We start from the raw sequence: 57,671 nt of genomic DNA on the forward strand, positions 1-57,671 counted from the left end.
TAGATACCGAAGCCTTGATGCGCTGCGCTACAACAAAGTGCGCAAGGAGCAATCACTAGGCGACGACGATATAAACGAGCACGATATTGAGGTAAGTTATGCCGAAAACACCAAACTCGTAAGCTGTATAGAGCAATTAGAGCCACAGCAAAAACAAGCGATTCACTTGGCCTATTACAAAGGCTTAAGCCACAGTGAATTAGTTGAACATATCGACACGCCTTTAGGTACGGTAAAAAGTTGGATCCGCCGTGGACTAGTTCAGCTACAAAGGTGTTTAACCCTATGAATTATAATAAACCCGAGGTATTAAATGCACTTGCAGGGCAATATGTACTTGGTACGCTATCAAGCTCAACCCGTAAGCGTTTTCAGCGATTACTCCTCAACTCCAGCAAAGCACGTGAGGCCACAACAATGTGGGAGCAAAATTTAAATAATTTAGCCAGCGCTATTACGCCACTAGCACCAAGTGACGACTTATGGCCAAAAATATTACAACAAATTGAAAACCAGCCCCAACCAACGAAAACAATAATTCGTACACAACCTTCAATTTGGCGCACTTGGTCGCTTGTTGCTACAGCAGCTTCAATTGTATTAGCCTTTTTAGTAATGCAACCGGCCACTAATGTTAGCAATATTCAGCAAATTGCATTAGTGCAAAATAAAGCGCAGCAACCGTTATGGTTTATTGATGTTAATGAGCAGGCTTTATCAATTAAGGCAAGTAGTCAGCTTGTGGCTAAAACAGATAAAGACTATGAGCTGTGGATGATACTAAAAGACCAAGACGCACCAATATCGCTGGGCTTACTCCCTAAAACAGGTAGCAAAACGCTAGCTAAAAACAGCCTTTTTAAAGCCAGTAATGTTGCTCTATTGGCTGTAAGTTTAGAACCTATTGGCGGCTCGCCAAACGGCGAGCCAAGCGAAGTACTCTATACTACTGAATTAGTACTTTTATAAATTACTAAAAACAGCTCTTTTATCTTTTCTCAGTAATAAGGTATTAGAGCTAAAAATAGCAATGATTAACAAATAAAGCACATTAATTAAAAATAAATTAACTTCCCTGCGTCCAATTTAAACCCTGCCTCGTATTACTAATGACTTCAATCAAAAACTAAAGGACAAAGTCATGAAAGCTTTTACTCCATCAATACTCGCAGTTGTTATATGTGCTACTTTTGTAAGTGCACCAAGTGAAGCATCAAGCCACAGAGAAGCGCCTAATATTAGTCGCTTTCCAACATTAGACTCTACCGACTTTTATGTTTTTAATAGTTATGAGCAAGGTCGTGGTGACTTTGTTACCTTGATTGCTAATTACATTCCATTGCAAGATGCCTACGGTGGTCCTAATTACTTTGCCATGGATCCTGATGCTACTTACAGCATTCACATTGATAACGATGGTGACGCTGTTGAAGATATTACTTTTGCGTTTAACTTTAAAAGTATGTTGCCTAATAATAATCAAGGTGTGCAATTAACCGTAGGCCCTGAGGGCAATCAGCGTACTGTATCTGTACCACTAAAAAATGTCGGCGGTATTACGGCAGGTAATGATAGTGCTGCTAACTTTAGTGAATCTTACACCGTAAGAATGATCAGCGGCCCGCAAAAAACAGGCACTAGCGTACAGCTTAGTAACACTACTACTAGCTCAACTACTTTTAATAAACCGCTTGATTATGTAGGTAATAAAACCTTTACCTCAAAGCAAGATTACCAAATGTATGCCGACCAATTTATGTATCAAGTCGCTATTGCGAACTGTGATGGCATGGCTAAAGTGTTCGTTGGTCAACGTAAAGACCCTTTTGTAGTTAACCTAGGCAAAACCTTTGATTTAGTAAACTACGTACCCGTTGAAGGCGACAGTGCTGCGGGTGCTGGTGATGGCTCGGGCTTTCCTGGTGGCATAATACAATCGGCAGATAACGATGATTTAGCTGATAAAAACATTACCTCTATAGCAATTGAAGTACCTAAAAGCTGTGTGGTTGGCTCAGGTAATGGCGTAATTGGTTCGTGGACAACAGCAAGCTTACCGCAAGCGCGTATTTTAAATCCTAATGCTAAGTTTGCAAATAACGCAGTTAACGGCGGCGCATTAACGCAAGTTTCGCGTTTAGGTAACCCACTGGTTAATGAACTAGTAATTGGTATTAAAGATAAAGACACCTTCTCTACTGCGCATCCTAAAGATGATGGCCAATTTTTAGATTATGTGTCGCATCCTTCACTGCCTGAACTATTAAATATTTTATTTAAAGATGCGGTTAATACCACCCTAGGGACAAATTTTGCAACGCTTGCACCTACAAACTTTCCACGTAATGACCTTATAACCGCATTTTTAACTGGTTTTGCCGGTGTTAACCAGCAAACAACAGTAACGCCATCAGAAATGCTGCGTTTAAACACTAAAATTGCAGCAACAGCACAAGCTGAACAATCAACATTTGGGGTAGCAGGTAATGATTTAGCCGGATTTCCAAATGGCCGTCGCCCAGGTGATGACGTTGTTGATATAGCACTAAGAGTTGTTATGGGTCGTTTATGTCATCCTATCCCGGTAGCAGGCGTAGACACTGATTTAGGGCTTTGTAAACCAGAGGATGCTGAAGTAGGTACTGTGCAATTTACCGATGGTGCACCTGTAAATGCCACTATGATGGATGCAAGCTTTCCCTACCTTACTACCCCACTTGCGGGTTCTAAATAAGGAGTAAAACAATGCGTAATTTAAAATATACACAGGCATATTTGCTTATAAGTGTTTTAGCAATGAGCGGCTGTGGTAGCGATAATGACAACGAGCCAACAGTGGCTGTTAATGTTGCTCCCACAGCAAGCGATGCCATGGTTACCACGCAAACTGAGGTGGCTATTAACGACATGCTTGACGCAGCAGATGCCGATGGCGACACACTTGCCTATAGCATAACAACACAGCCCACACTCGGCAGCGTAGTTGTAAATACCGATGGCACATACACCTACACGCCCAATAAAGAACAAACAGGGTCAGATAGCTTTATGTTTGGTGTGTCTGATGGGGTTAACAACCAAGTAACAGCAACGATAAGTATTACTATTGAAGCGTTGCAAGTCGACTTTGCTCAGTTTGCAACCGATGCATTTAATCAACCTGCTAACGCTGAGCCACTGTCTATTAACGGCCGGGTATTTACCAACACCGAAACAGATGTCGGTGGCCTCCACCCTGCAACAGGTAATTAATCAGTAAGTCATAATCAAAGCTGACAGGCCACGGATGGCTTTTTCAAAAGGACTATAAAATGCAATTACCTTACACTAAATTAATTTTGCTACTTATGGGTATGTTATTTTCAAGCAATGTATTTGCCAGCGCTTTTACCCCCGCCGATAATGCAATTATTGCCCCTAGCAACTCAAATATAGTAGCTCAACTGTCTGTTGCTGAAATAAACGAACTAGTTATAAATAGCCAATATGCTGGGCAAACTGAACGTTTGCAAGGTGTGTTAAAAACACATTTAGCAACTTTGTATAACCAAAACCCCACTCCACTAATTGGTTATTTATATGCACGAGTACTACAAAAAGAGCACCGATTTGATGCTGCAATTAAAATTGCCACTGAAGTATTAGTTGCTGAGCCAAATCACAGTAATAGTCATTTATTACTGGCTAATATTTACATGACCAAAGGTGAATTTACTGCTGCCAAAGGGCATTGTACGGCATTAATTGGGCAAGTAAGCCTTATTACCGTAAGTACTTGCGTGTTAGATGTACAAAGCCAGCAAGAGCAACTAATACAAAGTTATAATGCATTAAAAAAGATTACCCATAATAAAAATATTAGCTTAGCCACTGCCCATGTACTAAGTGAAATGAGCTATCGATTAAATAATTACCAAACTGCGCTGAGCTACATTAGCCATGTCGATTTACAGTCTGCGCCGGTGAGCCTTATTGTACTGTGGGCCGATACTCAATTAGCACTTAATAACACGCAGCAAGTGCTCAATACTTTAGCTGGTTTGCTAACAGATAACAGTAATTTAGAAGATGCTATTCTACTCAGGTTGGCTATTGCTGAAAAAAATACTAATGCGGTTAGTACAAAGTGGCAAACAATGATGAAAAGCCGTGTGGCGCTGCGCGAACTGCGTCAAGATACCTTTCATGCCAGTGATCTAGCCCACTATTATATTGCAGTAGCGCCAAATAGTGATAAAGCTCTGTACTGGGCCAATATAAATTGGCAACAAGCTAAAATGAGCACCGATAAGCAATTATTAATACAAGCCAAAGCCATGCAGCGAGCAACACTATGAAAACATTTTGTGTATTTATTCTCCCTTTAGCAACGAGTTTAGTGGCCACTAATAGCTTTGCTCATCAGTTAAGTACCGGCTATATAACTTTAAATAATACCGCTGCTAGCCAAAATCAATATAGTGGTCAGTGGCAAGTAAATATAACCGATTTAGAGCAAGTCGTGGCGCTCGATATTAATAACGATAAACAAATAACCTGGGCTGAAATAAAAGCCAAACGCAGCTCTATTAATAGTTTTGTGTATGCTAATTTACAGCTAATTCAGCAACAACAGGCATGCACGCTCTCTACCCAAGGGGCGTATCAATTAGATAGTCACTTTAATCAACCCTATTTAGTAATACCGCTGCTGTTTAGCTGCGCTGATCAAACTGAAACTAGCTTACATTACAGCGCCTTTTTTAATACCGATGGTAACCACAAAGCCATTGTAAATATTAATAATTTATCGCGAGTGTTTAGCGCAGCTAACGCAAAACAAACATTTAATTTTAGCCAATCAAGCTACTTAAGCACCTTTAATCAATATGTATATCAAGGAATATTGCATATTTGGATTGGTATTGATCATATTTTATTTTTAATCGCCTTATTACTTACCTGCGTACTTACCCGCACCGAAAAACAATGGCAAGGTATTAGCTCAAAAAAACAAATTATTAAACACACCGCGTGGATAGTTACCGCCTTTACCCTAGCCCATTCAATTACGCTTACTGCAACCGCTATGAATTTAGTATCGCCAAATAGCCGCTGGGTAGAGCTAGGTATTGCCCTATCAGTACTTTTTGCTGCACTTAATAATGTATGGCCACTGGTATTACGTTTAGGTTGGGTAACATTTGCCTTTGGTTTATTGCACGGCATGGGGTTTGCCAGTGTATTGGGTGAGTTGGGGTTGTCGAGCGATTATCAGCTATTGAGTATTGTAGCATTTAACTTAGGGGTAGAAATTGGTCAGCTCAGTATTTTACTCATAGCATTGCCGGTGTTAATCAGCATAAGAGGCTATCAGTGGTATAAAAAATGGTTAATGCCGGTGGGTTCATTTGCTATAGCACTGATTGCATTACAATGGTCAGTCGAGCGGTTTTAACCTGTAACCGCCCTAATACCAATTTTGAGTACTTTTTATAGTACTTTTTACAGTACTTTTTACAGTACTTCGTCATGCACTTCAAAAGGCATGAGTAGCGTTTTCATCGCTGGGCGAAGTGCTATTAATACTGTTTCTTCGGTGAGTTCTGGGTAGAGCATTTTTCGAAGAAATAAGCCCGCCATCATCGAAAAAATAACATTAATACGGCTATCGAGTTCTTGCTCTGAGTGTGATTTTAACAAGCTTCTATCGCTAATTAATAACTGTCTCATTCTATCGCGCGCTTGGGTATCAGCCTCGTGTAGTAACGTAGCCACTTTATTGTTTCTGGCCGCTTCTGCCATCATGTCTAAATCGATTACACACGCCCCGGTATCCATATGCCTTTGCACTCCTTTGTGCAAACTGCCTAAAAGTATTGTGAGGATATCGCCAGGCTGCTCTTCAAATTCTTGAAATATAGAAAACATTTCTTGCATATCTTGCTCAATAATACTCTCTATTATTGCTTCTTTACTTTCAAAGTAGTTATAGATATGGCCGGCACTCATACCCGCAGTTCTTGCAATTTCAGCCATGCCTGCCCCATGATAGCCTTTGCGACGAAAGCAGTCTGCTGCAGCATCTAGTACTTGTGTGCGCCGTGCTTCGACTAATGCAGGATCTGCATGTCTTTTACTTTTATGGGTCACTTACAACTCCACTATTTAACCTGTCTATTATAAAAACCAATTGCATCTAAATATTTAGTTACAGCAAATAAAGCGCTGTTAAATTAGAAGTATTATAAATTTAACATTCTAGTGATGGCCTATAGCAAAAGCTATAGACCATATAGACTACTTAATCTTGCACCGCTGGTGAGGTAACTTGCCAACCGCCGCCAACTGCTTTGTATAAGTTAATTTTACTGGCAAGTAATGCTTGCTTACCCGTAATTAACTGCTGTTGGGCACTGTACCAAGTTCTTTGCGAATCAAGAACTTGCAAGTAACTGTCGGCACCTTTGTCGTAACGCGCTTGCGAAATATCAAAGGTTGCTTGACGGCTTTGCACTAACTGCTCAAGTGCGCTTAGCTGGGCGTTATAACCTTCTCTATCTGCAAGTACGTCAGCAACTTCACGAAACGCTTGCTGAATTTTTTGCTGATAGGTGGTAAGCGCTATTTGTTGCGCCGCTTTAGCAACATCTAAATTAGCTTGGTTACGGCCCATATTAAAAATAGGCAAATTAATAGTAGGTACAAAACTCCACGTACCCGAGCCACCATCAAATAAACCACTTAAGTCGCTTGATGCAGTACCCGCATTAGCGGTTAAACTAATACTTGGGTAAAACGCAGCACGCGCAATACCAATATTTGCATTAGCCGCTAACAACTGATGCTCAGCCGCTTTAATATCAGGGCGTTGCGTGAGTAAATCAGACGGTAAACCAACTGGTACTTCTGGTAAGTCGAGTAAATGATTAAGTGACGCATTTGGCAGAAAATCACTGGCAACGCTATTACCTACTAGTAAATCAAGCGCATTTTTATCGCGTTTTAATAAACGCTTATACTTTGCTATATCAACTTTAGCTGTAGCAACCGTACTTTTAAGTTGCTCTAGGGTAATTGCTGATGCAGCACCTAAATCAAAACTTTGTTGAGTAAGTGATAACGACGACTGTTGCGACGTTAGGGTTTCCTCGGCCAGTGCTAATAACTGCTGGTCGGTTGCATAGTTAAGCCAGGCATTAGCAAGCTCAGCAATAAGCGACACTTGCATACTGTATTGGCTCAGCTGCGTAGAGTATAAGGTTTGCAGTGCTTGCGCTGACTGATTGCGCACCTTGCCCCATATATCAAGCTCATACGAGGTAATACCTACGGTAGCACTGTACTGCGAATTAATACGCGGCTCACCAGTACTCGATAAATCACCCGGCAAGCGCTGACGCGATCCAGAGCCATTTATATCAAGCGATGGAAATAATGCCGAGTCTTCTATTTGATATAAGCCACGCACGCGCTGCACATTTAATGCAGCAATTTGTAAGTCTTTATTATGCTCAAGGCTCTGTGCAATTAACGCTTGCAGTTTTTCATCATTAAAAAACTGCTGCCAATTTAGCTGCGTAGCTTGCGCTTGCTCTGCACCCGATGCATACGCATCAGGCACAGGTAAAGCTATTTCTTGTTGCTCTGGGGCAAGTTGGCACCCCGTTAATACAGCTAAAGTAAGTGCGTTTAAACCTAATGTTTTTAAGTTCATTATTCGCTCTCCTTCGTTGCTACTGCCGATTTACTTGAGAATGTTTTACGTACTAAAACAAAAAACAAAGGCACAAATAACACCACTAAGGTAGAGGCAGCTAATGTACCACCAATAATAGAGATACCCAGCGCATTTTGTGCACCCGACCCTGCGCTCGACGCAATAGCCAAAGGTACAACACCACAAATAAAGGCCAGCGAGGTCATTAATACTGGGCGTAAACGCAGTTTAACAGCAGCTATTGCAGCATCCACTAAGCTCAGGCCTTCTTCCATTTTATGAATAGCAAATTCAACTATTAATATCGCGTTTTTAGAAGCCAAACCTATGGTGGTTAACAAGCCTACTTGTAAGTAAATATCGTTTGATAAGTTACCAATTAATGCCGCCATAATCGCACCAAATATACCCAGTGGCACAATAATCATTACAGCAAATGGTACTGACCAACTTTCGTATAACGCAGCTAAACATAAAAATACAAACAACAGCGACAAGCCATACAGTAAAGGCGCTTGCCCACCACTTGAGCGTTCTTGATAAGATATACCCGACCACTCAGAGGCAATACCGTTTGGCAATTGCTTAACTAAACGCTCCATTTCATCCATAGCCTGCCCTGTACTATAGCCAGGTGCTGCACTACCTTGAATTTCCATCGCAGAAAAACCATTGTAGCGCTCTAAGCGTGGTGAGCCGTAAGACCAGTGCGAACTAGCAAATGCTGCAAACGGCACCATATCGCCATTATTATTACGCACGTACCACTTATTTAAGTCCTCTGGCACCATGCGCGAATCAGCTTCGCCTTGCATGTATACTTTTTTCACGCGGCCGCGGTCAATAAAGTCATTAACATAGCGGCTACCCCATGCGGTAGACAAAGTACTATTTATATCGGTTTGAGTAACGCCCAATGCTTCCGCTTTTGCAAGGTCAATATCAAGTTGCAGCTCTGGCATGTCTTCTTGGCCATTTGGACGCACACCCGCTAAAACAGGGCTTTTACTTGCCATACCCAATAGCATATTACGTGCATTTAATAGCTCGTCATGGCCTAAGCCTACGCGGTCTTGTAAAAACATATTAAAGCCATTAGCTGTACCAAGCTCTACAATTGCCGGTGGTGGGAAAGCAAATACAAACGCTTCTTTTATGGTTGAAAAATACCCCATCCCTTTACCTGCTACTGCATTTACCGATAAGTCGTCACGCTGGCGCTCATCCCAATGCTTTAAGCTCACAAAACCAATTGCTGAGTTTTGCCCAGAACCGGCAAAACTAAAGCCTGTTACCGTAAAGATAGAACTTACCGCTTCGGCTTGATCATTCAAATAATGGTTTTCTACTTTTTCCACTACACCTAACGTTTGCTCAATGGTAGAGCCTGCAGGCAACATTACTTGGTTAAATAATATACCTTGGTCTTCGTCTGGTAAAAAAGCAGTTGGTAAGCTTGAAAACACGTATACCATACCACCCACAAGCACACCATAAATAAGTAAGTAGCGCTTTGATTGGCTGATCATACGCCCAACAATACCTTGTGCACCGCGGTTTGTTTTATCAAAGCCACGGTTAAAGCCAGAGAAAAAACGTCCAATAAATGATGTTTTATCGTGTACATGGCTTGGCTTAAGTAAGGTTGCACATAATGCAGGCGTTAAAATAAGCGCCACTAATACCGACAAGCCCATTGCCGACACAATAGTAATAGAGAACTGACGGTAAATAACACCGGTAGAGCCACTAAAAAACGCCATCGGAATAAATACTGCCGACAGCACCATAGCAATACCTACCAATGCGCCTTTAATTTCGTCCATTGATTTACGTGTTGCATCTAATGCCGAGAGTTTTTCTTCAGTCATTAAACGCTCTACGTTTTCTACTACAACAATCGCATCATCAACCAACAGGCCAATGGCAAGTACCATAGCAAACATAGTTAACGTATTGATTGAATAACCAAAGGTATACAAAATTGCAAACGTACCCAGTAGTACAACAGGTACTGCAATAGTAGGAATTAACGTTGCACGAAAGTTTTGTAAAAACAAATACATTACAACAAACACAAGTATCACAGCTTCAATTAACGTGTGTACTACTTTTTCTATCGACAAAGATACAAATGGTGTGGTGTCGTAAGGAATAACAACATCTAAACCTTCAGGAAAAAACGGTTTTAAGTCCTCTAATGCTTTTTTAACGCCCTCTGCGGTATCTAGTGCGTTAGCACCACTGGCAAGCTTTATACCAATACCCGCAGCCGGATCACCATTAAAACGTGCAACTACACCATAATTTTCACCGCCCAGTTCTACTCTAGCTACATCTTTTAGACGCACTACTGAGCCATCACTATTGGTTTTAACTAAAATGTTTTCAAACTGATCAGGTGTTTGCAAACGGCTTTGTGCCGTTATTGTCGCATTTAACTGCTGCCCTGCAATCGCAGGCATACCACCGAGTTGGCCGGCAGAAACCTGCGCATTTTGTGCAGTAATTGCCGCGCCAATATCGTTTGGCGTTAACTTAAAGTTTTGTAATTTTGCTGGATCTAACCAAATACGCATAGCGTACTGCGAGCCAAATAACTGCGCTTCACCTACACCATCAACACGAGAAACAATATCTTGCACGTTTGAGGCTACATAATCACCAATATCAATATTAGTCATGCTGCCATCTTTAGACACAAAACCTAATACTAATAAAAAGTTACGCGCCGCTTTGGCTACTACAACACCTTGGCGTTGTACTTCCTCTGGTAACAACGGCGTTGCGGTTGCTAATTTGTTTTGTACTTGAACCTGAGCAATATCAGGGTCTGTATCAGCATTAAACGTTAATGTAAGCGTTGCTGAGCCACTCGACTCTGACGTTGACGACATATATAACAAGCCGTCTAGCCCTTTCATTTTTTGCTCAATAACTTGCGTTACAGAGTCTTCTAAGGTTTGCGCTGATGCACCTGGGTAATTTGCAGTAATACTAATCGCAGGCGGTGCAATAGAAGGATACTGTGCAATAGGTAAACTTTTAACTGCTAAAATACCCGCTAACATAACAATAATAGCGAGTACCCAAGCAAATATCGGTTTATCGATAAAATATCGTGACATTTAAACTCTCCGTTATTGCGCTTGAGTGGCTAAAGGTGTTGCTTCAGTGACAATCACTGGCGCGCCAGGACGAATTTTTTGTAAGCCTTCAACAATTAACTTATCACCAGCAGATAAACCTTTAGTCACTAACCAGTTCGAACCTATTGTTCTATCAACCTCTAGTACTCGGCTCTCTACTGTATTATTTTCACTTACCACCATAGCCGTTGGCTGGCCTTTGGTATTACGCGTTACACCACGCTGCGGAACCAAAACAGCATTTTCTTGAACCCCTTCAACAATAGATGCACGGGCATACATACCCGGTAAAAGTAGTTTCTCAGGGTTAGAAAATTTAGCTCGCAATGTTACCGAACCCGTACTTGGATTAACCGTTACTTCTGAAAACTGTAAGGTGCCCTTATGCGGATAAACCGAACCGTCTTCCATATAAAGCTCAACCTCGGTTTGAATATCTGCATCAACACTTAACGAGCCCGACGACAACGCTTTTTTAAGCTTGGTTAACTCATTACTCGATTGTGTTAAATCAACATAAATTGGATCAAGCTGCGTTACTGTTGCCAATGCCATTGCTTGATTAGCACTTACCAAAGCACCAACAGTCACACTCGATTTACTAATTTGACCACCAATAGGCGATGCTACATGGCTGTAATCTAAATTAATTTGTGCAGCCTGTAATTGCGCTTTCGCAGTAAGTAACTCAGCCTTTGCCTGTTTAGCAGTTGCATCTGCTTCGTCAAAGTCTTGCTGACTTACAGCTTTAATTGCCAACAACTCTTTATAACGCGCAGCTTTTGATTTACTGCTGGCAATACTCGCCTCAGCGCGGGCTACAGCTGCTTCACTTGCTGCAAGCTCAGCTTCAAAAATGGCTGGATTTATTTGATATAGCGCTTGGCCTTTTTCTACTTGCGTACCTTCTGTAAACAAACGAGATTGCACAATACCGCTAACTTGAGGACGAATTTCTGCTATTTGATATGCACTTACACGCCCTGGTAATTCTTGTTTAAGTGTAAGTGTTTGGCTTTTTATCGTAACTACACCTACTGGAGTGCCTTGAGAAGCAGTAGCTTTAGGTTGCTCAGCAGCCTGATCACAACCAGTTAAAACGACAGAACCAACGAGGGCCGAAAATACCAATAGCGCGATGCGGGAACGCTGCATATTAAATTACCTTTTAACTTGAATTTAAACTTTAGAATGAACGTTCATTCTAAATTATTTGCATGCACTTTCCAATGCTAATTAAGAATTATTTTTAACTAGATTTAATGCTGTAAACATATGTAAATTTGGTTGACTAAAGCGACTATTTGCTAACAGTCAAAACTCCCCTAGGGCATTGGGTAAAGCCCAAATAGGGCTGAATTCAGCGTGGTTGTGCTTTGAATGGTGATTGGTATAGACATTTAGTTGAGCTGCATAGAACGATAAACGGTCAGTCAAGAATTGTGATGTATGAAGTCAAGATTTGACCCCTTCGATTCTCTTTCAAGCCATTCGATAACATAAAATGCTGATAATAATAATTGGTAAGATATTTTACTGTGTCGGATGGCGCTTCGCTTATCCGACCTACATTCGGTGCTTTTTAGGTAATCGATAATACATAACGCTAATGTTAATTGAGGCTGCCTTTTTTCGTTGGGCTTCGCTGCGCTCAAACCAACCTAAGTAAAAACACCTTAAAATAATAAAATAAGGTGTTTTTACTTTGTGATTTTGACTGTTTACTTGCTACTTTTTACTTGCTAATAGCGAGCTAACTTAGTTTGTACTTAGCTTTGCGGTGGCTCTGGCGTGGGTACTATTTTTGATACCAGTAACTGCTCAACCCGAATGCCTTCAACATCGACCACTTCAAATTTAAAGCCGGCGTATTGAATATATTCTGCACGTTTTGGAATGCGTTTCATGGTATAAATTAAATATCCGGCCACGGTTTCGTAATGACTTTGATGAGGAAACTCATCAATATCAAGTACTTTAGCCAGCTCAACTATGGGGGTTAAACCATCAACTAACCAGGAGTTTTGGTCGCGCTCAACTATTAACTCATCATCGCTGTGAGTAATTAAGTCGCCCATAAAGCCTTTCATTAAATCTTTTACTGTTACTATGCCTACTACTAATGCGTATTCGTTAACTACCACAGCAAAAGGCTGTACGGCTGTTTTAAACGCATTTAATGCCTCTGATAAACTGAGGGTTTCGGGCAGATAAAAAATATCTTTTTCGAGCATTTCGCTATTAATATTCGCTGCATCGCCTTTAAGTACTTGGCGTAAAATATCTTTTGATTCTACAGAGCCGATTAATTTATCTAAATTATCGTTACACACTAAAAAGTGATTATGTGGATGCTCTATTATTTTGTTAGCAATATCATGGCTCGACTCATTAATATCAAAATAAACTATTTGGTCGCGCGGCGACATCACACTCGATATAAAGCGCGCTTCTAGGTCAAATACGTTACCGATTAAATCGTATTCTTGTTGCTGTAGGCTACCGTATTCTGCACCTGCATCCATCATGGCAACAATGTCTTCTGTGGTTACAATATCTTCGCGCTCGCTTGGTACTTTAAAAATACGCAAAATAATATTTGTTAAACCATTAAAAAATAATACCAAGGGCGTTAAGGCATAGGTAACCCAGCGCATTATTGTTACCACGCGCACAGCAACGGCCTCTGGCAAAATCATTGCCAAACGTTTAGGTAGTAAATCTGCAAATAAAATAAACAGTGAAGTAATGGTTAAAAACGACAGTAAAAAACTAATTTGTGCCAGTAATGGGCCTTGATAAAAAAACTGCAAAACATTTTGCACATAAGGCGAAAGTGCTTGCTCACCCACAATGCCGCCTAATATAGCAATAGCATTAAGGGTTATTTGGATCATGGCAAAAAATGCCCCAGGTTGTTCTTGTAGCTTTAATACTGCAGCTGCTTGAACATTGCCCTCATCAGCCATTACTCTTAATTTTATTTTACGCGATGCTGCAATCGCAATTTCCGACATTGCAAACAACGCACTGATCAAGATTAATAAGCCAATCCCGACTAAATCACCCATTTATAGCTCCAATAAAATACGCTTTTATAGCAAAAGCAGCTGGATTATAGTCGCTTTTTTAAACGGGGCAATTTAAATTTAATATTTATTAAAAGGCTTTTATTATCAATACAATAAGCAGGCCTTTCGACCTGCTTTAAGATTACTTGTTCATCGCACTAATCAAAAACGCCGAAATTTTAGCGCCTTCTCGTAAGGTGGTTTCTGAACTTGACTGCCCTACTAGCGAGCTGTCGGTAAAAGGCGCAATTTCCATCATATCGGCACCGGTGATCGGAAATTCATCGGCTATGGCTGATAAAATATCCAGTGCGTGCTGTGGCGTTAAGCCGTTTGCTTCAGGTGTGCCTGTTGCAGAGGCATATTTTTCATCAAGGGCGTCAATATCAAAGCTAACATACACTTCGTCAACGTTGTCGGCTTTAAGCTGGGCAATGGCATCTGCGGCAACGGCTGCTGCACCGCGCTCTATAATTTCATGCGCCCAATGTTGTTTAACACCAAAGGTGCTTTCCCAATGCTCTTTCGGTTTACCACTTGAACGAATACCAAATTGAATTAAATGATGTGGCGCAGGTAAAAACTCTAAAATATGCGTACACCAAGAGCCAAAACATAAATCAATGCCTAAGCGCTCAACCAATAAGTCGGTATGGGCATCAAAATGAATAATTGCGGTACGCTTGCCTTGTGCGCGCTTAGCTTTTAAATACGCTTTTGTTAATGGGTAACTAATTGAATGATCGCCGCCAATACCAAAAATGCCTTTATTTTCAAATGTTGCATAAAAGCTGTCGCATACATCTTCAGTGATCGACAGTGGGCTAACGTAATAGTCGTTATTTTCGTTGCCGTATAATGCTTTTTGGCAATTGGTTATAGTGGCTTTGTTTAAGTATTTATCATGTAATAAATGAGGAATAACGCGTACGTCGCCTAAATCGAATGAGCGGCACTGAGGTTGCTGATCAAGTAATGCTGAGCGTAAAAATAACGGTCCCCAGTTTGCGCCACGTAAAATACCGCCGCCACAATCTGAGCTAATACCTAGCATAACCGCTTTATGCGGCGAATTGGGTAACTCGTTAAGCGACTCACGCCATAATGGGCCAATGTTTTCGGTTTGCCCATAAAGCTTATTTCTTAATGCAGCTTTGCGCTCTTTTGCAGTGTTAACTGTATATACACCATCACCTGGTGCGCACAAACAATGCTCAATTTTGCTTTTAAATTCCTGAAATTCGGTGCTCATGGTAAACCCTTATAAATCTATATGTTTTGCGTGGTACTGATTAGTTATGCAAAATTGCTAATATTTAAATACTAACAATAACATTAGTACTGCTTGCTAAAAGCAAACTAACGTTAAATTAGCCTTGCTTCACTAATGTATATACCATCCAAAAAATAACAACTAACCATATGAATAAAAACAACTTAGTGTAAATGTGCCTGTTGTTTATGATAATTTACTCATTACTTTAGACGATCAATATAATGTCTGCCTATACAAGTCAACCGCCTCATTTTACGGGTAATTTTAATATATGCTTGAATATTCAATGTGGGTGAATAAATCAAAACAAATCAACACGGACATACGTCCTGTACTAAACAAACAATTATAGTAATGATGCTAAATTGATAGTAATTTTATAAAGGCTTAGTTATGGAAAAGGTATTTCACTTAGGGTTATGTATTGACGATCTTAAAGGTGCAAAACTGGCTATTGTTCCGGGCGATCCGGATCGTGCTGCACGTATTTCGCAATTTTTAGATAACCCAACTTGCCTGGCTAAAACGCGTGAATTTCATGTTTATTTAGGTGAGCTTAATGGCCATTCTGTGGTTATATGCTCTACCGGTATTGGCGGTCCATCGACGTCGATTGCCGTTGAAGAATTAGCCCAACTTGGCGTGCACAGCTTTTTGCGTATTGGTACTACTGGTGCAATTCAACCACACATTAACGAAGGCGATATTTTAATTAGCCAAGCCTCTGTGCGTTTAGATGGTGCAAGCCAGCATTTTGCGCCGCTTAGCTACCCTGCGGTATCTGACTTTTTTGCTACCCAAGCTATGGTTAAAGCCTGTGAAAACCTTAATATCGATTTTCATATTGGTATTACTGCATCAAGCGACACATTTTACCCAGGGCAAGAGCGTTACGATACACACTCTGGTTATGTGCCAAAGTCGTTACAAGGCAGCTGCGAAGAGTGGCAAAAATTGGGTGTGATGAACTACGAAATGGAATCGGCAACCTTATTTACTATGTGTGCGGCACTTGGTTTACAAGCAGCGTGCGTAGCCGGTGTATTAGTTAATCGTACTCGCCAAGAAATTCCTAATGTTGACCACGGCGAAATTGAAAGAAAATCAGTTGCGGTAGTATTAGAAGCAGCTAAAGTACTGCTCGCTAAGTAACAGTACTTTTTAGTGTGTCAGTTTGCCAAGTTACTCACTTAATGGCGCACTAATTAGCTCAAGTGGTGGCAAGTTTACAAAGCTTGCTAACACTGCTTGAGCCACTCCTGCTTGGTTTTCATGACCAGCGGTTTCTAACAGTGTTATTCCCTTTACGGTATGCTGATTAAAACTCAAACCGGCTAAAAACAACTGACTTAATGCACTTTGCAATGGCGATAAGCTAGGGCTGTACGCAGCGTTTTCTGCGTAACTGCCATAAAAATCACCGTTGTTAAACGTAGTAATTTTTACTGCACTGTAGTTTTGGCTATACGGTACATAAGCTGCTAACGCATAGGCTGCCAGCTGTTGCTCTACTTCTGTATTGTTAAATGAGCGAGCCTGCGGGGCTGGATTAAATAAGCTGTACTGATTGCCTAAATCGGTGGGGCCAAACGAATGCGGTAACAAGTCTGCAAGTTTAAATTGCTGCTCGGGCAGTAAAATATCAAATTCACGCGCATCAGCTAATTCGTTCATAAATTGGCGGCAATAACCACAAGGTGCGTCACTAATCGCTATTTTTAGTATTTTTTTCGCGCCATTTAACCAAGCATTATTAATTGCAGACTGCTCTGCGTGCACCACTAAACTAAGTGCTTGGCGGTTAAACTCGGCATTAGCACCAAAGTAAAAATTAACCTCGCCGCTTTCATCAAGTGCTTTAACGATTGCACCCACATGAAAGTTCGATACGGGTGCTACCGCAAACTCAGACGCTAAAGGCACTAAACCTTGTAATAAGGCGTCGTTTGTTACATTAAGTTGCGTGCATAGTTGGTTAATATTATTTGCGTTTAAAATACCGCGCTGGGTTTTTAATTGGCTACGTAAAGCCTGTGTTTGCGCTATGCTTAAAGAGATGTGGGTATTACTAAGTGCGGTGTTTGCTTGTACTAAAAAGGTTGCAGAAGCCATAATATATTTTTTGTTATTCAATGGCTAAGTAGTTTAAAAGGTTAGCGCATAAAATGCCAGCGCATATGCATAAAATAAGGGGTTACGGCGCTGCGCAACCCCCTTATTTTTATTTAGCTATTAACCAGTATTGCGCATACCTGCAGCTATGCCGGTCATGGTGATCATTAACGCGTTATCTATATCGCCTTCACTGCCATTGTCGCTTGAGCGCGCACGGCGAAGTAACTCTACCTGCAACACATTAAGCGGATCGGTATAAGGGTTACGCAGCGCAATTGACTCTTTGATCCATGGCTGATCGGCCAATAAGCTTTTTTGCGGGCTAAGCGACTGTACTAAACTAATCGCTTCTGCGAGCTCTTTGCGCAAAGTAACACCAAGTGGTTTGTACATATCTTCCACCAGCGCGTTATCGTAATGCTCACTTAACCAGCTGTCGGCCTTACTAAATACCATTTCGAGCATTTCTAGGCGCGATCTAAAAAATGGCCATTGTAAGCTCATTTCTTGCAAGGTTTCAACGCCGTATTTTTCCAAGGCCGCTTGTAATCCTGTTAATGCGCCTAACCACGCAGGTAACATTAAACGATTTTGGCTCCATGCAAAAATCCATGGTATTGCCCGCAAACTTTCGACCCCACCTGCAGGGTTGCGTTTTGCAGGGCGCGAGCCAAGCGGCAGTTTAGAAAGCTCAAGCTCTGGGGTTGCCATTCTAAAATAAGGTACAAAGTTTTCATCGTGGCGTACCACGTTACGATAATGCTCGCACGACTCTTCGCTGATCAAAGCCATTACTTCGCGCCATTGTGGTTTAGGCTCTGGCGGTGGTAATAAATTACTTTGCAGTACAGCGCCGGCGTAAATATTTAAGCTTTGTAGCGCAACATCGGGTAAACCAAATTTAAAGCGGATCATCTCGCCTTGCTCGGTTACTCGCAAACCACCTTTTAATGACCCCGGTGGTTGTGAATGTAGGGCTTGTGCAGCGGGTGCGCCGCCTCGCCCTACCGTACCGCCACGGCCATGAAATAACACCAGCTCTATGCCGCGTTTGTCGGCCAATTGCACTAGCTTATCCATTGCTTCGTACTGCGCCCAACCAGCTGCCATCATACCAGCGTCTTTTGCTGAGTCTGAGTAACCTATCATGACGTTTTGGGTATTGTTAATTTGGCCTCTGTACCAGTCATTATCCAACAAAGTAGTAATAACATTGTGGCCATCATTTAAATCATCTAAGGTTTCAAATAACGGCGCAACCGGTAATTTAAAGCTACAACCACTTTCTTTTAACAGCAATTGTACCGCTAAAATATCGGAGGCTGTGCGCGCCATCGAAATAATATATAAGCCAAATGTTTGCTCGTCTTGCTGTGCAATCACGTCAAAGGTGTCGAGTACTTCTTGTACCTCTGGGCTTGGCTGCCAACGCTTAGGTATTAGCGGCCTGCGCGAGTTAAGCTCAGTGAGTAAAAAGGCTTGTTTGTCTTGCTCTTGCCATTGGTTGTAATCGCCTAAACCTAAGTAACGCGTAAGCTCTGAAAACACATCACCATGGCGCGATGAATCTTGGCGTACATCTAATTTAGCTAACCGCAAACCAAAACTATTAATACGATGTAATACATCCAGTAATAGGCCATCAGCAACTACTTTCATATTGCATTTTAATAGCGAGCGATAGCACACCTCAATTGGATGTTTTATTTGGTTTATATCGGTAATTAAGTCTTGGGCTTCGCTGCGCTGATTTTTTATTTTTGCCCCTAAATGCATTACGGTTTCTAACACTTGGTTTTTAAGTGTTTTAATCACGCAGCGATAAGGTTCAAATTCTTGCCCCGCAAGGGCTATTAGCTCATCACTGGCATCAGACATCGACAGCTCTGTACTTAGCGTTTCTAGATCGCGGCCATATAAGTCCAGTGCCATCCAACGACCATGATCAAGCACTTCTTTGGTTACTTGTGCGGTTACATAAGGGTTGCCGTCACGATCTCCGCCCATCCACGAGGTAAACTCTATTGGGCTGTAGTTTATTGGTAACTCTAAGCTTAAATGCTCTTTTACATGCTGGCTAAACTCACGTAAAAAACGCGGCACTGCATGCCACAAGCTATTTTCAATCACCGCGTAGCCCCACTTTGCTTCATCAACAGGGGTGGGTCGCGAGCGACGAATATCGTCGGTGTGCCATGCTTGGCTAATTAACTGCGCAATACGGTTTAAAATAGCCTCGCGCTCTTGTGCTAAGTTATCAGTTCGCTCCAATGAAGCTAAGCAATCACTTAACTCAACGTGCTTATTAATAATTGTGCGGCGTGTTACTTCTGTAGGGTGCGCGGTTAGCACCAAGTTTATGTGGAGTTTTGAGAGTGTGTCGGCCAAATGATTGTGATTAAGTTGGCCATTATTTGCTTTTGTTGCTAACGTTTTTAATGTTTGAGTGAGAGGATTTAGCTGGCAAAAACCAACATCATTAAAACGCGAAACGGTATGAAACTGCTCGGCAACATTGGCAAGGTTTAAAAAATGATTAAATGAACGGGCAACCGGTAACAGCTCTTCATCGCTGAGCGCATGTAATACTTTTATTAGTGTTTTACGGTCGTTTTCGTTGCCACTGCGAGATGACTTTGATAAAGCTCTTATTTCTTCTACTTTATCTAAAATTGCTTGGCCTTGGGCATCTTTAATTGTTTGCCCTAATAATTGGCCTAGTAAATTTACATTGCCTCGCAAGGCGGCATATTGTTCACTCATTTCTCATTCTCCTTTGTTTCATGGAGCACTATTAATATCACTATGCGCGGTTATTTAATAGATCCATTTGCAATGCTGTGTCGTAAAAAAGCATATGTAAAATAATTACAAAGCAATAACATGATCATTTTTTACGATGCTAACTGCCCATTGTGTAACGCCGAAATGCAACATTTAAAGCGTGCTGACATTAATAATAAAATAATATTAGAGGACCTTAATGCCACTGACTTTAATACGCGTTTTCCTAATGTAGATAAAAGTATAGCTATGGCGTTATTACACGCAAGAATGCCATCTGGAATAATGATCTATGGCCTTGATGTAACCTACCAAGCATGGAAAACAGTAGGTAAATATCCTTGGTTGAAGATTATTCGCTTGCCCATAATTCGATTTTTTGCTGATTGCACATACACTTTTTTTGCTAAGTATCGCCAGCCTATAAGTCGTTTTTTAATGCCAAACTCACAGTGTAAAAATAATCAATGTAAAACCAAAAGTGCAGGTGATAAATGAAAACTATTGTTTTATTTGGCGCAAGTAGCGCAATTGCACAAGCTTATATTGCGCATTTAAATAACCAAGTAACCCAGTACCATATTGTTTGCGTAAGCGCAGCCGCGCACAAGGCGCAGTACAATAACCTAAATAATATAACGCAACTGCAAAGCGATTATTCAAAGCAAAGCTTAAACAATGTTACCGCTACACTACAAAACCAGCAGGCTGATTTACATCAGGTAATTATTTTTAATGGCCTTTTACATAATCAGCAACACATGCCAGAAAAAAAACTAGAGGACATTAACAGCGATTATTTTAATCAACTATTGCAAGTTAATGCGCTTACACCCCTGCTCTGCCTGCAAAGTGTATTACCATTATTAACACCTAAAACTCACTGCACTATTACCGCATTAAGCGCCCGGGTTGGCAGCATAAACGACAATAAACTTGGCGGCTGGTATACCTATCGTGCATCAAAAGCGGCGCTTAATATGTTATTTAAAACTGCCGCCGTGGAGCTGGCAAGGCGCGCTAAAAACACTAAGCTCATTTTATTTCATCCCGGTACTACCGACACTGAGCTGTCTAAGCCTTTTCAAAAAAATGTACCGCCAAACAAGCTTTTTACTCCTGCGTTTGTAGCGCAGCAATTATTTGAACTGACTAACAACAACCCTAATTTAGAACTTAACGGTGAACCCGCCTACCTAGATTGGCAAGGCACTGCTATTTCATGGTAAGTATTTCATGGTAAGTATTTCATGGGAGGTATTCCATGGTAAGTATTTCATGGGAGGTATTCCATGGTAAGTATTTCATAGTAAGGATTTTTTAATGCATTTTACTAAAGCGCGCATTGCAGCACTTGAAAAACACACGCGTACCCACTTAATAAACTCGTTGTCGGGCTTTAAAAGCGCTAACTTAATTGGCACTCAAGACAGCCAAGGCAATACTAACTTATCGATTGTTAGCTCTGTTATTCATTTAGGTGCGCACCCGCCATTAATTGGTATGATAATGCGCCCCCATAGCGTTCCCCGTCACACTTTCGAAAATATTTTAGCAACCGGTGTTTATACTATTAACCATGTTAATAGTGCTATTTATCAGCAAGCACATCAAACCTCGGCGCGTTATGATAAAAACGAATCAGAGTTTGCTGCCACCGGTTTAACCCCTGAGTATTTAAATGAATTTAGTGCCCCATTTGTACAACAAAGCCGCTTAAAATATGCGGTAAAATACATTGAACATCAGCATTTAGCAGTCAATGGTACTGAGCTTGTGATTGGCGAAATAATGGACGTATATTTAGACGAAACAGCACTGCAAAGCGATGGCTTTTTAGACTTACAGGCCATAGATACGGTAGCTATAAGCGGGCTCGACAGCTACCACAGCACTAACACACTAATGCGCCTGCCTTATGCTAAAAAGTAACCAGGCTGCGCATACATTATTTGCAGCTTTTAATACACTGTAGAGTAATCATGATTGATAAACCGCAATTAATCCCAATATACTCACTATATTCGCTTTACCGCTTTGCCCTAAGGGAAAATAATGAAAACGCTTAAAATTGATATTGTGTCGGATGTAATGTGCCCATGGTGCATTATTGGTTATAAAAATCTTGAAAAAGCACTCAGTGAATTGCACGGTGAAATAAACGCAGAAATTAGCTGGAAACCGTTTGAGCTTAACCCAAATATGCCGCCTGAAGGCCAAGACTTAAATGAACATTTAACGCAAAAATACGGCTTAACACCAGAGCAAAGTAAAGATAACCGCCAACGTTTAATAGACGCCGGAAAAGATGCCGACTTCACGTTTAACTTTGACGATAAGCGAATGATAATAAACAGCTTTGATTGTCATCGTTTATTAGCATGGGCTGCCACTTTAAATAAGCAAACCGAGCTAAAACTGGCTTTATTTAAAGCGCACTTTTCTGACTTAGTGAATTTAAACGAGCAATCCGCTTTGCTTGATATTGTTGCAAGTGTTGACCTTGATAAAAACCGTGCTCAAGAAATTTTAGCCGGTGGTGAGTTTTTTCAAGAAGTGCGCAGCCAGCAAAGTGACATACAGCAAATGGGTATTACCACAGTGCCTACTTTTATCATAAATGAGCAATACGCCCTTACCGGCGGACAGCCTAGCGCTGCATTTGTGCAAGCTTTTAAGCAAATAACTAAAGAAGAAGCACAGCAAAACGCTGAGTAATTAAACTCTGAATTAAAGAATTTAAAAAGGCTGCAATGTGCAGCCTTTTCTTTTAATTTAATTTAATTTAAAGTATTAAGCCTGTTAAACTACACTTAATACATGCACTTAATACATGCACTTAAAGAATATTAAGTACGGTAAAGCACTTTGATCACATGCCAGCCAAATTTAGTTTTAACTAAATGCGGCTCTAAAATAGCGCCATTAAACGCAATTTTGTCGAACTGTGGCACCATTTGCCCACGTCTAAACTCACCTAAATCGCCACCTTTTTTACCCGACGGACACGACGAATACTTTTTAGCTAAGGTTTGAAATTTTGCACCTTTACCTAATTGCGTAATAATATCTTCTGCAATTTCTTTATGTTTTACCAGTATATGCAGTGCGTGCGCTGTATTTGCCATGTGAAAGCCTTGTAATATCGGTTAAATTTAAACGCCGCGATTTTAGCACAGCTAGTTAAATCAGGCAGCTACTATAGTGCTCCATTAATGTGTTGAGTGCGCTGAAAAAAAACCAGCATCGCTTTAGCCTAAAATTATATTTAATCACTAGCGTTATTAGTGCTGCACTGGCTTTTTTTGTAATTTGCGCTGTAATGTTCGTCTATGCATATTGAGCTGCCTTGCGGTGCTCGACACATTACCATTATTACTGTGTAGCACTTGCTGAATATGCTCCCACTCTAAACGCTCTGGCGACATCACTGTGGTTGCAACATCTAAGGTTATTGCTGTATCGCGCTCTTGGTTAAGTGCTTTTAGTAAGGTTGCCATATCAACAGGTTTGGTAAGGTAATCGTTGGCTCCTAAGCGCATTGCTTCAACTGCGGTTGCAATACTGGCAAAGCCCGTGAGTAATACAATATGCGCGTGTGTGAGCAAGCTGCGCAGTGGTTTTATTAACGCTAAACCATTGTCGTTACCTAACTTCATATCTAACAAAATAGTAGCGGGCAAAAACCGCCTTGCACTAAGGAGTGCCTCACTTTGGTTATGCGCTATTTCGCAGTTAAAACCGTATTTAGTTAGCCGCCTTGCCAAGGTACTAGCAAAGTTTATATCGTCTTCAATAATTAATAATTTCATTCATTTTGCTCGCTAAAAACAGTTGCTAATTTAACTTTGGCAATTGCACCACACTGGGGGTGGTTATACAAAGTTAGCGAGCCATTTAAACGCTCAAAGGTTACATTAGAAAGCAGCACAGCCAGCCCCATACCATGGTCGCTAGGCATTAATTGCCCACCTAAATTGCTGAGCTGGGTTGCTGAAAAGCCATTCCCAAAATCGCGAATAAGCAAGTAAACATATTCGCCGCAATGCTCCTCTTGCAGCCAAGTAAGCTCAAGCACATTTTGGCTTTGCTGCTGGTTAGCGGTGGCTGCATTTTGGAGTAAATTTAAAATAGCAGGTAGCAACATAGCATCACTGTTTAATATGGCGGTATTAATGCCACCTGTTTGGTTTTTTATAATCCACTTTATTTGTTGATCGGAATATTGCAGCAATAGCGTATCGGTAATTTGCTGTTGTAATTGCGCCGTTGTAATGTGTTGTTGGGTGTTATTAAGGCGCAGCGCAGCAGAGAGCTTTCTAAAACTATCTAATTGTGTAGCGCATTGTTGTAGTGGAGTTTGCATTTGTTGCACTACAAGGTTATTTGGATGATCCTCTAATAGCTCTTCAAAGAGTAACTGTAAGTTAGCAATTGGTGTAGCAAGCTGATGCGTTATTTGCGCTGCTGCGCCATCCAGCGTTACTAACTGTTCACTGCGTAATTGTTGTTCGCGCACTTGAGCAATAGTGCGTTCGCGCTCTTTTAAGGCGCGGTTCATTGCACCAATCACTAACGCTATTACACTGGCACTCAAAACAAAGTTAATCCACATGCTAATAAAATGGCCGCTCATGTTCATTTGGTGCATATTATGTTCGGGCATTTTTATCAGTAATACACTATACGCCGCAATGGCTAATACCGCGATATAAGCAAGCCCTTTGCCACTTAGCGTTACCGCTGCAATCATTATTGGCAGCAATAATAACGACACAAATGCATTGGTTGCGCCACCACTGAGTGATAACAAAATAGTTAAAAACAACACGTCGGCGGTTAATTGCATCAGCATGCCCAGCGGTTTTGCTTGGCTTACATTACGATAAGCCAGCACACTCATTAACTGAAACCCCGCTTCTAGGGCAATCACTAACAGTAAGGGCATTAATGCTATTTGATGATCTAATAAAAAGTACACTATAAGCACAGCAATAAGCTGCACAGCTATGGCACCACTGCGTAACATTAAAAGTCGGCTAATAGCCGGATCGGTGCGAATTAACAAAACACATGTTACCTAATTGAATTTTAAGAAAAGCTATTTTAATGCTTATGCAATACTTAGTCATCATTCATCGACATTGTAATTAGGTACAAAGTGAAGTATTAAAAGGCCACGGCACTGGGGTTAATAATTATTAAGCTCAATATTTATTGACCCCATATTAACCCCAGTGCCTTAACAGCAAGTGTGGCTATTGCTTATAAATTAGCCCTGCTTTCATTACAAACTGCACATTTTTAAGCTCTGCAATATTTTTTAGCGGCGAGGCATTAACACTAATAATGTCGGCTTGTTTACCCACACTCAAATCGCCTAATTGAGTATCTTGACCAAGCAGTTTAGCTGCACTCACGGTTGCCGATTTAATTGCCTGTGCTTCACTCATACCATTACTTACCAGTAAGCTAAACTCGTTAGCATTAAGGCCATGGCGCGATACGCCTGAGTCAGTGCCAAAGGCAATATTTACCTCATTTTTTAGCGCTAATTTAAACGATGCCTGCATTTTAGGTGTTACTTCGCGCACTTTATCTGCAATAGCTATTGGCATGTTTGGATTACTGATAGCTTCTTCGCTCACGGTTGCACCGGCCAGCAAAGTAGGTACTAAGTAAGCTCCGGTTTTTTTAAACAATGCTATAGCCTCTTTATCTAAATACGAGCCATGCTCTATTGAGTTTACACCCGCTTTAAGCGCGGCTTTTATGCCTTGCGTGCCATGTGCATGAGCGGCTACTTTACGTCCTAAATGATGCGCGGTATCTACAATTGCACTAAGCTCTGCGTCGCTTAATTGTTGATTAACGCCTGCGGCGGTATTACTTAATACGCCACCGGTGGCGGTAATTTTTATAACATCGGCACCACTTTTAATCACTTCGCGCGTGGCTCTGCGGCAATCGTCTGCGCCGTTACAAATACCTAATGATGCACCAACACCGTCACTTATATCTTTACGATAGCCATGTAAATCGGCGTGCCCACCAGTGGGCGATACTGTATTGCCTGCGGCAAAAATGCGCGGACCATTAATATCATTACGCTCAATGGCGCGCTTTAGCGGAAAAATAACCTGATAGTTACTGCCTAAGTCTCGCACTGAGGTAAAGCCTGCATTTAAAGTACGCTGTAAATATTTAATTGAACGCAGCGCGTTATCTGCTTCGTATTCGGTAGTCCAGCGATGCCTGCTAACATTGGCATCGCGCTCAAAAGTAACATGCACGTGCATGTCTATTAGCCCAGGCATTACAAAGTGATTTTTAAGGTCAATTACTTGCGCGCCGGGTAAACCCAGTGCATCTTTACTTACATAGCCGCTTTTAATTGCTGAAATTTTATCATCGGCTATTACCAGTGTTTGCTCAGTTTTAACCGTTTGCTCTGTACCTAGCATTACACTGCCCGCATAAATAATTTTATGTTGTTGTGCTAATGCCATATTTGTTGTTAACGCTAAAGTGATTGCAGTAAATGTAGTTATTAGTGTAGTTTTCATACTTGCTCCTTTTAAGCTCTACCTTTAACCCAATTAACTATAAATTGCTACATTTACGCTACAAAAACCCTTTTAATAAGCTATCATTTTTTATCTCCTTGGGTATTTACTAGTGTTAAAAGCCATTTTTTGGTATAACTTATTCATTAGTAATACATGTCAGACCACTTTTTAAGAGAACACACTATGCCTTACGCACACATCACTGGTTGGGGTAAATGCATTCCACCAGCAAGCATTAGTAACGACGAAATTAGCAAAATAGTGGATACCACAGACGAGTGGATAACATCACGAACAGGTATTAAATCTCGCAGAGTTAGCCATGTAAGTACTGCAGAGCTTGCTACTGTTGCGGCTAAGCATGCGATTGCTTGTGCCGGTATTGACGCTAAAGATATTGATTTAGTTATTTTAGCCACCTGTACGCCATCAACTATGGTGGCAAATACTGCGTCGTTAGTGCAAAAAAACATTGGCGCTGTAGACGCTGCCGCTATGGACACTAACGCAGCTTGTTCAGGGTTTTTATATGCTCTACAAGCAGCAACAGCGCAAATACAAGCCGGTATGATTAAAAAGGCTGTGGTTATTGCTGCAGAGCGCATGACTTGGTATGTAAATTGGTCGCGCCGTGACAGTGCGGTATTATTTGGCGATGGCGCGGGTGCCGTAGTACTCGAAGCTGCCGATACACCTGCAGGTTTACTTGCGACTAAAACCGGTTGTGACAGTACAGATCGTGATATTTTACATATCGAAAACTTTGGTAGTGACTTAAATAAATATGAGCCGATTGGCCCATCTAATTTACTATTCGAAGGCCGTGAAATATTTAAGCGCGCTGTAAAAGGCATGAGTGAAGCATGCGACGACGTACTAGCCCAAGCAAACTTAAGCCTAGACGATATAAACGTATTAGTGCCGCATCAAGCTAACTTACGTATTATTCAGGCCATTCAGCACCGTTTAAAAGTGCCCGATGAAAAAGTAATGGTTAATATTGGCCAGTACGGTAATACATCGGCAGCGACAATTGCCATTGCACTTTGCGAGGCGGTGGAGCAAGGTTTAATTAAACCACACTCAAATATTATGTCGGCGGCCTTTGGCGCTGGCCTTACGTGGGCTGCTAGTTATATTAAATGGGGCGAGCGTGTAACACCTATTAGTGTAAGTGATGCACAACTTCCTCCTTGCGATAAAACCGGCTTAGAGTTAGTTGCTCCAGCGGTAAAAGCATGTAAAGAAGCAGAGCCAACCTAAATAGGCAGCTACTTATTGAAACGCACTTAATTGTGCGTTTTTTGTTTTTAGTGTTTGTATTTAATTACACAATTTAGAGAGCGCGTTATGAAACTACTTGGCATTCATCATGCCGCTATTATTTGCAGCGACTACCCTCGCGCTAAGCATTTTTATAGCAAAATATTAAAGCTTAAAATTATTAATGAGCACTTTAGGACTGCGCGAAATTCTTATAAGTTAGATTTAGCTTTACCTGATGGCAGTCAAATTGAGTTATTTTCGTTTGCTGGCGCACCAGAGCGCCCAAGTTACCCTGAAGCACAAGGGTTAAGGCATTTGGCATTTAAAGTAAGTGATGTGCACGTGGCTAAAGTGTATTTAGAGTCGCAAGGGGTTAGTGTAGAGGACATAAGAGAAGATGAAATAACCGGCAAAAAGTTTACTTTTTTTGCCGATCCAGATAATTTACCGCTTGAGTTGTATGAGGTTTAACACCTCATACTAAATACTCGATTATTAGTTAAAACGGTTTTGCAGGTAATTAAATACAGCACGAATACCTAACGCTTCTCCGCCTACTGGGCGACCTGGTAGAGCACGTAAGTTCCATGCCATTACATCAAAATGTACCCAAGGCGTAGTTGGCTCAATAAATTCTTTTAAATACAGTGCAGCAGTAATTGCACCGCCAAATGGGGTGCTTGCACAGTTTGCCATATCGGCAACATCACTGTTTAAAAATGACTTATATTGATCAAATAACGGCAGTTGCCATACCGGATCGCTTACACTCAAACCTGCGTCCATAATACTATTAGCAATAGTACGCTCAGTACAGAAAAATCCTGGTAGTTCAGTGCCCAAAGCAACTCGACACGCACCTGTTAAGGTAGCAAAGTCAATGATAAGCTCAGGCTCGTCGTTTTGGGCTTCGCTAAGCGCGTCACATAATACTAAACGTCCTTCGGCATCGGTATTGTCAATTTCAACCATAATGCCTTTACGGGTTTTTACTACATCGCCAGGGCGAAATGCGTTACGCGAAACCGCGTTTTCAACCGCAGGTACTAACACGCGTAATCTAATTGGTAAATTAGCAGCCATTATAAGCTGAGCAAGCGCAATAACATGCGCTGCGCCGCCCATGTCTTTTTTCATGTTACGCATACCGGCACTAGGTTTTAGGTCAAGCCCGCCTGAGTCAAAACATACACCTTTACCAACCAAAGTAATTAATGGTGCGTCTTTTGCGCCCCATTTTAAGTCGAGTAAACGCGGCTTATTTTCACTCGCACGACCAACCATATGAATTGTTGGGTAGTTTTGCTCTAACAGCTCATCTCCAATCCACTGAGTAAAGTCTCCATCAAAGGTGTCGGCTAAATCACTCATGACTTGTGCTAAATGTTGCGGCATCATATCAGCAGCCGGGGTATTAACTAAATCGCGGGCTAAACCAATTGCGTCGGCTTGTTGTTTTATTTGCTCGTAAAGTGTTTTGTCAGCAATACCTAACTGCGCTTTTGCGGTGACTTTTTCTTTGTACTCACTAAATTCATAACCACCCAATACAAAGCCTAAAGCAAGCTGCTCTATTAGGTGTTTTTCACCTTGAATTTGATAACAACCTACCGGTAACTTGGTGGCTAAGTCGCCTGCAGCCCAAAAGTCATCACTGCTGCGCATTATGCAATAAACATGGTTAAGCTCACCCGTTTCAGGGTTTGGTACTAATGCTAGCCCTTGCTTTTCAAAACCACTATTTGCTAACCAGTTTTGTACAAATGTAGGTTGCTGCGTAAGCCAATCGGTTAATTCGTTTTTAAGGATAAAAGATAAAGGAATTCCAGAAGAAGTATGACGAAGTAATGCACTCATTAAATGACTCACAAAATATAAATGGTCACTAAGCATAACAATAAGGAGACGCAAAAGGTATCGCTAATTTTGCCAATTATAGATTACTTTTTTAATGAGTTTTGTGGGTCTTGCTTTTGATTTTCTTGAGCTATTTCACGATCAAGCTCTTTAACTGAACGATTCATATTGAAGGAGCTAGGCAAAACATCAACGCCAACTAAGCGGCCCAGTTTAACCACCAAGGGAATAGTTAAAGGCGCAAACGGTAATATGGCAAATACCCCTAAACCCAAACCTTTTAAAATATCTACAAATTGCTCGTTTGCACGCTTTAATTCGGCTTTATTTGTTTGCCCTTGTGTGTAGCGTTTATAAATTGAAAGCATTTCTTTTGTTTCTTGTCTTTCTTGCGCAAGCGCAATTTTAAGCGCAACCATAGCACGACGAAAACGCAATTGCTGGCGCTTGGAACTAATTTTAACAACCCGCCATGGTGCGCGGTGTATGACTTTATATAATCGCATTGGCGTATTCTCACACAGGGATTCAAGTTCACAAAGAATAATTTACATGCCAAGGTCAATACTTTATTATTTACAGCCTTTTTAGTATTTAAAAAATCTTAATATGCAATTAAATATACTACCTGCAGTCGCAAAACCAGAAAAACCTAAGCCGGACGAGTGCTGTGGTGGTGGAAGTTGTTGCCCATGCGTATGGGATGAATATAAACAGCAGCTCGCTATTTGGAAGCGTGAAAATGAGCAACACGCAATAACAATAAAGTAACAAAAACACTTAAACCCTCATTCAAACTCCCCTTAATTTAACCGTTTCCTTAATCAAGCTGCGCATTACAAGCAGCACACACTGTATTGTTGCAATTTCATACAAAACACCCTTGTTGTTAAATAATAGTTAATTATTAATTGCTCTACTTGTTTTTTCTCTATAGTCTATAAGCTGGACTCACAGGAAGTGGGCTTAATTTATTAAGCTTTAAGGAGTCAGCAAGTATTACCTTACTCCCCATGAAATGTGACTAGTCCGCTACAAAAATAACTCGTGTTACACAAACATGATTAACAAAACTATTCTAACTGGGGATATTTAGAATGAAATTAAAAAGTAATGTGCTAAACCAGGCAGTTAAATTTGCCTTAGCCACCACTACAGCCGGATTATTTATATCTGGCTCTGCGATTGCAGCCGACGCGCAAACAACAACCAAAGTTAATAAAAATCTAGAAAAAATTGCTGTTGTTGGTACACGCTCAGCACCTCGCTCTATTGGTGACTCACCGGTTCCTATTGATATTATTGGTGGTGAAGAGCTAAGCAAGTCAGGTAACACCGACATGCTAGAGCTATTAAAGGGCGCTATACCTTCATTAAACGTACACTCTATGCCAATTAGTGATGCAGCGTCATTAGTGCGCCCAGCTAACCTTAGGGGTTTACCATCAGACAGCACACTTATTTTATTAAATGGTAAACGCCGCCATCGCGCTTCTGTTATCGCCTTTTTAGGTGGTGGTATTAACGATGGTGCTCAAGGTGCCGATATTTCGGTTATTCCAAGTATTGCCCTTAAGCAAGTAGAAGTACTGCGTGACGGTGCTGCTGCACAATATGGCTCTGACGCTATTGCAGGGGTTATAAACTTTGTATTAAAAGATGCCTCTGAAGGGGGCTCTCTTGAAGTGCGTAAGGGCGAGTATTACGAAGGTGATGGCGACACCACTCAAGTTTCGGGCAATATTGGCCTTCCTTTTACCGACAATGGCTTTGCAAATTTAAGCTTTCAATATAAAACCGCAGATGCAACCAGCCGCTCAGTACAACGCTTTGATGCTAAAGCACTTAATGATGCAGGCGTACCCGACATAGCACCTATTACCCAAGTATGGGGCGCACCAGAAGTTAACGACGACATTTCAATTTTTGGTAATGTAGGTTTAGAGCTAACCAATAATTCAGAATTTTACATGTTTGGTAACTACTCTGAGCGCGATGTAAGAGGTGGTTTTTATTACCGTAACCCTCACACTCGCCCCGGTGCTTATTCAAACGATGGCGGCGATACTTTACTCGTTGGCGATTTAACCGGTGATATGAGTGGCAACTGCCCAACTATTGCCATTGATGATAACGTGCTTGATAATCCAGATTATATTAATGGGGTGGCAAATAACCCAGATTGTTTTGCATTTAATGAAATGCTGCCAGGTGGTTTTACACCAAACTTTGGCGGTAATATTACCGATGCGTCACTCACTATTGGTACTAAAGGTCAGTTTACTGATGGCTTTTTAAAGGATGTATATTACGATTTAAGTGGCACGGTTGGTTATAACGAATCTCGCTACTTTATTTACGACACGATTAATGCGTCTTTAGGCCCAGAAAGCCCACGTGACTTTAGCCCAGGTAAATACGAACAATTAGAGAAAAACTTTAACTTTGATCTATCCAAAGGTTTTGATTTTGGCCTAGCATACGATGTAAACATAGCATCAGGCCTAGAATGGCATGAAGAAACCTTTACTGTGATCTCTGGCGATGAAGCCTCGTTTATTGCAGGGCCACTTACCGATCAAGGTTTTGGTATTGGCTCAAATGGCTTTCCGGGTTTTAAACCCTCTGATGCTGGTGAATATAGCCGTCGTAACTACGCCGCTTATGTTGATATAGAAGCGCCCTTTACTGAAGAGTTTTTAATGGGCTTAGCCGTTCGTTTTGAAGATTACGATACCTTTGGCACAACTACTAACTACAAATTAATGGCTCAGTATCACTTAACTGAAGATTTAAATATTCGTGGTTCAATCAGCACAGGCTTTAGAGCGCCAACCGTTGGCCAAGCTAATGTGAGTAACGTACAAACAAACCTTAGTAGTGGTGTATTAGTAGATTCTGCATTATTACCACCTACTAACCCAATTGCGATACAACTTGGCGGGCAAGAATTAGAGCCTGAAGAATCACAAAGCTATACTTTTGGCGCTGTGTACACGCTAGGCGATTTATTTTTAACGGTAGATTATTACAATATTAAAGTTGATGAGCGCATTAGTCAATCTGATAAAATTGAACTTAGCCAAGCAGACAAAGACAAACTTACTGCCTCGGGCATTCCTAACGTACAAAACCTAGCACAGGTAAGCTTTTTTACTAATGACTTTGACACCACTACACAAGGTGTTGATTTAGTGGCTAACTACTCAACTGAGTTACTTAATGGCAGCTCAACATTTAGCTTAGCGTACAACTGGAATGAAACCGAAGTTACCCGCTCAACCATTATTACAGGGCCGTTTAAAGTAAGCCGTCTTGAGAATGACTTACCTAATCATCGTGCAACTCTAAGCTGGGCACAACAATGGGAAAGCTTCTCTGCGTTTACCCGCGTAAACTACTTTGGTGAATACCAAGGTGTGCATGTAGATTATGACGAAACAGCTAAAATGGCAGATGCTGCGGTTACCTTAGATGCTGAAATTACTTATTTTTTAAACGAATCAATGAGCTTTTCTGTAGGTGCACAAAACTTACTTGACCAAGAAGCTGAAAAACTTGATTTTAGTGGCGCTAGCGACTTTATCCCTAATAATAATTGGGGTGGTCAATACTACGAAACATCACCATTTGGTATTAACGGTGGTTATTATTACGTTAAAGCAACTTATACTTTTTAATCCTTATTGGTCATAAGGTAAAGGCGAAATGTGAAAGACATTTCGCCTTTTTCGCTGTATAGATAGTCAAGACAGAATCAACAGGAATGTTAAAGTTACAATGCTACTTAAAAAAGCGAATCAGTTACTGGCAGAAAACAAACTTAAAGATGCTGAGTTTTACTACAAAACAATACTTAAAGCCGATGCTGATAACGGCGAAGCCCTGTTTGGTTTAGGCCGAATTGCACTGCGCCTAGAGCGTAATGATGATGCTGTATATTTATTACAAAAAGCCTGTGAACGCCTGCCTTATATGCTTGAACCTCTACACGCACTTGCTGATGCATTTAATAATGTAAATTCACCAAATGATGCGCTAAAAGTGCTTGAGTACGCAAAAAACTTAGCCAGTAATAACCCCGACCCACATTACTATTTAGCCCAGCACTATTTAACGTATGGTGAGCTAGATAAAGCCCATACTACTTTTTCGCATGCACTGAGCTTAGGCGTTTACCCTGTTACAGCGTATATTTTGTTAGAGTTGGTACAATTGGGGCGTTTTGACAAAGAACATAACTACCTCAGTAACTTGCATCACTTGCTAACGCAAACTAATAATTTACGCCTTAAAATGGTGTGCTATTACGCTTTGGCAAAAAGTTACGACAAACTAGAGGATACTGATCAGGCGTTTAACTACTTTGTATTAGCTAACCAATTACAACGAAAACTAAGCGAATTTGATACCCAAGTTCTTACTGCTTTTTACGACGACATAATAAAATACAATACAGCTGCTCTTTTAAGCTCAGCGAATAAAAGTGTAAAAGGTGGCATTACCCCCTTATTCATAATTGGCATGCCACGCAGCGGCTCAACCCTACTTGAACAAATGTTGGTAAATCATAGCCAGTGCTCAAGCATGGGTGAAAGTATTAGTATAAGTAGTAATGTGATGGCTTTTTTAGAACAAAAAACCGGTTTTAGCTATCCACACTGTTTAGATCATTTAACACATGAGTTAATTAATAAGGCCCGCGACCTTTATATAGCAAAATTAAAAACAGCAAGCCCTTCTCGCCCCTTTGTTATTAATAAACTGCCAAGCAACTATCAAGCTATTGGGCTTATTTATATGCTATTTCCAAATGCAAAATTTATTAATTTAACCCGCGATTTTAATGCCACGGCATTTTCGGTATTTAGTAATTATTTTGCCGAAAACGAGCCTTACTTTTGCTCGTTAACCGAGTTTAAGCAATACCATAGCTTGTACGAAAAGTTAATGGCGCATTGGCAGGCGTTTCCGGCACTGCAAATATATAACCTAAGTTATGAGCAATTAGTAACGGACCCCAAAGGCCAACTCACTGCACTACTTAGGTTTATAGGTTGCTCGTTTGAAGAAAATTGCTTGGCATTTTATAAACAAAAAATCGCGGTTACCACACTCAGCAAACACGCTATACGTGAACCGGTTAATCTGCACAATGTTGATAAGTGGCAACGCTACAAAACGCCATTACTTAAGCTTTTGGCGCAGTCGCAAACCAATTAAGTACATCTTTAAACTGCTCATTGCGCGCATGCGGATGGGTTAACATATTAATATGGTCGTAATCTATTTTATGGCCATAACGACGTCCATAAATTTGCATTTTTTGTACCCCAGGACCCGACTCTTCCATAAACTTTTGAATATCTATTGGTTGTGCGAGGGCTTTATCTTTTGCGCCTGCAATATGCAGCGTTGGCGGCAAGGTTAATTGTGCAACGGCTTTAGCGTAATCAAAGTTATCGTCACTGTCTATCCAAGGTGTTTTTTTAGCCCACTGCATACTTTGCCAATGCGACTTTTGTGTTTCATCGTCACTGCCCCACTTTAAGCGTTTAGCCGGTAAGTACCCATGCTTTTTAGCCATTAACGGCGCCATAAAATACCAAATGAAATTAGCTTGAAGTAACTTTTTAGGGTGATTATTAAATAACGAACGCTTAGTGCCAAAGTAAGCACAGGCTTTTACGTCGTTAATATAATTTGGGAATCGTGCAAATGCGCTATTCATTAACACCCCACCCCAAGAGTGAGCCAGCCAATAATCTGGTTTTTTCCCCTCTAACTGCTCTATTTTATCTATAAATGCAGGAATATCTTCTAAAATAGCTTCGGTTTGACCATAACGAGCATGCTTGTCTATAACCGGTTTACTTTCACCACGACCACGTAAATCAGCCACATAACACACAAACCCTTGCTCGGCTAAAAAAGGCGCTAAGCCTTTGTTGCTATGGGTATAAAATATTTTACCGTTTTCTACCGCGCCATGCATAAAAAACGCCACTGCGCCATTTGGCTTATCGCTACTAATACGACGTAAATGCAGTGTTTGCTGATCGGCTAATGTTATAAATACTGATTGCTGAGTGATTGCCACAGTGAGTCCTTTTTAATTGCTAACAGCTCATCCTACCAGTAACAACCTCGTAGCCATAGGGAAAATTATCACGTTTTTATCTCGGTATTTGTTACAATTAACTTTTATTCCTGTTGTAAAAATAATCATCATGAAAGCAAGCACCTCACGCGCAAAACTACACCCTCGTAATCAACATTTAAATGGCTACGATCTTGACCTATTAACTGAGCAGCATCCTGCACTTTCTGCTTTTATTATTACAACACCTGCAGGTACAAAAAGTATTGATTTTAGCGATAACAAAGCGGTAAAAACCCTTAATCAAGCCCTTTTAAAAGCCCATTACAATGTAGATTTTTGGGATATTCCACAGCATAACTTATGCCCACCTATTCCTGGACGAGTAGATTATATTCATTATTTGGCCGACTTATTAGCCGACGATAACCAAACGCAAATTCCCACTGGCCGTCAAGTTAAAGTATTAGATATTGGCACCGGCGCTAATTTGGTTTACCCGCTCACAGGTGGGCATGAATATAACTGGCATTTTACTGGCACCGATATTGACCCTGCAGCCATTAAAGTAGCAAAACAAATTGCGCAATTTAATAATTTAAAAATAACCTTAAAACAGCAAAAAAATGCCGCAAATATATTCAAAGGAGTTATAAACAGTAAAGATCTGTTCCACTTAACGCTGTGTAACCCGCCGTTTCATGCCAGCAGCGAAGACGCTGTTAAAGGTAGCGAACGTAAATGGAAAAACCTTGGCAAAGCACCTAGCAGCACACTTAACTTTGGTGGCCAAAATAACGAGCTTTGGTGCGAAGGCGGTGAAGTGCAATTTATCTCTAATATGATTAAAGAAAGTGCAGCCGTTGCAGAGCAAGTAATGTGGTTTACCTCTTTGGTGTCGAAAAAAGATAATATTGCGGCTTTAGAGCAAGAATTAAAACAACACCCTATAGCCCAATATAAAATAGTTGATATGGCACAAGGGCAAAAAGTAAGTCGTTTTATTGCTTGGAGTTATTTTGATAAAGCCACGCGTGAGCAAATTTGCGAAGAACTCGAATAATAATATAGTAAGGATTAACCCTATGATAGATTTTCGCTCAGATACGGTAACTAAACCCTCTAAAGCTATGCGCGATATAATGTATAACGCCCCTGTAGGCGATGACGTATATGGCGATGATGAAAGTGTTAACCAACTAGAAGCATATGCATGTGAGCGCTTTGAATTTGCGGAGGCACTTTTTTGTAGCTCAGGTACTCAAGCTAACTTATTGGCGTTAATGGCACATTGTGAGCGCGGAGACGAATACATTTGCGGTCAAAGCGCCCATAACTATAAATTTGAAGGCGGCGGCGCAGCCGTTTTAGGCTCAATACAACCCCAGCCAATTGAAAACGAAGCAGACGGTACACTTTGCTTTAATAAAATAGCGGCGGCAATAAAGCCTGATGATAATCATTTTGCCAATACTCGCTTATTAAGCCTTGAAAACACCATAGGCGGTAAAGTACTTGCACTTGACTATCTTGCTGCAGCGCGCAAGTTTGTAAACCAACACAGCTTATCGCTACACCTAGATGGTGCTCGCGCGTTTAATGCAGCAGCCGATCTTAATGTGGATATAACTGCTATTACTCAGCACTTTGATTCTGTTTCGATTTGTTTATCTAAAGGGTTAGGTGCGCCGGTTGGCTCGTTATTGCTCGGTTCAAAAGCGCTGATTAGCAAGGCAAGACGCTGGCGAAAAGTACTTGGCGGCGGTATGCGCCAAGCAGGAATGTTAGCAGCAGCAGGGCAATACGCACTTGAGCATAATGTAAAACGCTTAAGCGATGATCATGCTAATGCGCGCTACCTAGCGCAGCAATTAAGTACACTTAATGGCTTTAACGTTAACATGAAAAACACCACCAACATGGTTTATGCCAGCTGCGAGCCTAATATAAATATACAGCAGCTAGCAGCTAATTTAAAAGCGCAAGGAATACTGTTTAGTCCAAGTAAGCAACTTAGGTTAGTAACTCACTTAGACATAACTAAAGCAGATATAGACACCTTTATAAAGGCATTAGCGGCCCATATTTAACGCGGCTTTATAATGTTTGCGGCACACCGATTCATACCGGTTGTTGCCGCCTATTTCTACTTGGTTACCATCGGCTATTGCATCGCCATTTTCATCGGTACGCAATACGTGGTTGGCTTTGCGGCCACAATGACACACAGTTTTAAGCTCTACTAGCTTATCAGCCCAAGCAAGTAAATACTGCGACCCGGTAAATAGCTCACCTCTAAAGTCGTTACGCAAGCCATAACATAGTACCGGAATACCCAGTTCATCAACCACATCGGTTAACTGCATCACTTGCTCTTTAGATAAAAACTGGCATTCGTCAACTAGTACACAATGGCGTTTTTTATCTTGATTTAGTGACTGTATAAGCGCAAACACATCTTTGTTTTCATCAAAAATATGCGCATCGGCTTGCAGCCCAATTCGCGAAGATACCTTGCCTACTCCCGCTCTATCATCAATTGCAGCTGTGAGGATCACCGGCTCCATACCACGCTCTTGGTAATTAAATGCAGATTGTAATAAAGTGGTTGATTTACCCGCATTCATTGCAGAATAATAAAAGTATAATTGCGCCATTGCTGTGCCTTCAGATAAAAAGTGCGCTTATGCTACCTCAAACGAACGTTAATACCAATTTGGTTTATGCATTTTATGCATTAAGAACTGATCATCCGGTTTCGTGCTGCAATAACCATTGTTTTCTTGCAAGTCCACCCGCATAACCTGTTAATTTTGCGTTTGCACCAATAATACGGTGGCACGGTACAATAATACTTATTGGGTTTTTGCCATTAGCAGCGCCAACAGCGCGCACCGCTTTGGGGTTGTTTAATACCTTAGCAATATCGCCATACGTTTTAAGTTCCCCATAGGGAACGTTAAGTAATGCCTGCCATACACTTTGTTGAAACACGGTTCCTTGGGTATCTAAAGGTACTGTAAAGGTAGTGCGCTGCTTAGCAAAATACTCATTAAGCTGCGCTGCGGCGCATAAAATAGCGGCATTAGTCACTTCGCTAAGCGCTGTAATGGGGTAATTTTTAGGAGGATAAAAACCCACATAGCTCACGCCGTTTTCGCTGCCTTGAATAATAATATCGTCGATAGGACTCGGTAGTAAGGTTTGAATTATCATCAGTTTACGGCAAGGATACTCGGTACTTTAGTGCCGAGAGGAATTGCCGCCTCCATTAGTTGAGTTAACGTAGTGGTTCGAGCAGAAATCCGAACCGTGTTTTTCTTAATGTTAGCGCTGGCGTGAACCTTATCACCTAAAATAGTTTCTAGGGCAAAGTAGCCTGAGCTACGCTTGCCTTTAACAAAACCAGTACCTTGTGGTGTTTGTACAAAGTCGTGTTTTTTTAGGCCAAATAGCTTGCCGACTGGTATCCGCTTTTCGGAGCGGATACCCTTTGTCTGTTGGTAGTCACCAGAAGCCACATGACGTTTACGTAAAACATGTTTGCCTTGTTGTACAAGCTCGCCATCTTCACAACAAATTGACACGGCATCATAGTAATGAGTTTTCGGCAAGCCCAATACTTGTTCGCGCTTAAATTTGGTCACGTAGCCAAACGTTTCTTCAAAATCCCAGCACTGTTTTAACTGGGCTTTGAGTATACCTATTTCAGTCGCATGTTTAGTCTTTGAGCGCTTCACTTTCAGCTCAAACTTTCCTGCATGTAAATCATTATGGCACGTCTCGCATAGCGCTATTAGGTTACTGGGTGCATCAGTGCCGCCCTGAGAACGAAATACTTTGTGGTGTACGTGCAGCTTGACGTTGTGCTTCGTTTTACGTCCACTTTGACATTTATAATTGTCACGTTGCAATACGTAGGCTTTAACGTTGTAGTAGCCCAGCAGTGCGCCTTGCTGGTAGCCGGCACTAGTCACAATTGGGTTAGTTATCTTGTGTATATCGAAGCTAGCAGTTTCAACCTTCCAATGTGAAATTGGTAAGATAGCTTCAACCTGCTTTTTCTCACGCAAGTGTGAATCAAGCTTGCTTTTTAGAGACGGTGCTAAGCGCCCCTCTTTACGCATTGAGGCACGGTTCAACCAACGTGCAGGGCGGTAGCGTAGCTTACGGTTTCTGCGAGTCCTTCGATACATTGCACGTTGCTGCATCTTTTTAGATACGTCAGTGCGCAAAGCCACCTCGCTTTGATAAATCACTTTACCATTTGCGATAGCTGCACAGCCAACGTGTTTACTGCCAGTATCCATGCCAGCAACTACGTGCTGAGTATGGCCGCTCGACCCATGCAATAATTTGATTGTGAACGGGGTACGTTTGACTACCTTAGCTTCGCCAGCTTTAAGCAGCTTACGTGCTTTAGCGGCCTTGCAAGGCATCAAAGGCTTCCCGTGCTTGTTAAGTACATACGCTAACATAGCGCGTATCTCCTTCGAGTAGTGCGTATAACTGTGCTTGAGGCACACAGCAAATTCGACTTCCTCTCGACCAGATAATTTAGCTTCGCAACGTGGTTGACTGCCCCTAACTCAATAGGACTGTTTACAGTGCCACGAAAGAGCTTGGAACTGAGGCGGCATTCCAAGGTTTCTACATCTAAATTATCGTTTACTAACATTTCTAATCCTCAGTTAGTGGTCTGGTCAACAAGCGCTTTTACAAGCTCATCCCTTTAGGGGTGAGTAGTTGACTATAATTGCTGCCATAGTTGAAAAGTTAAATATGATCGAAATGGCGCGCAGTTATCGCTGTTAAACACAGCCACAGCGGCTTGCGCTTTTTTAACACCTAAATCACCATCGAGTAAAATATCGGGCTGACTTTGGCCACGTAACTTTGCATAGTTTACCGTCCACGGGCCTATGCCCTTTAAATTTAGCCATAAATCTAAATCGTCACATTGTGGGTTTAACGTGCAAAACTGCGCCAAATTATACAATGCATTTTTACGCGCTTGAGGCATTTTAAAAAACGCAAAATCACTGTTTACCAATTGCTGTGGGGTTGGAAAATAAACAGCCCCGTTGCACTGCTCCCCCAACTCACTAACGAGTTTAGTTACTAAATTATGCGCAGCAGTAACACTTACTTGCTGCCCAAGTACCGCGCGAATGCCCGCTTCAAAACTCGACCAAATTCCTGGTAGGCGCAGCCCTTCGCTCACCGCAAATGCATTATTAATATTATCTTGTATATGCATTGTGATTAAATTTATATCGGCGTCTAAATCAAGTACTCGGCGAATATTGGTAATAACTTGCTGCAAGCAATGCGTATTATTAATCGTTATTGCCACTTTAAAGTGATTTTTGTGAGCTATAAACTCGGCATTAAAACGGCCTTTGCAGTGCTCGTCTGAAAATGTACGCCCATAACTTGTCGCTGTTATCCACTCCATAGGCGCAATTAAGCGTTTTGCTAAAAACTGCTGCATAGCAGGCCAATTATATGGCGGCCTAAAGGGAAGAGTTAAATTGAGAGTTGAGTTTACAATAGAGCTAGGTGCTTTATCGCTGCTGCGTAATTTTGAAGGGGCAATATTTAGTTGCTGTAAAAATGCGTCGTTAAAACGTCTAATGCTATTAAACCCCGCTGCAAAAGCAATCTGCGTTAGCGGCAGAGTGGTTTCTTGGATCAGTTTTTTAGCAAAATGACACTGATTGAAAAGACGGTATTGCGTGATCGAAATACCAAAGTGCTGAGTAAATAAACGCCTTAAATAACGGCTACTTACCCCTAACCTTGCCGCGAGTTTTTCGCAATCATAACAAGCACCTTGATCAATTAACTGTTTTGCTCGCAGTGCCGTGGTTTTAACTCCTTGCCAAGCAAAGCTCCCCGGCGCACTATCGGGCCTACACCGCATGCAGGGTCTAAACCCCGCTTTAGCAGCATTATGTGCATACTGATAATAGGCAACGTTTATTTCATTAGCCGTGGGGGCTGGGCATATTGGCCGACAATATATACCGGTACTTTTAACCGCCACATAAAAAAGCCCATCAAAACGAGGATCGCGACTCTGCCGTGCTTTTTGCCAGTGTTTATCATTCATAAACGCACACACTAATTACTAATAAGAAGCTTAAGCTTAAAGTATACGCCACACTTTACTAGCCAATTTCGGACCTTAACCATATAAGTTAACCAAAGGCAGGAGTTATATGGTTAAGTTACTGTTTATTATGTAACGTGTTAAAAGGCACTCTGCCTTATTTGGCAAAGTCGATTAACTCTTGCCCTGTTAAGCGATAAATAATCCATTCATTTTGCGGCTTAGCGCCCATACTATCGTAAAAGTCTATTGCGGGTTTATTCCAATCTAATACCACCCATTCAAAACGCCCACAATTTTTATTCAGCGCTTGATTTGCTAAGTGCTTCATTATTGCTTTACCTGCCCCTTTACCGCGGCTATCAGGGCTTACATATAAATCCTCTAGGTAGAGGCCGTTTTTACCAAGCCAGGTAGAGTAATTATAAAAATAAACAGCAAAGCCAATGGGCTCGTCGCCATCAAAGCATATAATGCTATGCGCTGTTGCGCCTTCACTAAAAAGGGTATCTAAAATGGCTTGTTCATTAGTTTTAACTGCTTGTGGCTCTTTTTCATAAATAGCGAGCTCATTAATAAAGTGCAAAATGGTTTTTGCATCACTTGCTTGCGCATCACGAATGTCAATTGTGTTTGTCATACTGCTTTAACCTTAAAAATATTGCTCTAATTTATCTTTTAAAATATCAAGTTCAATTGGCTTGCTTAAATAATCATTCATGCCAGCTGCAATACACCGCTCTTTGTCTGAATCCATGGCATTGGCTGTTAATGCTATAATTTTAATTGCTTTATGCTGCTCGCCAGCCTCACCTTTACGTATTGCAATAGTGGCATCATAACCATCCATAACCGGCATTTGGCAATCCATTAGTACAACTTGAAAGTAACCTGCTTCATGTTTTGCGAGTTCCTCTAAAGCACGTTGACCATTTTCGGCTAAGACTGTTTCGCAATTGAGCTTTTTAAGCATTAAAGTAGATACTTGCTGGTTTATTGGATTATCTTCAACCAATAATATTTTAGCAGGCTCAATGGTTTTGGCTTTGCGCAACGATGAAATATACCCAGATGTTACCAATGGCAGTGCTTCGTGCTGCTCGCTATTAGTAATAACCGAAAGCGCAGAAATTAAATCGGCGGTTGTTACTGGCTTTGGAAAGTAAGCCTGAAAGCCTGCATCAAAATAGCGCTGAGCCCCCTCTAAGCCTGCAATACTGGTCATCATTACTAATGGCATATGTTTGTAATCTGCATGCGCTTTTAATACTTCACATAACTCTATGCCATCCATGCCGGGCATTTGCATGTCTAATACAGCTATGTCATACATGCCCTGATTGTTTTTAACTCTATTTTCACAAATTAGCAGCGCATGTTCGGCATTATTTGCCAGCTCAACATTAGCTCCCCAGTGCTTGAGCTGCTCTGAAATAACCAAACGATTTGTTTCGTTATCATCAACCACCAATATACTTAACCCATTAATATTAGCCTTTGGCATATAGCGCTCTTGTTGATCGCCCTTTAGCACCTCCATGGTGACGATAAACTCACTCCCTTGGCCAGCATTACTTTTAATTGCAATAGCGCCTCCCATTAGTTCACATAACTGCTTACTAATAGCAAGACCAAGGCCAGTGCCTCCATATTCTCGAGTAGTAGACGCATCAACTTGCATAAAAGGCGCAAATAACTGTTGTTGTTTTTCTTTGCTAATGCCAATACCAGAATCTTTTACGCTAACTTGCAGCATTAGCTGGGCCTCAATACGCTCAATAGATGCGCTAACCACCACTTCGCCTTCGTTTGTAAACTTAACGGCATTACTTAATAAATTAGTTAATACTTGGCGTATTCTCCCTGGATCGCCACTTAACTGCGATGGCTCTAAGGCAACCAAATCTAAAATTATTTCTATGCCTTTATTTTGAGCTGTTAATGCTTGCGCAGCGGCTACTTCCCCAATTAAATCGCGGGCATTAAAATTAATACTCTCTAGCTCAATTTTACCTGCTTCTGCTTTTGAAAAATCTAAAATGTCGTTTATTACACCCAGTAATGATTGCGCACTGGTTTTAGCAATTGCTACTTTAGTTTCAATAGGCTTGGGCAGTTGCTCTAACTGAATAAGCTCAAGCATGCCTAAAACACCATTCATTGGCGTACGTATTTCATGGCTCATAGTTGCTAAAAACTGACTTTTTGCTACACCGGCTTCTTTTGCCAAAACCAAAGCTATTTTTAATTCCTCAGCGGTTTGTTTACGGCGTTGTGACACTAAGGTACTGCCTACTAAAGTTGCTAAAGAGCGTAAGTAGGTTTCTTCACTTTGCGTCCATTGGCGAAACTCCCCAACGGTTTCTGCGCATAAAATACCTAAATTTCCGTCACCGGTTGTAATAACGGCATCTAGCATAGATTTTATATTATTAGGTTTTGCATAATGCTCAATAAAATCAACGGTAGCGGGATGATTATAAACATCGTCAATAGCTATTAAGTTTTGTTTATAAATAGCTTCGTAGTAGGCAGGGTAATCCTCTGCACTGAGCTGTGCATTACAGCAATCAACACCTTGCCCTTGTATATTTAAACTATGGCAAATCATTAAATCGCGTTGTTCGTTAAAAATCCAAATAGAAGCGCGCTGTACATCAAGCACTTCACACATAGACTTAACGGCTAATTTTTTTACCTCTGCCACATCACTGCTTTGCACTTCAGGTGCAACAGTAAGCATGGCTAAGCTTTTGTTATAACGATTGGCTTTTTCGCTTTCAAGCTCAAGTCGCTTATGCGCATCAATACTTTGAAAAGAGCCAAAAACACGAATGCACTGGCCGTTTTCAAACTCACTTTGCCCTATTGACTTAACCCAACGTTCTTGGCCAGTGTAAGTAACAATAATAAGCTCAATATTCCAGCTTTTCCCACTACTTATTGCACTTTCAAAAAGGGCATTAATTTTATCTCTGTGATAGCCTTCTTTATAATGATTTATTGCGGTGGCTATATCTGGAGAGTAACTCTGTGGCACTTCGTGAATTGCGCGTACTTCGTCTGACCAATAAAGCGTTTGCGCTTTTAAGTCTATTTCCCACGCACCTATTTGCCCCTGTTTACTCATAGATTCAAGCAGGCTTTGCTGACGTGTTATTTTTAATTGCGCCTGATAACGCTCTGTAATATCGAGTATAAAACCATCTAAATATAATACGTTTCCGTCAGTGTCATAAATGGCTTGGCCTTTTTCATTTACCCAACGTACTTCATTACCTTGCGTTATGATCCGGTATTCAACAGACCAAGGCGTGTGCTCGTCAATGCACTTAATAATCGTTTTTTCAATATCGTCACGATCGTCCGAGTAAATTATTTCTAAATAACTTAACTGCTTATTCTCTAATATTGCCTCAGCGTCATAACCCGTAAGCTCTTTAGTTTGCTTACTCATATAAAGCATAGTCCACACTTTATCGTACTTACAGCGATAAATAATGCCTGGAATATTGCCTACTAACGAGGCAAATTGGTCTCGACTATTTTGTAATTCTAGCTCTGTTGCTTTTTGTTCTGTAATATCCAAATGGGTACCTATCATCCGCTTTGGTGAGCCATCATCATTCCATTCAACCACTTTTGCAGTGTCTAGTATCCATACCCAATGACCTTGTTTATGTTTCATACGTGCTTCATTGACGTAATAGTTTGTTTCACCAGAAAAATGAGCGTTTAATTTTTGCTCCGAAACTATTAAATCGTCCGGGTGGGCATACTTATACCAAGTGCCTATTACTGCTGGGCCTAACTGATCTAAGGTATAGCCAATTATTTCAGCCCAACGGTGATTAAAAGTGACTTTACCTGTGTCAATGTACCAATCCCAAATTCCCACAGCGGTAGTATCTATTACCAACTGTAGTTGTGCTTTATGCTCTTCTAGCTCTATTTCTTGTAACTTTAATGCGGTTAAATCTGTTCGAATGGCTATATAGCTTTGTGGCTTAGCATTTTCATCTAAAAATGGCGCTATGGTGGTATCTACCCAATATAAATTACCTTGCTTGGCTTTATTACATATTTTCCCATGCCATACTTTTCCCTGTTTTAGGGTTTGGTACATTTCTTTAAAAAACTGTTTTGGGTGAGTGCCCGAATTAAGAATACGGTGATTTTTACCTATTAACTCGTGTTCGTCATAACCACTTATTTCACAAAACTTTTTATTAACAAAAGTGATAGTGCCTTTTAAATCTGTTGCAGCCACAATCGCGTGCTCATCAAGTGCACTTTTTTGCTCTGCTAAGTGCCTTAGCACAACCTGTAGTTCAGCCCCTTGTTTATAAAACTCTGTTAGTTGTTGCTGTTTATTTTCGGCCAATTTACACAGCTTACTCGATAACAAATTAAACTCTTGGCTGTCGGGTAAAATAGGTACTTGGGTGCTTTTCCCCTTGGTAATTTTATCAACAAGGGCTGTTAAGCGCCTTAATGGATGAAACAATACTCGACCAAACCACCAAGAGCACGCTAAAACAGCCAACAACATAAGCAGTGTTGCCAAAGCAAAATACTTAATAGAATAAGTATTTGTTAGCTCCTGAACATTCGGCTTAGACACTAATAGCAGCCAGCTTTGATCACCCAAAAAATTCAGCTGACTAACAAAGCCATACATTACATCATTATTTTCGTTGTTATAGGTAAACGTTTTTTGCATTAATTGTGTTTTATTTAATAATGTTTGCTCTGTTGATGGCTGTTGGTTTAATAAAGGCAAACTATTACTTGGCAATAAACTAAAACTAAGCTCGCTGTTTTTAGCATACATTGCATTTAATTGATTCATTAGCCACTGGGGGTTTATATCGGCTAAAAGAATACGGCTTAATTGTTGCTCCGTATTATATATACCAAGCGCAATAATAAAATGTGGTTGTTTTTCAATTAAAAATGATTGAAATGAAGGCGTTGCATGCTCACTCAAGCTAGTATGGATATTAGTTAACGATTGAGGAGCTATTTTGCTAATAAAAGAAGATGTAGGTGTAGCAAGCAAAGCTGCGCTATCTATTAGCTCTACATTATTTACAAATTCGTATACGTTAACAAACTCAGTTATTGCACTTTGTTGTTGCACAGAGTTAGTCGTTAACTGGTTTTTAAGTAACTTAAAATCTTTAATATAATCAGCCAGCCAAAAGCGACTAAACTGCTGAGCAATATTTGTTACCTGTTGTAATTCAGTTTGGGCGTGTTGTTCTAATGTATTATTTATTCGCTTAAAGCTCAGCCAAGAAAACAAACACAAAGGTATTAATGCAATAACTACAAAGGCTATAGTTAGCTTACTTTGTACAGACTGTCCTTTACCTGCTAGCTTTGTGAAGCTCAAACCTTTATTCATACCTGAATTACCTAGTAATTTTACCCATTTTAATACTATGTATTAATGCATTAAAAAGCCTAAGACGCAAGTTTTGCGCTAATAAGCCCATGAATTTTTTATGTGTTTTACAAACAGTACTGCTACCTGGCTTTTAACTAAATATACGCCTAAGTAGACACAATGAGTTAGCTAAGTTTCATCAAGCCCCGTGTAGCTGTTTTTAGCTGCTCGTGATATAACAATCTTAATATAAGTAGTTACTTGGGGATATTATGGGTCATGACCATGCACACAGCCATGTAGACGACAGCCAAAGTAACAAGCAACTCGCGCTAGCTGTTGCCATTAATGTTCTGCTTACTGTTGCGCAAGTTATTGGCGGAATATTTTCTGGCAGTTTGTCACTCATGGCAGACGCACTGCATAATCTTAGTGATGCAGCCGCTATATTTATTGCCCTTGTTGCGCGTAAAATTGGTAACAAACCTGCCGATAACACACATCACTTTGGCTACAAGCGCGCCGAAATTTTAGCTACTTTGTTCAATAGCAGTACATTAATACTGATAGGTGTGTATTTAATTTTTGAAGCTATGAGCAGTTATTTAAACCCGCAGCCAATTGATGGTTGGATCATAGTGTGGGTGGCTGCATTTGCCCTGCTAATAGATTTAATCACTGCACTTTTAACTTACCGAGCTGGCGCAAATAGCAGTATGAATATAAGAGCAGCTTTTATTCATAATGTATCTGATGCGATGGCGTCTGTTGTGGTTATTGTTGCAGGTACTTTAATTATTTTGTACCAGTGGTATATAGTTGATTTAATTGCGACAATTTTAATTTCTATTTATGTTATTTACCATGGCGTGTTACTGCTTAAACAAAGCTGTCGCATTTTAATGCAAGCTGCGCCTAATAACTTTGATACCCAAGCTGTTACATGCGCTCTCACCAAAAACTTTAATATAGAGCAAGTAATAGCTATAAAAGTATGGCAATTAGATGATAAAACCAGCCATTGCGAACTGCTGATTAACGCTCATAACTCACTTGATTTAGCAGCCGTTAAACACTTTTTACAGCATAATTTTAATATTGAAAACTGCATAATAGAAAAGCACAATAATTTATAATAAAAATAGCTTTATAAACAAATTTTCAATTGAAAACTGCTCTCATTATCATTTACAATTAGGGTTCTTAGCTCACAATTGAGATGCCGTTTTTGAAACTTTGGTTACGTAAAATTCATTTGACACTTGCCCTACTCAGCGGGTTGTTTTTATTAATAGTGAGCCTCAGCGGAGCGGTGTTAATTTACGCAAAAGATCTACAACACCTTATCCAGCCCGAAAAATGGCTAGTAACGCCTGCAGAAAAACCGCTAAATTTCGACACTTTAATAAACAGTGTGCAAACTCAAACCCAACAAAAAACTGTTTTTTTAATGCCTGAACAAAACCCTACTATGGCATGGCAGTTTAGATTAGCTAATAATCACTACGCGAGCGTAAACCCCTACACCAGCAATGTTATTTATACTTACCAAAGTACAGATACAATTTATGGTTTTACGCTTGCTTTGCATCGCTGGTTATTATTTGAGAGCAGTGACGGTAATAAACCATTTAAAAATTGGATGTCGGTATGTGCATTACTGCTGTTAATAAACGTATTAATAGGCTTTTATTTATGGGTAAAACCTAAAAACCGGATAAAACGTTTAGCTATAAAACCTAAAGCAAAACTAAGAGTACTGCTGTATCAGCTGCATACTGTGTTGGGAGTTTACTTTTTTGTGCCATTAATACTGATTGCCTTTACGGGTATGGCGTTTAATTGGAAAACGCAAACGCAGTCTGTTTTAGAACTGGTAACACAAAATAAAGTAACAAACAGACCTGCGCCTCCCAAAATAACTGCACCTAAAAATACCGAATTACAATACAATTTAGCAATTAATAATGCTCAAGCCATATTTCCTAAAGGTGAGCTATATAGGGTATACTTGCCTAAAAAAGCGGATGACGCGATTGCTTTAAGAATACAAAATCCCGGCGAAAGCCACGCTTACAGCTGGGTTTGGACTAATCCATTTACTGGTAAAGTATTAAACTCATTTGACGCCAGTAAAACCAATTTCACCACACAAGCATGGAACTTTAAATATGCCTTTCATATTGGTAATTTTGCTGGGCCAGTTGTACAGTTTTTATGGCTACTAATAACCCTATCACTGAGCTTTTTTATTGTAACGGGTGTTTACTTTTGGTTAAAAAGACGAAATCGAAAATAATTATCATTAACACTTGTGGCCGCTATTGTTAATAGTTATCATTACCAAAATTAATTATTTATCTGAGTTACCATGTTAAAAACCTCACTTTGCTTACTTAGCGTCGCTGTTAGTGCTTGCGCAATTGCCGATGAAAATAGTAAAAACAAATATTCTGCTGATCAGTTAGAACACGTTATTGTGTCGGGTAGTCGTATATTTGAAAGTATTGATGAAGTTCCTGCTTCAATTACTGTTATAAATCAGCAGCAAATTCAACAACACTTAAAAGTAAACCCAGAACTAAGCAGCTTACTCGCACAAATGGTACCAGGATTGGCTCCTAGCACCGGCAGCTCCAGTAACTCAGGCCAAACACTGCGTGGTCGCGCACCTTTAGTTATGATTGACGGCGTACCACAATCAACTCCACTGCGTAACGGTTCATTAGGCATAAAAACGCTAGATGCCAGTGCCATTGCACGCATAGAGGTTATTAAAGGAGCAACCTCGATTTATGGTAATGGCGCTGCTGGCGGCATAATTAACTACATAACAAAAAAAGCGAAAAGTGACGGCCAGCCTGAGGGCGAAATTAGTATTTCTAGCCGCTTTAGTGCTGTTAAGCTTGATGAAAGTGCCGGTGCAAGAATATCGGCAGCTATAAATGGTGGCTTAGATAAGTTTAGCTATTTAATAAGCGCCAGTTACGAGCAAAACGGTGTACAACGTGATTCAGAGGGTGATATTTTAGGCTTGCAATATGGTTTGTCCGACTCAGAAACACAAAACTACTTTACTAAACTAAGCTACGATTTTGATGATGATAAGCAACTAGAGTTTAGTTATAACTTTTATAGCTCACAGCAAAAAACTGATTTAGGGGATGTTACTGGCGACGGTAACATAGGTGAAAAAACCTATGCGATTCACGTACCCAAAGAGCTGCAAAAACCAGGTAAACCGCAAGGCCCCGAAGGCAATGTAAATATTACTCTTAAATACCTAGATTACGCCTTATTCGATAACACCCAAATGACCTTAGATCTGTACAAGCAAAATATAGAAAATGTATTTTTCTTTTCAACTAATTTAGCCAATCTTGATGATGGTTATAGCGGTGGTCAATCTGTTATAAAGTCAGATAAACTAGGCGCAAGAGCCACATTTAATAGCCAATTTGACTTTGATAATCTAACAACCACCTTAATATATGGTATTGATGCCCTAAACGATAAAACCTCACAACCTTTAGTTGATGGCCGTATATGGGTTCCTGAAATGGACATGGATAGTGTTGCTGGTTTTTTACAAACAAAGTGGGTAATTAACGACGATATTATTTTAAAAGCCGGTGTAAGAAAAGAAAGCATAGATTTAACGGTAGCCGACTATCAAACATTAAAGCTATGCAGAACCGCTACGCAATGTTCAGTACCACTTAGTGTGCGCGGCGATACCATAAATTACGATGCAACAACTTACAATGCTGGCATTAAATATAATTTAAGCCCTGCCTTTAGCCCATTTTTTAGTTACTCGCAGGGCTCTGATATATCAGACATAGGCATACTATTGCGCGCAGCTACTGTAAACGATATAGCGCTTATTCAAACACAAGCATCAATTATAGATAACTACGAAGTAGGTTTCACCTCACAATTTGATGACCTGCGCTTTGAACTAGCAGCATATAAAAGCACGTCTGAGCTAGGAACCAGCAATAAATTTAACGATGTAACAGGCGTTTATGAGCCAATACGCGCGCCGCAAAAAATATGGGGCTTTGAAGGCTTAGTAAATTATGCCATTACCCCACAACTTAAATTAGTTGCCACATATAGCTACGTTGAAGGTAAAGATACCCAAGCCGATGAATACTTAGGTGCTAAACAAATTAGCCCACCAAAAGCGACAGCCAATTTAGCGTGGCAGGCCAGCGACGACATAGCTCTTATATTTAGCTATTTATACGTTGGCGATAGAAAGCGCTTTGATAAAAACGAACAAGGCCAATACGTTGGCGATCAAGGTCCTGTAAGTAGTTACGATATAGTTAATTTGAGTGGTCAATATCAAATTACTCCACAATGGAGCAGCTATTTTGGGGTCGAAAATTTATTTAACAGCGACTACTACCCTGCTCGTGCGCAATCATATACTTATGGTGGCTACAATATTAAAGGGCTAGGCACTACGGCAACTCTCGGTGCTAAATATCAATTCTAACTGATTTAAGTAACTTTAAAGGCATGTTAAGCATGCCTTTTTAAATTATATTAAAATATGTGTATTAACCCTCATCTCGCTCAATTAACAATACCTATTATAAAAATTAAAAACTGCTTACAAACCAAGTAATAACGCAAACTTAAATAAGAATCAAAACCAATAGTAACACAATGATTTTTATAGAGAAAACTTGCAATAGCTGCAGTTTGCACTACACTGGTCGCAATTGAACTTGTTAAGGTGATCTATCATGAAAGGTAATCAAAAAGTAATCGACGCATTTAATACATTGTTAGCCAACGAATTAGCAGCAATTGACCAGTATTTTATTCATTCGCGCATGTACGATGACTGGGGATTAGCTAAACTTTATGAGCGCCTTAACCACGAAATGGAAGAAGAGAAAGATCATTGTGACTGGTTAATAAAACGCATTCTATTTTTAGAAGGTGTGCCTAACATGACTAAACGTCGTGATTTATTAATTGGCACCGATGTTAAAAGCATGATGCAAAACGACTTAACACTTGAGCTTGAAGTAGTAGCTAGCGTAAAAGACGTAATCGCAATATGCGAAGAACAACAAGACTATCAATCTCGTGCCATTTTAGAAAAACTATTATTTGATACCGAAGAAGATCATGTTTACTGGTTAGAACAGCAACTTGGTTTAATTGATAAGATTGGAACGCAAAATTATCATCAAGCACAAATGGCTTAGTAGGAGTATATAGTATGAAAGGCGATAAAGACGTTATTGCAGCACTAAATAAAGTACTCGCTAACGAGCTTGTTGGTATTAACCAATACTTTTTACACGCACGTATGTTTAAAGATTTTGGCTTTAGTAAATTAGATAAAGCAGACTACAAAGTATCAATTCAAAAAATGAAAAACGCGGATCGTTTAATTGAACGTATTTTGTTTTTAGAAGGCTTACCAAATCTTCAAGACCTAGGCCGTTTACGTATTGGTGAAAACAGCGAAGAAATGATTGCTGCCAATATGAGCTTTGAACTTGATACAATTGATGAGTTACGTAGCGCAGTTAAACTGGCTGAAAGTAAAAAAGATTATATTACTCGTGAAGCCCTTGATCACATTTTAAATGAACAAGAAGAGCAAATTGATTGGTTAGAAACTCAGCAATTACTGATTGAAAATACCGGCTTAGAAAACTACCTACAGTCGCAGCTGTAATAGTAATTAACACGCATAAAAAAAGCAGCTTAAAGCTGCTTTTTTTATATCTAAATTTTGTAATGTAATTTTTAACTAAATTAAGCCACTTGATCCGTTATATCGGCAATTTGAATAAGCTTACGATTAAGGATCTTTTTAGTACAACCACAACACTTACCGCATTGGCTGCCCACTTTAAGCTCTTTAGTTAACTCACGCATGGTTGTTGCACCATCGTCAATTGTTTGTTCAATTTTTTTATCGGTCACACCGTGACATAGACAAATATACATGAATACAAACCACTCTCAATTACATTTAGTAGGTGCATACTAATCTAAATGGTAATGGTTATCAAACACTTTTTGCAGTTAATTATTTATTTTTTGATCTTATTTTAAGCAATGCTACACAGGTTAAAATAATCAGCGACTGTTTAAAAAAGTATATGTTCCAAAATTGTATGTCCGTCGAGGCCCTGTATTCAATTTTTAAAACAACCACTGAGCACCTGTACGCTTAAGCTATTCGTTTTAATTACTTATAGCGCTTAATCTATGGTTCACGATTTACTATCTAAAAGGTTTGTGGAATAATGCGCGTCTCTTAGGGGAGTAGCCCGCTTAGTAATATCAATCGTGTTGGAAAAGTGAGTAATTATAGCCTTGTATATCGCTACAATAACCACGCTTTAATATTATTGGTGTCACAAGTAAACTTATCAACATAATTGCACCTCACGTGCGTGGTAAGTTTGTAATGTTGTAGCAAGCATTATCGGCGAGACCTAGGTAGATAACTATCCTCAAGGCGGGAGATAGCTATTTGCCTTGGTTTAGTATTCCCGCCTGTAAGTAGTTGTAATGGAAATATTTTTAACCTCAACCGTCACTGTTGCCCTTGCGGAAATAGGCGATAAAACTCAGCTTTTATCGTTACTGCTCGCTGCTCGTTTTCATAATAAAATTGCACTCATTTTAGGTGTATTAGTCGCAACTATTATTAATCATGGCTTATCTGCTTGGTTTGGAGATTGGCTTAGTGGTAATTTTGCTATTGAGTACCTACCTTGGGTTGTGAATATTAGTTTTATTGTGGTTGGCCTTTGGCTGCTTATTCCTGATAAAGATGAAGCCGTGAGCCATAAATACGATCGCTATGGCGCATTTTTAGTCGCTTTTGTATTGTTTTTTATTGCTGAAATTGGCGATAAAACACAAATAGCCACTGTGCTACTTGGCGCACAATATCAATCAGTATTGTGGGTTACTATTGGTACAACTGTGGGTATGTTAATTGCCAACGTACCGGTTATTTATGCAGGTAATGCGCTACTAAAACGTATTCCTTTAAATAAAGTGCGAATAATTGCAGCCAGTGTTTTTGTGCTGTTAGGGCTATATGGCTTAACAACTATTTAGGCTCAATACTTTTATTATTAAAAGCCCTCTGCTCATTATCCATAAACGAGGGCTTTTAATTTCACATCAGCTTAAGTATTAAAACTGATATTTAGCCGATAAGTAAACACGTCTTGGCTCACCCGGAAAATGCCCAGTGCGATTTATAAAGCCGCTTGATGCGTACTCTTTATCAAACACATTTTTAATTGATACTTGCCACGTCCAGTTTTCTAACTGAGTTTTCCAGGCCATATTGTAAATGGTATAGGGCTTTACATGGGTGCCATCTAAACTTACTTGCTGATCAACATAATCAAGGCCAGCAGCAATAGATGAGTTAATGCTGGGTAGGTCATAGCGAGTCCATATGCCTGCAGTATTTTGGGGGGCATTGGCAAACTTATCTGAACCAGCAGCTTGCGCTGAAAAGCCTTCGCTTTGCTCGTTTATACGGGTATCGTTATACGCGTAACTGGCCGTTACTACCCAGCTATCGGTTATGTCGCCAACCACCTCTAGCTCAAAGCCATCGCTTTGCACTTCACCTAGCGATTCTAGCTGGTCAATACCCGAATCATTTTGTAGTAAGCTTGTTTGCAAAATATTTTTACGCACAATTTGATAGGTCGCGATATTAATCGCCAAGGAGTCATCAAATAATTTAGTGCGCAAGCCTAACTCTGTAATATAGCTATTTTCTGGGGAGAATGGCCCACCTACTAACTCAGATTGGCTTGCCGCATCTTGCGGCAAAAAGCCTGTACCATAAAGCGCATATGGAAAAAACGTATCGTTAATATTATAACTGGTGCCAATACGCACCGTAACATCACTATCTGAAAACTCAGTATTGCTGATCTGATCAGTATCTTCAAAGTGATCGTAGCGTAGCCCCGCTGTTATATTCCACTTTTCGGTAATATCTAGTTGATCTTGCAAATAAACCCCGAGCCTTTTAGATTCAGTACTAACAAATCGTGGGGTTATACTTTGTAAGTCGTAATCGGCGCCCGATGTTAAACCATATTGCGGATTGATTAACGATAGTCCAGGTACTGGTCCGCCTTTACTTGCTTGTTTGGCGGTGCGGTATATAGCATCAAATTTAGCAGCATAATAATCTGCGCCTACTAAAAACACATGCTCCATATTCGCAATCGTTGTTTGTGCTATTAAATTAGCAGTTAAACTCAAGCCTTGGTTTTCGCGCGCTTGATCTCTAAATTCACGTTCACTCCAATCAACTACACCGTCATTATCGGTATCTAACAAGCCCCGCGGTTCGTGATAGTTTTGCTGTTCGGTATTAGTAAAGTAACGCGCTGTTACATCTATACTAAATATATCATTTAACTCATTTTTATAGGTTGCCTGATACACATCAGCTGACACTTTTTGATAATCGCTTGCTTCGTTATGGTTCCACTCACGATTAGCAATAAAGTCGCCGTTATCATCTACAGGTACGCCACGTAAACGGGCTCCTGCTAAGTCTTGATCTATATTAGTGTATTGCAGCACTAAATTTGACGCATTATCAAAGTCAAAGCGATAACCTAAATCGATAATGGTGTTGTCTTCGCCGGTGTTATACCTAAACGGATTTTGGCTTTCTTTATACACGCCCACTCTGTAGGCTTGTGTTTGCTCGTTGTTTACACTGCCTGTAGATTCAAAAGCACCACTAAAAAAGTCATCATTGCCAAGCTCTAGTTCTACTGTAGTTTTAGCAATATATTGTGGTTTTTTAGTCATGTAGTTAATAATGCCACCTGGATTACCACTACCATAAACCGCGCCACTTGGGCCTTTAAGCACTGCTACTTGCTCAATATTAAATAACTGCGGTACGGCAAAACCATTAAAAGGGTCACCTTTTACACCATCGTATAAAATTTCGTCTTGACGAAAGCCTCTAAATGTTACGCCCGAATAGCTAAAGCCATTAACGCCTGCAATGTTACTATATAAATCAGTAATTTGACGTGCTGCTTGGTCACTAATTAACGCTTGCGGTAATATTTGAATCGATTGAGGGATTTTTTCTAAGGGGGTATCTGTACGGGTACCAAATGCTGACTCGGTTGGCCTATATAACGAAAAAGCACGGCCTACTACTTCTATTTTTTCAATATTATTCTGAGCCGTTGCGCTATTGAGCGGTATTGTTGAGGGCGGTGCTGTTGTTGATTGTTCAGCTTCTTCGGCGGCAAATACACTGGCAGAATTAAATATAATTGATGAGATTGCGATAGATAAAAGAGTAAATTTCATGAGAGATAACTAACAATAATACAGTGAACGCATGTTAATGCTAACCACTCTCATTTGCAATTGATTATTCTATATAAATAAAAGCTTTGCCTATGTACTCGTAACGCAATAGCAGCCTTTAGTGTCAGCAATTAATAACTGTGAATTAAACCCAGCTGTTAAGTTACTAATAACAGTTTCTACAAAACCGCTTCCTTGCGAGCACGCTAGTCCTTCGGATAGCGGCCCGGCATAAACAAAGTCCCCATTTTTATCAATAATTACAGCAGCAGGGGTTGCTGGAATGGCTTGCTTAAGTTGTTGTGTAAGTTGCAACTCTTGCACGGCAAGTCCTTTACTTTTTGCAAATGCTTGCAACGTCGTAATGTGCGCTTGTGCTTGCTTAGTACAACCGCAATTTTGCTCTGTAATAATAACAAGCGATGCCACGGTATTACTAACCACTAACTGTTGTTTAAATTGCTCAAACCAATTTTGTTGCTTTAGCATTTGCGATTCATCAAACGGCTTTAGTTGCCCAAGCTGAAAGTACACCAGCCCAGTCACAACCAGTATAAACCACGCGGCAACAACCCCTACAATAAAGTAATTCGACTTACTTAAATTTTGCAATACTTTGCTCTAATACATCAATACTTACGTCAATTAACTGTACTTTAGCTGTTAACTGCTTAACTATTTTTGTGTCTTGGTATTGGTTTTGGCGCATTTTGTCTGTGCTTAGTGCTATTTGCGCCGTATTACCCGCTTGCTCGGCAACTACTTGAGCCACTGAGCTAGTACTGCTTGATACCGCTTTAATTTGTTCACTCATAGATGAAATGTTTTCTTTCATCGTGGTGCTTATTTTTGTTAAGTCGACTACAAAATCAACACATTGGCTCATAGACTGAGTAGATGTGCGGCTAT

49 protein-coding genes (2 of these 49 only partly in view) are annotated in these 57,671 nt (G+C 40.4%); 24 read left to right on the forward strand and 25 right to left on the reverse strand.

The window, feature by feature from the left end; genetic code table 11:
• From H5079_RS05675 to H5079_RS05700, 6 genes are all read left to right on the forward strand, one after another.
• Window positions 1–289, forward strand: the 3' portion of a protein-coding gene (locus H5079_RS05675; protein WP_011329961.1) for a sigma-70 family RNA polymerase sigma factor. Its footprint begins 236 nt before the window's first position; 289 of the gene's 525 nt are visible here — the last part of the coding sequence; its start codon lies beyond the left edge, outside the window; the stop codon is at window positions 287–289.
• Window positions 286–969 carry an anti-sigma factor domain-containing protein gene (locus tag H5079_RS05680; RefSeq protein WP_182683661.1) on the forward strand — a complete coding sequence of 228 codons (684 nt, stop codon included), beginning with the start codon at window positions 286–288 and terminating at the stop codon, window positions 967–969. Before H5079_RS05675 ends, H5079_RS05680 begins: the two co-directional genes overlap by 4 nt.
• A gap of 172 nt (window positions 970–1,141) precedes the next feature.
• On the forward strand, window positions 1,142–2,734 hold the full coding sequence (locus tag H5079_RS05685) for a DUF4331 domain-containing protein (RefSeq protein WP_182683662.1): 1,593 nt from the start codon (window positions 1,142–1,144) through the stop codon (window positions 2,732–2,734).
• Between the two features lie 11 nt (window positions 2,735–2,745).
• Window positions 2,746–3,252: an Ig-like domain-containing protein gene (locus tag H5079_RS05690; protein WP_089369205.1), complete on the forward strand. Its 507-nt coding sequence runs from the start codon at window positions 2,746–2,748 to the stop codon at window positions 3,250–3,252.
• A 59-nt stretch (window positions 3,253–3,311) separates the two neighbouring features.
• Window positions 3,312–4,337 (forward strand): M48 family metallopeptidase, encoded by a 1,026-nt coding sequence (locus H5079_RS05695; RefSeq protein WP_089369204.1) that lies wholly within the window; start codon window positions 3,312–3,314, stop codon window positions 4,335–4,337.
• A complete protein-coding gene (locus tag H5079_RS05700) occupies window positions 4,334–5,437 on the forward strand; it encodes a HupE/UreJ family protein (RefSeq protein WP_182683663.1) in 1,104 nt (367 codons plus the stop codon). The genes H5079_RS05695 and H5079_RS05700 overlap by 4 nt, the downstream gene beginning before the upstream one ends.
• A 59-nt stretch (window positions 5,438–5,496) precedes the next feature.
• On the opposite strand, the gene H5079_RS05705 is transcribed toward H5079_RS05700, so the two are convergent.
• From H5079_RS05705 to H5079_RS05730, 6 genes are all read right to left on the reverse strand, one after another.
• Window positions 5,497–6,132, reverse strand: coding sequence for a TetR/AcrR family transcriptional regulator (locus H5079_RS05705; protein WP_011329955.1), 636 nt, complete (start codon window positions 6,130–6,132; stop codon window positions 5,497–5,499).
• A gap of 151 nt (window positions 6,133–6,283) precedes the next feature.
• A complete protein-coding gene (locus H5079_RS05710; RefSeq protein ID WP_182683664.1) occupies window positions 6,284–7,696 on the reverse strand; it encodes an efflux transporter outer membrane subunit in 1,413 nt (470 codons plus the stop codon).
• Window positions 7,696–10,827 carry an efflux RND transporter permease subunit gene (locus tag H5079_RS05715; RefSeq protein WP_182683665.1) on the reverse strand — a complete coding sequence of 1,044 codons (3,132 nt, stop codon included), beginning with the start codon at window positions 10,825–10,827 and terminating at the stop codon, window positions 7,696–7,698. The genes H5079_RS05710 and H5079_RS05715 overlap by 1 nt, the downstream gene beginning before the upstream one ends.
• A gap of 12 nt (window positions 10,828–10,839) precedes the next feature.
• Entirely contained in the window at window positions 10,840–12,003 is a 1,164-nt protein-coding gene (locus tag H5079_RS05720) for an efflux RND transporter periplasmic adaptor subunit (protein ID WP_179807154.1), read from the reverse strand.
• A gap of 614 nt (window positions 12,004–12,617) precedes the next feature.
• Entirely contained in the window at window positions 12,618–13,919 is a 1,302-nt protein-coding gene (locus tag H5079_RS05725) for a hemolysin family protein (protein WP_011329947.1), read from the reverse strand.
• Between the two features lie 142 nt (window positions 13,920–14,061).
• Entirely contained in the window at window positions 14,062–15,171 is a 1,110-nt protein-coding gene (locus tag H5079_RS05730) for an arginase family protein (protein WP_179807156.1), read from the reverse strand.
• 417 nt (window positions 15,172–15,588) lie between these two features.
• Here H5079_RS05730 and udp point away from each other — a divergent pair, with 417 nt between their 5' ends.
• Window positions 15,589–16,347, forward strand: coding sequence for a uridine phosphorylase (udp, locus tag H5079_RS05735; RefSeq protein WP_011329945.1), 759 nt, complete (start codon window positions 15,589–15,591; stop codon window positions 16,345–16,347).
• 30 nt (window positions 16,348–16,377) lie between these two features.
• Here udp and cdd read toward each other — a convergent pair whose 3' ends face one another.
• Window positions 16,378–17,307: a cytidine deaminase gene (gene cdd / locus H5079_RS05740; protein ID WP_182683666.1), complete on the reverse strand. Its 930-nt coding sequence runs from the start codon at window positions 17,305–17,307 to the stop codon at window positions 16,378–16,380.
• A gap of 120 nt (window positions 17,308–17,427) precedes the next feature.
• On the reverse strand, window positions 17,428–20,073 hold the full coding sequence (ppc, locus tag H5079_RS05745) for a phosphoenolpyruvate carboxylase (protein ID WP_182683667.1): 2,646 nt from the start codon (window positions 20,071–20,073) through the stop codon (window positions 17,428–17,430).
• A 120-nt stretch (window positions 20,074–20,193) separates the two neighbouring features.
• Between ppc and H5079_RS05750 the strand changes: the two genes are divergently transcribed.
• The 4 genes from H5079_RS05750 to H5079_RS05765 all read left to right on the forward strand — a co-directional run bounded on the left by H5079_RS05750 (window position 20,194) and on the right by H5079_RS05765 (window position 22,812).
• Window positions 20,194–20,592 (forward strand): thiol-disulfide oxidoreductase DCC family protein, encoded by a 399-nt coding sequence (locus H5079_RS05750; RefSeq protein WP_182677991.1) that lies wholly within the window; start codon window positions 20,194–20,196, stop codon window positions 20,590–20,592.
• The gene (locus H5079_RS05755; RefSeq protein WP_182683668.1) at window positions 20,589–21,323 is read left to right on the forward strand and encodes an SDR family oxidoreductase; all 735 of its coding nucleotides are present in this window, start codon (window positions 20,589–20,591) and stop codon (window positions 21,321–21,323) included. The genes H5079_RS05750 and H5079_RS05755 overlap by 4 nt, the downstream gene beginning before the upstream one ends.
• A gap of 94 nt (window positions 21,324–21,417) precedes the next feature.
• On the forward strand, window positions 21,418–22,026 hold the full coding sequence (locus tag H5079_RS05760; RefSeq protein ID WP_182683669.1) for a flavin reductase family protein: 609 nt from the start codon (window positions 21,418–21,420) through the stop codon (window positions 22,024–22,026).
• A gap of 123 nt (window positions 22,027–22,149) precedes the next feature.
• Entirely contained in the window at window positions 22,150–22,812 is a 663-nt protein-coding gene (locus tag H5079_RS05765; RefSeq protein ID WP_182683670.1) for a DsbA family oxidoreductase, read from the forward strand.
• Between the two features lie 131 nt (window positions 22,813–22,943).
• Here the strand turns inward: H5079_RS05765 and H5079_RS05770 are convergent, their stop codons facing one another.
• The 4 genes from H5079_RS05770 to H5079_RS05785 all read right to left on the reverse strand — a co-directional run bounded on the left by H5079_RS05770 (window position 22,944) and on the right by H5079_RS05785 (window position 26,660).
• Window positions 22,944–23,222: a peptidylprolyl isomerase gene (locus tag H5079_RS05770; protein WP_011329937.1), complete on the reverse strand. Its 279-nt coding sequence runs from the start codon at window positions 23,220–23,222 to the stop codon at window positions 22,944–22,946.
• Between the two features lie 156 nt (window positions 23,223–23,378).
• Window positions 23,379–23,906, reverse strand: a complete 528-nt coding sequence (locus tag H5079_RS05775) for a response regulator transcription factor (RefSeq protein ID WP_182683671.1) — start codon at window positions 23,904–23,906, stop codon at window positions 23,379–23,381.
• Window positions 23,903–25,162 (reverse strand): HAMP domain-containing histidine kinase, encoded by a 1,260-nt coding sequence (locus H5079_RS05780; protein ID WP_182683672.1) that lies wholly within the window; start codon window positions 25,160–25,162, stop codon window positions 23,903–23,905. Before H5079_RS05780 ends, H5079_RS05775 begins: the two co-directional genes overlap by 4 nt.
• A 190-nt stretch (window positions 25,163–25,352) precedes the next feature.
• Entirely contained in the window at window positions 25,353–26,660 is a 1,308-nt protein-coding gene (locus tag H5079_RS05785; RefSeq protein WP_089369193.1) for an amidohydrolase family protein, read from the reverse strand.
• Window positions 26,661–26,846: 186 nt separating this feature from the next.
• Between H5079_RS05785 and H5079_RS05790 the strand changes: the two genes are divergently transcribed.
• Both H5079_RS05790 and H5079_RS05795 read left to right on the forward strand, forming a co-directional pair.
• Window positions 26,847–27,926: a ketoacyl-ACP synthase III gene (locus H5079_RS05790; protein ID WP_182683673.1), complete on the forward strand. Its 1,080-nt coding sequence runs from the start codon at window positions 26,847–26,849 to the stop codon at window positions 27,924–27,926.
• Between the two features lie 87 nt (window positions 27,927–28,013).
• Window positions 28,014–28,400 (forward strand): VOC family protein, encoded by a 387-nt coding sequence (locus H5079_RS05795; protein WP_182683674.1) that lies wholly within the window; start codon window positions 28,014–28,016, stop codon window positions 28,398–28,400.
• A gap of 24 nt (window positions 28,401–28,424) precedes the next feature.
• Here H5079_RS05795 and H5079_RS05800 read toward each other — a convergent pair whose 3' ends face one another.
• Together H5079_RS05800 and H5079_RS05805 are read right to left on the reverse strand one after the other, a co-directional pair.
• On the reverse strand, window positions 28,425–29,786 hold the full coding sequence (locus tag H5079_RS05800) for a M17 family metallopeptidase (RefSeq protein ID WP_011329931.1): 1,362 nt from the start codon (window positions 29,784–29,786) through the stop codon (window positions 28,425–28,427).
• 83 nt (window positions 29,787–29,869) lie between these two features.
• Window positions 29,870–30,292 (reverse strand): hypothetical protein, encoded by a 423-nt coding sequence (locus tag H5079_RS05805; protein ID WP_041454912.1) that lies wholly within the window; start codon window positions 30,290–30,292, stop codon window positions 29,870–29,872.
• A 103-nt stretch (window positions 30,293–30,395) separates the two neighbouring features.
• Between H5079_RS05805 and H5079_RS05810 the strand changes: the two genes are divergently transcribed.
• From H5079_RS05810 to H5079_RS05820, 3 genes are all read left to right on the forward strand, one after another.
• Window positions 30,396–30,557, forward strand: coding sequence for an oxidoreductase-like domain-containing protein (locus tag H5079_RS05810; RefSeq protein WP_080516836.1), 162 nt, complete (start codon window positions 30,396–30,398; stop codon window positions 30,555–30,557).
• Between the two features lie 326 nt (window positions 30,558–30,883).
• The gene (locus H5079_RS05815; protein ID WP_011329929.1) at window positions 30,884–33,466 is read left to right on the forward strand and encodes a TonB-dependent siderophore receptor; all 2,583 of its coding nucleotides are present in this window, start codon (window positions 30,884–30,886) and stop codon (window positions 33,464–33,466) included.
• A gap of 100 nt (window positions 33,467–33,566) precedes the next feature.
• The gene (locus tag H5079_RS05820) at window positions 33,567–35,009 is read left to right on the forward strand and encodes a sulfotransferase (RefSeq protein ID WP_182683675.1); all 1,443 of its coding nucleotides are present in this window, start codon (window positions 33,567–33,569) and stop codon (window positions 35,007–35,009) included.
• Here the strand turns inward: H5079_RS05820 and H5079_RS05825 are convergent.
• Complete coding sequence (locus tag H5079_RS05825; RefSeq protein WP_011329927.1) at window positions 34,978–35,886, reverse strand: alpha/beta fold hydrolase; 909 nt, start codon at window positions 35,884–35,886, stop codon at window positions 34,978–34,980. The genes H5079_RS05820 and H5079_RS05825 overlap by 32 nt on opposite strands.
• Before the next feature lie 130 nt (window positions 35,887–36,016).
• Here H5079_RS05825 and rlmF point away from each other — a divergent pair, with 130 nt between their 5' ends.
• Together rlmF and ltaE are read left to right on the forward strand one after the other, a co-directional pair.
• On the forward strand, window positions 36,017–36,949 hold the full coding sequence (gene rlmF / locus H5079_RS05830) for a 23S rRNA (adenine(1618)-N(6))-methyltransferase RlmF (protein ID WP_182683676.1): 933 nt from the start codon (window positions 36,017–36,019) through the stop codon (window positions 36,947–36,949).
• Window positions 36,950–36,971: 22 nt separating this feature from the next.
• Window positions 36,972–37,976, forward strand: coding sequence for a low-specificity L-threonine aldolase (gene ltaE / locus H5079_RS05835; protein WP_086994525.1), 1,005 nt, complete (start codon window positions 36,972–36,974; stop codon window positions 37,974–37,976).
• Here ltaE and H5079_RS05840 read toward each other — a convergent pair.
• The 6 genes from H5079_RS05840 to H5079_RS05865 all read right to left on the reverse strand — a co-directional run bounded on the left by H5079_RS05840 (window position 37,959) and on the right by H5079_RS05865 (window position 47,411).
• Window positions 37,959–38,543 carry a thymidine kinase gene (locus H5079_RS05840; RefSeq protein WP_011329924.1) on the reverse strand — a complete coding sequence of 195 codons (585 nt, stop codon included), beginning with the start codon at window positions 38,541–38,543 and terminating at the stop codon, window positions 37,959–37,961. The two genes, ltaE and H5079_RS05840, sit on opposite strands and share 18 nt — an antisense overlap.
• 91 nt (window positions 38,544–38,634) lie before the next feature.
• On the reverse strand, window positions 38,635–39,102 hold the full coding sequence (locus H5079_RS05845) for a methylated-DNA--[protein]-cysteine S-methyltransferase (RefSeq protein ID WP_086994528.1): 468 nt from the start codon (window positions 39,100–39,102) through the stop codon (window positions 38,635–38,637).
• Window positions 39,102–40,364 carry an RNA-guided endonuclease IscB gene (gene iscB / locus H5079_RS05850; protein ID WP_182683677.1) on the reverse strand — a complete coding sequence of 421 codons (1,263 nt, stop codon included), beginning with the start codon at window positions 40,362–40,364 and terminating at the stop codon, window positions 39,102–39,104. The genes H5079_RS05845 and iscB overlap by 1 nt, the downstream gene beginning before the upstream one ends.
• 272 nt (window positions 40,365–40,636) lie before the next feature.
• The gene (locus H5079_RS05855; protein ID WP_182683678.1) at window positions 40,637–42,001 is read right to left on the reverse strand and encodes a DNA-3-methyladenine glycosylase 2 family protein; all 1,365 of its coding nucleotides are present in this window, start codon (window positions 41,999–42,001) and stop codon (window positions 40,637–40,639) included.
• Window positions 42,002–42,158: 157 nt separating this feature from the next.
• Window positions 42,159–42,641, reverse strand: a complete 483-nt coding sequence (locus tag H5079_RS05860) for a GNAT family N-acetyltransferase (RefSeq protein ID WP_011329920.1) — start codon at window positions 42,639–42,641, stop codon at window positions 42,159–42,161.
• 12 nt (window positions 42,642–42,653) lie between these two features.
• Window positions 42,654–47,411, reverse strand: coding sequence for a PAS domain-containing protein (locus H5079_RS05865; RefSeq protein ID WP_182683679.1), 4,758 nt, complete (start codon window positions 47,409–47,411; stop codon window positions 42,654–42,656).
• Between the two features lie 254 nt (window positions 47,412–47,665).
• Here H5079_RS05865 and H5079_RS05870 point away from each other — a divergent pair, with 254 nt between their 5' ends.
• The 5 genes from H5079_RS05870 to bfr (H5079_RS05890) all read left to right on the forward strand — a co-directional run bounded on the left by H5079_RS05870 (window position 47,666) and on the right by bfr (H5079_RS05890) (window position 53,103).
• On the forward strand, window positions 47,666–48,529 hold the full coding sequence (locus tag H5079_RS05870; RefSeq protein ID WP_179808292.1) for a cation diffusion facilitator family transporter: 864 nt from the start codon (window positions 47,666–47,668) through the stop codon (window positions 48,527–48,529).
• A 92-nt stretch (window positions 48,530–48,621) separates the two neighbouring features.
• Window positions 48,622–49,692: a PepSY domain-containing protein gene (locus tag H5079_RS05875; protein WP_182683680.1), complete on the forward strand. Its 1,071-nt coding sequence runs from the start codon at window positions 48,622–48,624 to the stop codon at window positions 49,690–49,692.
• A gap of 72 nt (window positions 49,693–49,764) precedes the next feature.
• Window positions 49,765–51,900 carry a TonB-dependent receptor gene (locus H5079_RS05880; RefSeq protein WP_182683681.1) on the forward strand — a complete coding sequence of 712 codons (2,136 nt, stop codon included), beginning with the start codon at window positions 49,765–49,767 and terminating at the stop codon, window positions 51,898–51,900.
• A gap of 253 nt (window positions 51,901–52,153) precedes the next feature.
• A complete protein-coding gene (gene bfr, locus H5079_RS05885; protein WP_011329914.1) occupies window positions 52,154–52,624 on the forward strand; it encodes a bacterioferritin in 471 nt (156 codons plus the stop codon).
• A gap of 14 nt (window positions 52,625–52,638) precedes the next feature.
• Window positions 52,639–53,103 (forward strand): bacterioferritin, encoded by a 465-nt coding sequence (bfr, locus tag H5079_RS05890; RefSeq protein WP_011329913.1) that lies wholly within the window; start codon window positions 52,639–52,641, stop codon window positions 53,101–53,103.
• An 80-nt stretch (window positions 53,104–53,183) separates the two neighbouring features.
• Here the strand turns inward: bfr (H5079_RS05890) and H5079_RS05895 are convergent, their stop codons facing one another.
• Window positions 53,184–53,378 (reverse strand): (2Fe-2S)-binding protein, encoded by a 195-nt coding sequence (locus H5079_RS05895; protein ID WP_011329912.1) that lies wholly within the window; start codon window positions 53,376–53,378, stop codon window positions 53,184–53,186.
• Between the two features lie 570 nt (window positions 53,379–53,948).
• On the opposite strand from H5079_RS05895, the gene H5079_RS05900 reads away from it, so the two are divergent.
• Entirely contained in the window at window positions 53,949–54,506 is a 558-nt protein-coding gene (locus H5079_RS05900; RefSeq protein ID WP_182683682.1) for a TMEM165/GDT1 family protein, read from the forward strand.
• A gap of 78 nt (window positions 54,507–54,584) precedes the next feature.
• Here the strand turns inward: H5079_RS05900 and H5079_RS05905 are convergent, their stop codons facing one another.
• The 3 genes from H5079_RS05905 to H5079_RS05915 all read right to left on the reverse strand — a co-directional run.
• Window positions 54,585–56,762, reverse strand: a complete 2,178-nt coding sequence (locus H5079_RS05905; RefSeq protein WP_182683683.1) for a TonB-dependent siderophore receptor — start codon at window positions 56,760–56,762, stop codon at window positions 54,585–54,587.
• Between the two features lie 90 nt (window positions 56,763–56,852).
• Complete coding sequence (locus H5079_RS05910; RefSeq protein WP_011329908.1) at window positions 56,853–57,374, reverse strand: DUF6436 domain-containing protein; 522 nt, start codon at window positions 57,372–57,374, stop codon at window positions 56,853–56,855.
• Window positions 57,358–57,671: the end of a methyl-accepting chemotaxis protein gene (locus H5079_RS05915; protein ID WP_011329907.1), read on the reverse strand. 1,153 nt of this gene lie beyond the right edge of the window; only the last 314 of its 1,467 coding nucleotides appear in the window; its start codon lies off the right edge, out of view; it ends in the stop codon at window positions 57,358–57,360. Before H5079_RS05915 ends, H5079_RS05910 begins: the two co-directional genes overlap by 17 nt.

The organism is Pseudoalteromonas sp. SG44-5, from assembly GCF_014164175.1.
Taxonomy (GTDB): domain Bacteria; phylum Pseudomonadota; class Gammaproteobacteria; order Enterobacterales; family Alteromonadaceae; genus Pseudoalteromonas; species Pseudoalteromonas nigrifaciens.

Excerpts from the sequence above, each read along its gene's own strand:
- H5079_RS05680 (WP_182683661.1), top strand. The coding sequence starts at position 286 with ATGAATTATAATAAACCCGAGGTATTAAATGCACTTGCAGGGCAATAT.
- H5079_RS05685 (WP_182683662.1), top strand. The coding sequence starts at position 1,142 with ATGAAAGCTTTTACTCCATCAATACTCGCAGTTGTTATATGTGCTACT.
- H5079_RS05690 (WP_089369205.1), top strand. The coding sequence starts at position 2,746 with ATGCGTAATTTAAAATATACACAGGCATATTTGCTTATAAGTGTTTTA.
- H5079_RS05695 (WP_089369204.1), top strand. The coding sequence starts at position 3,312 with ATGCAATTACCTTACACTAAATTAATTTTGCTACTTATGGGTATGTTA.
- H5079_RS05700 (WP_182683663.1), top strand. The coding sequence starts at position 4,334 with ATGAAAACATTTTGTGTATTTATTCTCCCTTTAGCAACGAGTTTAGTG.
- H5079_RS05710 (WP_182683664.1), bottom strand. The coding sequence starts at position 7,696 with ATGAACTTAAAAACATTAGGTTTAAACGCACTTACTTTAGCTGTATTA.
- H5079_RS05715 (WP_182683665.1), bottom strand. The coding sequence starts at position 10,827 with ATGTCACGATATTTTATCGATAAACCGATATTTGCTTGGGTACTCGCT.
- H5079_RS05720 (WP_179807154.1), bottom strand. The coding sequence starts at position 12,003 with ATGCAGCGTTCCCGCATCGCGCTATTGGTATTTTCGGCCCTCGTTGGT.
- H5079_RS05725 (WP_011329947.1), bottom strand. The coding sequence starts at position 13,919 with ATGGGTGATTTAGTCGGGATTGGCTTATTAATCTTGATCAGTGCGTTG.
- H5079_RS05730 (WP_179807156.1), bottom strand. The coding sequence starts at position 15,171 with ATGAGCACCGAATTTCAGGAATTTAAAAGCAAAATTGAGCATTGTTTG.
- udp (WP_011329945.1), top strand. The coding sequence starts at position 15,589 with ATGGAAAAGGTATTTCACTTAGGGTTATGTATTGACGATCTTAAAGGT.
- cdd (WP_182683666.1), bottom strand. The coding sequence starts at position 17,307 with ATGGCTTCTGCAACCTTTTTAGTACAAGCAAACACCGCACTTAGTAAT.
- ppc (WP_182683667.1), bottom strand. The coding sequence starts at position 20,073 with ATGAGTGAACAATATGCCGCCTTGCGAGGCAATGTAAATTTACTAGGC.
- H5079_RS05750 (WP_182677991.1), top strand. The coding sequence starts at position 20,194 with ATGATCATTTTTTACGATGCTAACTGCCCATTGTGTAACGCCGAAATG.
- H5079_RS05755 (WP_182683668.1), top strand. The coding sequence starts at position 20,589 with ATGAAAACTATTGTTTTATTTGGCGCAAGTAGCGCAATTGCACAAGCT.
- H5079_RS05760 (WP_182683669.1), top strand. The coding sequence starts at position 21,418 with ATGCATTTTACTAAAGCGCGCATTGCAGCACTTGAAAAACACACGCGT.
- H5079_RS05765 (WP_182683670.1), top strand. The coding sequence starts at position 22,150 with ATGAAAACGCTTAAAATTGATATTGTGTCGGATGTAATGTGCCCATGG.
- H5079_RS05770 (WP_011329937.1), bottom strand. The coding sequence starts at position 23,222 with ATGGCAAATACAGCGCACGCACTGCATATACTGGTAAAACATAAAGAA.
- H5079_RS05775 (WP_182683671.1), bottom strand. The coding sequence starts at position 23,906 with ATGAAATTATTAATTATTGAAGACGATATAAACTTTGCTAGTACCTTG.
- H5079_RS05785 (WP_089369193.1), bottom strand. The coding sequence starts at position 26,660 with ATGAAAACTACACTAATAACTACATTTACTGCAATCACTTTAGCGTTA.
- H5079_RS05790 (WP_182683673.1), top strand. The coding sequence starts at position 26,847 with ATGCCTTACGCACACATCACTGGTTGGGGTAAATGCATTCCACCAGCA.
- H5079_RS05795 (WP_182683674.1), top strand. The coding sequence starts at position 28,014 with ATGAAACTACTTGGCATTCATCATGCCGCTATTATTTGCAGCGACTAC.
- H5079_RS05800 (WP_011329931.1), bottom strand. The coding sequence starts at position 29,786 with ATGAGTGCATTACTTCGTCATACTTCTTCTGGAATTCCTTTATCTTTT.
- H5079_RS05805 (WP_041454912.1), bottom strand. The coding sequence starts at position 30,292 with ATGCGATTATATAAAGTCATACACCGCGCACCATGGCGGGTTGTTAAA.
- H5079_RS05810 (WP_080516836.1), top strand. The coding sequence starts at position 30,396 with ATGCAATTAAATATACTACCTGCAGTCGCAAAACCAGAAAAACCTAAG.
- H5079_RS05815 (WP_011329929.1), top strand. The coding sequence starts at position 30,884 with ATGAAATTAAAAAGTAATGTGCTAAACCAGGCAGTTAAATTTGCCTTA.
- H5079_RS05820 (WP_182683675.1), top strand. The coding sequence starts at position 33,567 with ATGCTACTTAAAAAAGCGAATCAGTTACTGGCAGAAAACAAACTTAAA.
- rlmF (WP_182683676.1), top strand. The coding sequence starts at position 36,017 with ATGAAAGCAAGCACCTCACGCGCAAAACTACACCCTCGTAATCAACAT.
- ltaE (WP_086994525.1), top strand. The coding sequence starts at position 36,972 with ATGATAGATTTTCGCTCAGATACGGTAACTAAACCCTCTAAAGCTATG.
- H5079_RS05840 (WP_011329924.1), bottom strand. The coding sequence starts at position 38,543 with ATGGCGCAATTATACTTTTATTATTCTGCAATGAATGCGGGTAAATCA.
- H5079_RS05845 (WP_086994528.1), bottom strand. The coding sequence starts at position 39,102 with ATGATAATTCAAACCTTACTACCGAGTCCTATCGACGATATTATTATT.
- iscB (WP_182683677.1), bottom strand. The coding sequence starts at position 40,364 with ATGTTAGCGTATGTACTTAACAAGCACGGGAAGCCTTTGATGCCTTGC.
- H5079_RS05855 (WP_182683678.1), bottom strand. The coding sequence starts at position 42,001 with ATGAATGATAAACACTGGCAAAAAGCACGGCAGAGTCGCGATCCTCGT.
- H5079_RS05860 (WP_011329920.1), bottom strand. The coding sequence starts at position 42,641 with ATGACAAACACAATTGACATTCGTGATGCGCAAGCAAGTGATGCAAAA.
- H5079_RS05865 (WP_182683679.1), bottom strand. The coding sequence starts at position 47,411 with ATGAATAAAGGTTTGAGCTTCACAAAGCTAGCAGGTAAAGGACAGTCT.
- H5079_RS05870 (WP_179808292.1), top strand. The coding sequence starts at position 47,666 with ATGGGTCATGACCATGCACACAGCCATGTAGACGACAGCCAAAGTAAC.
- H5079_RS05880 (WP_182683681.1), top strand. The coding sequence starts at position 49,765 with ATGTTAAAAACCTCACTTTGCTTACTTAGCGTCGCTGTTAGTGCTTGC.
- bfr (WP_011329914.1), top strand. The coding sequence starts at position 52,154 with ATGAAAGGTAATCAAAAAGTAATCGACGCATTTAATACATTGTTAGCC.
- bfr (WP_011329913.1), top strand. The coding sequence starts at position 52,639 with ATGAAAGGCGATAAAGACGTTATTGCAGCACTAAATAAAGTACTCGCT.
- H5079_RS05895 (WP_011329912.1), bottom strand. The coding sequence starts at position 53,378 with ATGTATATTTGTCTATGTCACGGTGTGACCGATAAAAAAATTGAACAA.
- H5079_RS05900 (WP_182683682.1), top strand. The coding sequence starts at position 53,949 with ATGGAAATATTTTTAACCTCAACCGTCACTGTTGCCCTTGCGGAAATA.
- H5079_RS05905 (WP_182683683.1), bottom strand. The coding sequence starts at position 56,762 with ATGAAATTTACTCTTTTATCTATCGCAATCTCATCAATTATATTTAAT.